The organism is Spirillospora sp. NPDC047418, assembly GCF_040643275.1.
Lineage (GTDB): Bacteria > Actinomycetota > Actinomycetes > Streptosporangiales > Streptosporangiaceae > Spirillospora.
The window spans coordinates 1-45,213 of record NZ_JBEYTW010000004.1; the positions used below are offsets into that span (position 1 = coordinate 1).

A 45,213-nucleotide genomic window follows, 5' to 3' on the forward strand; every position below is an offset into this window, starting at 1 on the left:
ATCGTGATCGAGGAGGTCGCGCGGGCGTGCGGGTCGTCGTCGCTGATTCCGGCGGTGAACAAGCTGGGCACGGTTCCGGTGCTGCTGTCGGGCGGTGAGGAGCTGAAGAAGAGGTACCTGGCCCCGGTCGCGCGCGGTGAGGCGATGTTCTCCTATGCCCTGTCGGAGGCGGACGCGGGTTCGGACGCGGCGGGGATGAAGACCCGCGCGGTGCGCGAGGGCGATGCGTGGGTGCTCAACGGCGCGAAGATGTGGATCACCAACGCCGGAGTGTCGGAGTTCTACACGGTGATGGCGGTCACCGACCCGTCGGCCGGTGCGCGGGGGATTTCGGCGTTCGTGGTGGAGAAGTCGGATCCGGGGGTGTCGTTCGGGGCCAAGGAGCGCAAGCTGGGCATCAAGGGGTCCCCGACCCGGCAGGTGATCTTCGAGGACACCCGGATCCCGGCCGATCGGATCATCGGCGTGGAGGGTACGGGGTTCAAGACGGCGCTGGCGACCCTGGACCACACCCGCATCACCATCGCCGCGCAGGCCCTGGGGATCGCGCAGGGCGCGCTGGACTTCGCGCTCGGTTATGTGAAGGAGCGCCGCCAGTTCGGTAAGCCGGTCGCTGATTTCCAGGGTGTGCAGTTCATGCTGGCCGACATGGCGATGCGGCTGGAGGGCGCCCGGCAGCTGACCTACCACGCGGCGATCAAGTCCGAGCGTGCGATGCACGGCGAGAAGATCGCGGACCTGACGTTCGTGTCGTCGGCGTGCAAGGCGCTGGCCTCGGATGTGGCGATGGACGTGACCACCGACGCGGTCCAGTTGCTGGGCGGTTACGGGTATACGCGTGATTTCCCGGTGGAGCGGATGATGCGCGACGCGAAGATCACGCAGATCTACGAGGGCACCAACCAGATCCAGCGCATGGTCATGGCCCGCCAGCTCCTCAGGTAAGCGGCAGCCGCACCTCGAAGAGCGCACCGCCGCCGGGGGCCTCGCCGACGGTGAGGGTCCCGGCGTGCGCGCGCACCAGGTCGCGGGCGATGGCGAGGCCGAGCCCGGCGCCGCCCTCGTCGCGGCTGCGGGCGTCGTCCAGCCGCACGAACCGCTCGAAGATCCGCTCGCGGTCGCCCGCGGGCACCCCCGGCCCGTCGTCGGCGACGCGCAGCACCGCCCGGCCGCTCTCCTCGCGCAGCGACAGCCGGACGGCCGTGTCCGCGTGCCGCTCCGCGTTGTCGAGCAGGTTGCCCAGCACCCGCGCGAGCCGGCCCGGCACACCCGCGACCTGAGGATCCGCCTCGATCGACGGCTGGACGGGGATCCGGTCGCCCGGCGCCCGCCGGTCCAGCTCGTCCCGGACGAGCCGGCCGAGCGCGACCGGACGGGCCGGCGGACGCTCGCCCGCGTCGATCCGGGCGAGCAGCAGCAGGTCGGCGGCGAGATGCTGGAGCCGCACGACGTCCTCGACGAGCCCGTCCACGTCCAGCAGCTCCGGGTGCGCGGCGGCCACCTCCAGCTGCGTGCGCAGCGACGCGATCGGGCTGCGCAGCTCGTGCGAGGCGTCCGCGACGAAGCCGCGCTGGCGGGCCACGGACTCCTCCAGCGCGGCGAGGGTCTCGTTCGTCGTCGCGGCGAGCCCCGCGATCTCGTCCCGCGCGTCCGGCACCGGTACCCGCCGCGCCAGGTCGCCGGACGAGGTGATCTCCGCCAGCTCCGCCCGGACGGCCTCCACCGGCCGCAGCGCCCGCCGCGTCACCAGCCAGGTCACGCCCGCGACCACGGCGAGCAGCAGCGGCAGCCCGGCGAGCATCGCGCGGGTGACCGCGCCGACCGCGTCCCGCGCGGCGGCGAGGTCGGCGCCCGCGTACACGGTGACCGTCTCGTCCCGGGGCGTCGTCACCTCGATCGCCGCGAACCGGTAGTCGGCGGTGCGCCCGTCCACGGTCGCGGTGCCGGTGCTGAGCCTCGGGTCGTCGTCCGACACCTCCCCGCGCCCCGGGTCGTCGTCGCGGTCGCCGCCGTGGTCGTCATCGTCGTCGCCGCCGCGCGGGGCCGCGCCCGGCCGCACCCCGGGCGAGCCGGTGCCCTGGACCGCCTGCAGGTCCTCGCTCACCGCCCGGACGCGGCCGTCCTCGCCGACGACCTGCACCGGGTGGTCCTCGCCGTCCGGCAGGTCGAGGCTCCGGTAGGCGACGCCCGTCGCGAGCTGCGCCGCGACCTCCCGGGCCGCCACCTCGGCCCGCAGGTCCGCCTGCCCGGCGAGGTTCGCGCGCAGCAGCAGCACCACCGCGAGGCCGGCGGCGACCAGCGCGCCCGCCACCACGGCCGTCGCGCCGATCGTCGTCCGGGCCCGCACGGACCTCGGCCGCACCGCCACGTCAGGCGCCCCCGTCCCTGGCCAGCCGGTACCCCGCACCGCGCACCGTCGCGATCGACCGGCGCCCGAACGGGACGTCGAGCTTGCGGCGCAGCGCGCTCACGTACACCTCGACGATGTTGGGATCGCCGTCGTAGGCGAAGTCCCACACCGCGTCCATGATCTGCGCCTTCGACACGACCTGCCCCGCGTTCGCCGCCAGGTGCTCCAGCACCGCGAACTCCTTGCCGGTCAGCTCCACCTCCGCGTCGCCCCGGAACACCCGGCGGGCCGCCGGGTCCACGGTGAGGTCGCCGAGCACGATGGCGGGCGCGGCGCCCCGCGTCCGGCGGCGCAGCAGCGCCCGGACGCGCGCCACCAGCACCACGTAGGAGAAGGGCTTCGTCAGGTAGTCGTCCGCGCCCGTGTCCAGGCCCTCGGCCTCGTCGTACTCCCCGTCCTTGGCGGTCAGCATCAGGATCGGCGTCTCGTCGCCCGCCGCCCGCAGCGCCCCGCACACCCGGTAGCCGTTCATCCCGGGCAGCATGATGTCGAGGATGATCAGGTCATAGCCGCCGCCGAGCGCCCGGTGCAGGCCCTCCGCGCCGTCATGGACGGCCTCCACCACGAAACCCTCGGCGGTCAGCCCCCGCGCCAGCGACGTGGCCAGGCGCTTCTCGTCCTCCACGATGAGCAGGCGCATGCCCACAGCCTGCCAAACCGCGGCTGAAGACGGCTTCAGGTTGCTTCAGGACCGCTACAGGAACGCCCGGCATCGTCGGTCACGCAACGTCAGACGACACGGAGGGCGGGAAACCGATGAAGATCAACGCACGGCGCATGGTGACGGGCCGCGGCCTGCTGGTGACGGTGGTCGCCGCGGGCGTCCTGGCCGGCGGGGGAGCGACGGCCGCCGTCGCCGCCTCCCACGACGACGACCCGGCCCCGCGCGCCAACCCGGCCGGCGAGCGCCACGACGACGCCGCCCCGAAGACGGCCGTGTCGCTCGCGCAGGCGGTGGACGCCGCGCTGAAGGCCGCGCCCGGCACGGTCGCGGAGATCGAGCTCGACGACGAGCACGGCAGGACGGCCTGGGAGGTCGACATCGTCGCCGCGAACGGGGAACGGCGCGATGTCACCGTCGACGCCGCCGACGGCAAGGTCCTGACGAACCGCGCCGACGACCGCGACGACGACGACCGCGACGACGGAGAGGACGACCCCGCCGCGCTGCGCGGCGCGAAGGTGACCGCGGCGGCCGCCGCGGACGCGGCGCTGAAGGCCGTCCCCGGCCGCGTGACGTCCGCCGACTTCGAGACCGAGCACGGCAAGGCCGTCTGGGAGGTCGACGTCGCCGGCAAGGACGGCGCCGAGCACGAGCTCACCATCGACGCCGCCGACGGAAAGGTCCTCCTGAAGGAGGTTGACGAGGACTGACGAGGGGCGGGGGCGGGAAGGGGTCTGTAGGAGGTGCGCATGAGCGAACAGAGACCCGGCCCCGACATCGACACGAGCGTCTCGCACGTGGCGCGCATCTGGAACTACTGGCTGGGAGGGAAGGACAACTATCCGGTCGACCGCGAGGTCGGCGACCAGATCCTCGGGATGCTGCCGGACGTGGCCCGGCTGGCGCGCGCGTCCCGGCTGTTCCTGAACCGGGTCGTCTGGCATCTGGCCGCCGAGGCCGGCATCCGCCAGTTCATCGACATCGGGACGGGACTGCCCACGGTCGACAACACCCACGAGGTCGCCCAGCGGGCCGCGCCCGCGTCGAGGATCGTCTACGTCGACAACGACCCGCTGGTGCTGGAGCACGCGAAGGCGCTCCTCACCAGCACGCCCGAGGGCCACACGTCCTACATCCACGCCGACCTCCGGGAACCCGAGGCGATCCTGGAGGGCGCCGCCGAGACGCTCGACCTCGGCGCGCCGGTCGCGTTCACGCTGATGGGCATCCTGGAGTTCGTCCCCGACGACGAGCAGGCGTACGGGATCGTGCGGCGGCTCATGGCCGCGGTGCCCTCCGGCAGCTACTTCGCCATGTACGACGGGACGAACGTCGTCCACGGCGAGGCGTCCGACCGGATCGTGGACGTGTGGAACGCCGCCGGCAACGCGCAGCTCGTGCTGCGCACGCCGGAGCGGATCGCGGGGTTCTTCGAGGGCCTGGAGGTGCTGGAGCCGGGGATCGTCCCGGTCACGCACTGGCGCCCGGAGACGCCCGGCGAACCCGAGGCCGTCGACGCCTACGGCGCGGTGGGCCGCAAGCCCTAGCCGCGCCCGGGCCGGCGGCGCGCTTGACATGCAGCCATCCGGTTGCCTAATCTAACAGGCAACCGGATGGCTGCATGTTTGGGACGGCGGCATGGACGAGGACGGGATCTTCAAGGCGCTCGCCGACGCGAGCCGCCGCCGGCTGCTGGACGGCCTCAACGCCCGCAACGGCCAGACCCTCCGCGAGCTGTGCGCCGGGCTGGAGATGACCCGGCAGTCGGTCAGCAAGCACCTGGCGGTCCTGGAGGCCGCCGGCCTCGTCACGACCCTGCGCCGCGGCCGCGAGAAGCTCCACTACCTCGACGCCGCCCCCATCAACGCCATCGCCGACCGCTGGATGGGCCGGTACGACCGGGAGCGGGCGCGCGCGCTCGCCGACCTGAAGACCGCATTGGAGCGAACCCCGATGACCGCAGGCGAGTTCGTCTACACGACCTACATCCGCACCACGCTGGAGCGCCTCTGGGAGGCCCTCACCGACCCCGCCTTCACCCGGCGCTACTGGGGCGTCTCCTTCGAGACCGACTGGAAGCCGGGCTCCACGATCACCTGGCACGAGGAGGACGCGACCACGGCCGACCCCGAGCAGGTCGTCCTCGAGGCCGACCCGGGCCGCCGCCTCTCCTACACCTGGCACACCTTCACCCCCGAGTGGGCGAAGAGCGTCGGCGTGGACGAGGAGACGCGCCGCAGGCTCCTGGCCGAGCCGCGCTCGACGGTGACCTTCGACATCGAGCCCGCCGGCGAGACGGTCAAGCTCACCGTCGTCCACCGGGCCGGGGAGGCGCTGCTCGGCATGTCCCGGCAGGGCTGGCCGCACGTCCTGTCCGGCCTGAAGACGCTGCTGGAGACCGGCGAGCCCCTCCCGAGCGCCTGACCGGGCCGCCCCTCTAGCATGATCGCGGTCGATCATGTGAGGAGCGGATGGTGCGAGAGATCGCGGTGTTCGGCGGCAGCGCCCACCCGGAACTGGCCGCCGAGGTCTGCGCCCACCTGGGCGTGCCGCTGAGCCCGTCCCGCGTGGACCGGTTCGCCAACGACTGCCTGGAAGTGCAGCTGCAGGCCAACTGCCGGGAACGGGACGTCTTCCTGATCCAGCCGCTCGTCGCCCCGGTGCAGGAGAACCTCGTCGAGCTGCTGCTGATGTGCGACGCCGCGCGCGGCGCGTCGGCGAGCCGCATCACCGTCGTCATGCCGCACTACTCCTACGCCCGCTCGGACAAGAAGGACGCGCCGCGCATCTCCATCGGCGGGCGGCTGGTCGCCGACCTCCTCGTCGCCTCGGGCGCGGGCCGCGTCCTCGCCATGACCCTGCACTCGCCGCAGGTGCACGGCTTCTTCTCCGTCCCCGTCGACCACCTGCACGCGCTGCGCGAGCTCGCCGACCACTTCCGCGGCCACGACCTGTCGCACACCACCGTCGTGTCGCCCGACCTCGGCAACGCCAAGGAGGCGGCGGCCTTCGCGCGCCGCCTCGGCGTGCCGGTCGCCGCCGGCGCCAAGCAGCGGTTCGCCGACGACCGCGTCAAGATCAGCTCGGTCATCGGCGACGTCGCCGGCCGCGACGTCATCGTGCTGGACGACGAGATCGCCAAGGGCAGCACCGTGCTGGAGCTCCTGGACCGGCTCCGCGAGCTCGGCGCGCGCACGATCCGCGTCGCCTGCACCCATGGGCTGTTCGCCGCCGGCGCCCTGCGGCGCCTGGCGGCGCAGCCCGACGTCCTGGAGATCGTCTGCACCAACACGGTGCCCGTGCCGAACGGCAGCGACAAGCTCCGCGTCCTGTCCATCGCCCCGGCCCTGGCCGAGGCCGTCCGCCGCATCCACAACGGCGAGTCCGTGAGCGCCCTGTTCGAATCCCCCTGACCGGGCATGTCCCTCGCATACACCCCAGCGCATGGCGGGAGGCACCATGGCGGTCACATCGTCCGCTTCGCCCGTGCCGGCCGGAATGGACGCCGTACGGGAATGGCAGGAGGACCTCTACCGGGACCTGCACCGGCACCCGGAGCTGTCGCACCAGGAGCACCGGACCGCCGGAAGGGTCGCCGAGCGCCTCCGGACGGACGGGCTCGACGTGCACGAAGGCGTCGGCGGCACCGGCGTGGTCGGCGTGCTGGGCAACGGGGACGGCCCCACGGTCCTGCTGCGCGCCGACATGGACGCCCTGCCGGTGCGGGAGGCGACCGGGCTCGACTACGCCAGCACCGCTACGGCCAGGGACGGTGACGGCAACGAGGTGCCGGTCGCCCACGCCTGCGGGCACGATGTGCACGTGGCCTGCCTGCTCGGGGCCGCGTCGCTGCTGGCCGGCGCCACGGGGCGGTGGGGCGGGAACCTCGTCGCGCTGTTCCAGCCGGCCGAGGAGACCTCCGACGGCGCCCAGGGCATGGTCGACGACGGTCTCGCGGACCTGATCCCGAAACCGGACGTCGCGCTGGCGCAGCACGTCCTGGCCGCACCGGCCGGGCTGCTCGGCACCCGGCCCGGCCCCGTCTTCACCACCGCGGACAGCATGCGGATCACGCTGCACGGCAGGGGCGGGCACGGCTCGATGCCCCAGGCCGCGGTCGACCCCGTCGTGCTCGCCGCGATGATCGTGGTCCGGCTGCAGACCGTCGTGTCGCGCGAGACCCCGCCGGGGGAGACGGCGGTGCTGACGGTCGGCAGCATCCAGGCCGGCACCAAGAGCAACGTCATCCCCGACAACGCCGTGCTGCAACTCAACCTGCGCTGCTACAGCGACCGGACCAGGAGCGGCATCCTGGAGGCGGTACGCCGCATCGTCACCGCCGAGTGCCAGGCCTCCCGCTGCCCGAGGGAACCCGACTTCGAGCTGTTCGACCGCTTCCCGCTGACCGACAACGACGCCGGCGCGACCGACCGGGTGGCGCGCGCCTTCGCCGCCGCCTTCGGCGACCGGGCGGTGACGCTGCCCGAGCAGACCGCGAGCGAGGACTTCAGCGACATCCCCGCCGCGCTCGGCGCCCCCTACACCTACTGGGGGCTCGGCGGCGTCGACGCGGACGCCTACCGCCGGGCCGAGGAGGCCGGGCGGGTCGCGCAGGACGTCCCGGTGAACCATTCGCCCGCGTTCGCGCCGGTCGTCCAGCCGACGCTGGAGACCGGGACCGGGGCGCTGGCCGTCGCCGCCCTCGCCTGGCTGGGCCGCTGACTCACCGCCGGCCGCCGGAGTCCGGGCCGCCGGAGTCCCGGCCGCCGGAGTCCGGGCCGGGCGACGCGTCGTCGGGCGGGCCGGCCACGGAGCGCTTGCCCGGCGGGTGCGGGGCCTGGAGCTTGTAGTGCAGGCCGAGCATCCGGATGAGGAAGCAGGCCGCCACGGCGCCCAGCGCGGACGGCAGGCCGTAGGTGCCCGTCTCCACCGTCAGGACGGTGATCCCGGCCGCGACCAGGGCCGGGATCGCGTACAGGTCGCTGCGCAGCACCGTCGGGATCTGCAGGACGAGGGCGTCCCGGATCGTGCCGCCGCCCACCGCGGTGACCACGCCCAGCAGCAGCGCGGGCCCGATGTGCAGGCCGGAGGTGAGCGCCTTGCTCGCGCCGATGACGGCGAACGTGCTCAGCCCGACCGCGTCCAGCACCGTGATCGGCATGTCGAGCCGGTCCAGCCGCCTGCTGAAGACGAACGCGATCAGCCCGCCGCCGGCGGCGAGGGCGAAGTAGCGCCAGTCCACGAACGTGGCGGGCGGGATCGCGCCGATGAGGACGTCCCGGATGACGCCGCCGCCGAGCGCCGTGATCATTCCGAGCGACACGACGCCGACCACGTCCAGCCGGGCCGCGCGGACCGCCGTCAGCGCCCCGTTCAGCCCGAAGGCGAAGGTGCCGGTCAGGTCGAGCGCCAGCAGCAGCGGCGGTTCGGTGCTCATGCCCCGTGCCTACCACGGGGCGGAGCCGCCGCGTTCACCGGCGCATGCCGCTGCCGCCGGACTCCTCTTCGCCGTCGGTGCTGGGCTCCAGTTCCAGGTACTCGTCCTCGGGCCACAGTTCGTCGGCGAGGCCGGCCAGGTACTCCTCGTCGGCGGGGTCGAGTTCGGCGACCATGGACTCCGGATGCGGGCCGGCGGGCGGCGGGTCGTGCGCGGCCCGTGCCGGCATCGGGCGCAGCAGGCGGGGCAGGCAGAAGCCGAACAGGGCGAGCAGGGACACGAGCACCAGGACTGTGATCACACCACACCGTCCTTTCGCGGTCGAGTTCCACATGATTCTTGCGTAAGTAGCAAAACAGTTGAACGTTATCGGGACGGTCCGCCCGATGGGAGTCCGACATGCGGAGCGCCGGGGACAATGGCCCGGTGGAGTCTGCTGTGGACGCGCGGGCGCGCGAGCTGGCGAGGACGATCTGGGACCACCTCGTCGTGCCCGACCCCCGCTCCAAGGCTGACGTGATCCTCGCGCTGGGGTGCCACGACACGCGGGTGGCGGCGCACGCGGCACGGCTCTGGCTGGCGGGCCGGGCGCCGCTGGTGGTCGTCTCCGGCGGGCGCGGGAAGATCACCTCGGGCTGGGCGGAGACCGAGGCGCGGGTGTTCGGGCGGGTGGTGCGCGCGCACGGCGTCCCGGCGGCGGCCCTGCTGCTGGAGGAGACGGCGGCCAACACGGGGGAGAACATCACCGCGTCCCGGCGGCTGCTGGAGGGGCGGGGGATCGCGGTGCGGAGCGGGATCCTGGTGGCCAAGCCGTACATGACGCGGCGGGCGGTGGCGACGGCGCGGCGGCAGTGGCCCGGCCCGGACTGGTGCGCGTCGGCCCCGGATCTGGGTTTCGGCGACTTCGGCGCGGACGAGCGCCAGTTCATCGAGCTGATGGTGGGGGACCTGCAGCGGATGGTGGTGTACGCCGACCGGGGCTTCCAGGTGCCGACGCCGGTCCCGGCGGCCGTATGGGCGGCGTACGAGGAGCTCGTGCGGCTCGGCTACGACGGGCACGTGATCAGATGACCGTGCCCCGCGCTCCTAGCCGGCGCTGACGGGACGGTGGGGGTCGATCACCCTGCCGTCGGGGAGCAGTTCGCCGGTGTCCTCGAAGACGACGATGCCGTTGCACAGCAGGCTCCACCCCTGCTCGGGGTGGTTGGCGATGGTGCGCGCGGCCTCGCGGTCGCGGTCGTCCGGCGCCGGACAAGGCGGTTCGTGCGTACAGATGGCGGCGTGCTGAGCGGTCACGGGTCCCCTCCACGGCATCCCTGTGATTAAGGACATAGTGCAGCCTGCCGCCGTGCGTCCGAAATATGCAAGTGGATGGCGAATTCTTTACTGTTCAGTGCGTGTGAAGAGCGGGAAGATCGGGCATTCCGGGCGTTTCACCGCACAATGTCCCCGGTGTCCCCGGCGTCGGGTTCGCCGCCGTGGTCCACGTCCAGCCCGACGACCGACGTGCAGCCCGTGCAGATCCATTCGGCGATCACGGCCTCGGAGTTGGTGCCGTGCGTCCGGTACGGGCGGTCGACCGCCCGCCGGCGCATCCCGTGGCCGCACGAGGAGTGCAGGATCCGGCCGCAGGTCGGGCACGGCCACACGTCCTCGCGGCGCAGGTCGCAGCGCGGGCACAGCGGCGCCTCGTAGCGCCCCGCCGGCCCGCCGAAGGCCATCTCCTCCAGCCACTCGTGCTCGAGGTCGAGGTACTCGTCCCCCGGCCAGTGGTGGTCGGCGAGCCACGCGAGGTACTCCTCGTCCCCCGGGCCGAGGACGGTCGTCAGGGACTCGGGGTGCTCGTCCGCCGAGCCGTGCGCGTCCGAGCCGGGCCCGTCCGGGCGCGATCGGTCCGAGCGGGGTCGGCGCCTGCCGTGCCGCGCGGTGGCCAGGAGCGTCAGCAGGCCCAGGAGCGCGGCCGCGGCCAGGCCTGTCGCCAGGGGCATCGCGGCGTCCTTACATGATCTTGCGGCGGGAAGTCCGATCATGAATGCACTTCACAAAACGCTGCGAACGCTACAAGAAGTGGTTGACAACGGAAAAGTCGATCAGAAAGATCCTTTACTAAACCATGACCGGACACGATGTCCGAAACCGCGTGCTCACGTCGTCCGCAACCGCGCGGCCTGCGGGAACCGTGGCCTGCGAGCATCCCGGACGGCCCGCGCGGCGCGGCGCGGTTTCACTCTCCGCTGAATCCGTGTTTTCCCGGAGTCAGTCCTTCCGGCCGAGCACGGCCACCATCTGGGTGTGCAGCGGGTGCTCCAGCGGCCCGGCCGGCCCGTCCGGACGCCACTCGGTCACGTGCGCGACCCCCGGCTCCAGGATCGTGAGCCCCTCCATGAACCGCTCGATCTCCGACGAGTGCCGGAAGTAGGAGCCGCCCAGCCCCGACTGCAGGATCCGCTTGGCCTCCTCGACGCGCGGGTCCTCGCCCGAGTCGTGCAGGTGGGTGAGGACGACGTGGCTGCCCGGCGCCAGGAACGGGACCAGCGCCTGGACGACGCCCGCCGGGTCCCGCTCGTCCGGCACGTGGTGGACGACCGCGGCCAGCACGATCCCCACGGGCCGCGTCAGGTCGATCAGCCCGGTCAGCGCCGGATCGGAGAAGATCTCGTCCGGCTCGTACAGGTCGCCCTGGATGAACGTCGCGACGCCGTCCTCGGTCAGCAGCGCGCGCCCGTGCGCGAGGACGATCGGGTCGTTGTCGACGTAGACGACCTTCGCGGCGGGGTTCGCCGTCCGCGCGAACTGGTGCACGTTGGACGAGGTCGGCAGCCCGGAGCCGATGTCGACGAACTGGTCGATGCCGAGGTCCCCGGCGAGGTAGGCCACCGCCCGGCCGATGGCGACCCGGTTGCCCCGCGCCACCACCGGGGCCTCGGGAACGAGCTGCATCACCATGTCGGCGACCTCGCGGTCGGCCGCGAAGTTGTCCTTGCCGCCGAGGAAGTAGTCGTACACCCGCGCGAACGTCGGCGTGGTGGGATCGATGCCTGGGGGCGCGCTCTCGGGGAGGTCATCGGCCACGACGTGCGGCTCCTTCTGTGCTGCGCCCGCGCTGCCCGCGCCGGCGGTCCTGGGGCCCCAAGAGTAAGCCCGGGACCCCCGCGCGGCAGGGTTTTTCGCGCCGGAGGGTGCGGTTTTCCACAGGGTTCGGGTGCGGGATCCGGCCGGACGGGTCGGCGGTGCCCTCCATGGCGGCGGGCCCGCCCGGTTCCTAGCGTCGTGGGCATGATCGGACTGATGAACGCGGCGTCCGCCGGCGGGCCCGCCGGCGGCATCGCCGGGTGGGCGACCGACCTGATGGACCGGCTCGGCGCGCCCGGCGCCGGGCTGGCGATCGCGCTGGAGAACCTGTTCCCGCCGCTGCCGAGCGAGGTGATCCTCCCGCTCGCGGGGTTCACGGCGGCGCAGGGCCGGATGAGCCTCACCGCGGCGATCGTGTGGACGACGCTCGGGAGCGTCGCCGGCGCGCTCGCGCTCTACGGGATCGGGGCCCTCATCGGCCGCGACCGGGTCCGCGCGGTCGCGGCGCGGCTGCCGCTGGTCAAGGTCGCCGACCTCGACCGGACGGAGGCGTGGTTCGCCCGGCACGGCGGCAAGGCGGTGTTCTTCGGCCGGATGATCCCGATCTTCCGCAGCCTGATCTCCGTCCCGGCGGGCGTGGAGCGGATGCGGCTGACGGTGTTCCTGGCCTACACCACCCTCGGCAGCCTGCTGTGGAACACCGCGTTCGTGCTCGCGGGGTACGGCCTCGGCGACAACTGGCGGACGGTCGAGGAGTACGTCGGCGTCTACTCCAAGGGGGTGGTCGCGGTCGTCGCCGCGGCGGCCGCGGCGCTCCTCGCGGTGCGTATCGTGAAGGCACGGCGGGCCGGCGCGGGGGAGCGGCGTCCGGCGGGCGCGCACCGGGCGGAGGCGAGAGAACGCGAACGTGACCGCATCCACTGACGCCGTGCGCCACGGCCCCGCGGCGGTCGTGCGGGCCCTGGCGGGGCTCGTGCTCGGCGCGGCCACCGCCGGCGCGGAACTGGTGCTGCTGGCGGGGGCGGCGCTGCTCATGGCGTACTCGCTGGCCTTCTCCCGCGGCCGGCGGGCGGTCCCGGCGGCCGTCGCGGACGCCGCCGAGCTGCTGACCGAGCTGGAGCTGCGGCGGCTGCGCGCCTTCCTCGGCGAGGACCGGGGCGTCCAGTACGGTCCGCTGCGGGCGCTGGCCTACCTCGTCCTGCGGGTGCCGGTCGGCCTGCTCGGCGCCGCGATCCTGCTGCTGATCGCCTACGGCGCGGCGCTCGGGGTCCGGCTGGCGGTCAGCTGGTGGATCACCGGCGACTACCTGGACGGCATCCCGCCGGCCTGGTGGATCGTCCTCTACACCGCCGTCGCGGGCGGGGTGCTGCTCTTCCTCGCCGGGTACGGCCTGGTCGGCGTGGTGGCGCTGGAGAAGGGCGTGGCCCGGCGCTGCCTCGGCCCGAGCCCGCTGGAGGAGTACGAGCGCCGCATCGCGCAGCTGTCGGTCACGCGGGCCGAGGTGGTGGACGCGGTGGACGACGAGCGCCGCCGCATAGAGCGCGACCTGCACGACGGCGTCCAGCAGCGGCTCGTGGCGCTCGGCATGCTGATCGGCCGGGCCCGCCGCGCCGGCGACGGCGAGCGGGCGGCGGAGCTGCTGCGGCAGGCGCACGAGGAGTCGCAGCGGGCCCTCGCGGACCTGCGGGAGGTCACCTGGCGGGTGTACCCGGCGGCGCTGGACGGCGAGGGGCTGCGGGCGGCGCTGGAAACGGTGGCCGAGCGGTCCGCGGTGCCGGTGGAGATCCGCTACGACGTGCCGGGGCGGCCGCCGCACGCGGTGGAGACCGCCGCGTACTTCGTCGTCTGCGAGGCCGTCACGAACGCCGCCAAGCACTCCGGCGCGAGCGCCGTGCGGGTGGCGGTCGCCGGATCCGGGACAATGCTCGGTGTGCGCATCGAGGACGACGGGTCCGGGGGAGCCGACCCGGGCGGCGGCGGGCTGGCCGGGCTGGCCCGGCGGGTGGCCGCGCTGGACGGGACGTTCGGCCTGCACAGCCCGCCCGGCGGCCCGACCGTGATCACCGCGGAGCTGCCGTGCGGGTGATGCTGGCCGAGGACTCGACGCTGCTCCGCGAGGGCCTGGTGCGGCTGCTCGCCGAGGAGGGCCACGTGGTCGACGCGGCGGTCGGGGACGGCGACGCGCTGCTGGCCGCGATGGCGGCGCCGGGCGGGCAGGGCCCGCCGGACGTCGTGGTGGTGGACGTCCGGATGCCGCCGACGCACACCGACGAGGGCCTGCGCGCCGCGCTGGAGATCCGGCGGCGCTGGCCGGGGGTCGGGGTGCTGGTGCTGTCGCAGTACGTGGAGAAGCGGTACGCCGCCGAGCTGATCACCGCCGACACCGCCGGGGTCGGCTACCTGCTGAAGGACCGGGTCGCGCAGGTCGACGAGTTCCTCGACGCGCTCGACCGGGTCGGCGCGGGCGGCGCGGCGTTCGACCCCGAGGTGGTCCGGCGGCTGCTGGCGCACAGCACGCACACCGACCCGCTGGCCCGGCTCACCCCGCGCGAGCGGGACGTCCTCGACAACATGGCACAGGGCCATACCAACGCCTCGATCGCCTCGAACCTTCACATCTCGCAAAGCGCGGTCGAGAAGCACGCCAACGCGATCTTCGACAAGCTCGACCTGTCGCACGCCGCCGGCTACAGCCGCCGCGTCCTCGCCGTCCTGCGCTACCTCGGAACCTGAGCGACCCCGCCCGCAACTCGGACCCACCCGCAATTCGGACTAACAGCCGAAAACCGGGTATGGGTCCTGGATCGGTCCTCAACGGTGGAGGGAGGCATCGTGGCGGACACCAACCGAGGCGTCGTCTACCAGGCGCCGGGGAAGGTCACGGTCGAGGACCTGGACTTCCCCAAGCTCGAACTCGCCGAGCAGAACGGGCGCAAGCTCGAGCACGGCGTGATCCTGAAGGTCCTGGCCACCAATATCTGCGGCTCCGACCAGCACATGGTGCGCGGCCGGACGACCGCGCCCGCCGGGCTGACGCTCGGCCACGAGATCACCGGCGAGGTGATCGAGACCGGCAGGGACGTCGAGTTCATCAAGGAGGGCGACCTCGTCAGCGTCCCGTTCAACATCGCGTGCGGCCGCTGCCGCAACTGCAAGGAGCGCCACACCGGCGTGTGCGAGAACGTCAACCGGGAGCGGCCGGGCGCCGCCTACGGCTACGTCGACATGGGCGGCTGGCACGGCGGGCAGGCCCGCTACGCGGTCGTACCGTACGCGGACTTCAACCTGCTCAAGTTCCCCGGCGACCGCGACACGGTCATGGCGAAGCTGCCCGACCTGGCGATGCTGTCGGACATCTTCCCGACCGGCTACCACGGCGCCTACACCGCCGGCGTCACGACCGGCTCGACCGTCTACGTGGCGGGCGCGGGACCGGTCGGCCTCGCGTGCGCGAGCGCCTGCCTGCTGCTCGGCGCCGCCGTCGTGATCGTCGGCGACATGAACGAGCAGCGGCTCGCGCAGGCCCGCGGCTTCGGCTGCGAGACGATCGACCTGTCGCGGCACGGCGACGTGGGCGCGCAGATCGAGCAGATCCTCGGCGTCCCCGAGGTGGACGCGGCCGTCGACTGCGTCGGGTTCGAGGCGCGCGGCCAGGGCCACGAGGGGGCGCAGACCGAGCAGCCGGCCACCGTCCTCAACACGTTGATGGACATCACCCGCGCCGCCGGGGGGATCGGCATCCCCGGCCTGTACGTGACCGGCGATCCGGGCGCGTCGGACGAGAACGCCAAGGTGGGGCAGCTCGGCCTGCGGATGGGGACCGGCTGGGCGAAGTCGGTGTACTTCGTCACCGGCCAGTGCCCGGTGATGTCCTACAACCGGCAGCTGATGATGGCGATCCTGCACGACCGGGCGCAGATCGCGCGGAACGTCAACGCGTCGGTGATCTCGCTGGAGCAGGCGCCCGAGGGGTACGCCGAGTTCGACCGGGGCGCGGCGCGCAAGTACATCCTCGACCCGCACGGCACGCTGGGGGCCGCGGCCTGACGCCCCTCACCCGATGCCCCGGGCGATCCGCAGCGCCGTCGCCATGACGGTGAGCTGCGGGTTGACCTCGGGGCACGTCGGCAGCACGGACGCGTCCGCGACATGCACGCCGCGCACGCCGCGCAGCCGCCCGGCCGGGTCGACGGGGGCGGCGGCCCCGTCGGCGCCGAGTTTCGCCGTCCCGGTCGGGTGGAAGCCGGCCAGGTGCAGGTCGGCGGGCGCCGCCGCCTCGACGGCCCGCGCCAGCTCGCCCTCGTCCCGGACGGCGGGCGTCCCGGCCAGTCCGGTCAGGACCTCCTCGGCGCCGGCGGCGAACAGGACGCGTCCCATCGCGACCATCGCGCGCCGGAGCCGCCCCGCGTCGCGCGGGGCCAGGTCGTAGCGGAGCAGCGCGCGGTGCCGGGCGCCGTGCACCCGGCCGGACGGGGCGTCGGCGATCATCGCGCCGAGCACGGCGAGGCGGCGGGCGTCCTCCAGCTCGCCGCGCAGGTGCCGCCCGATGCCGGGCAGCGGGAACGAGGTCATGCCCGGCGGCGTCGCCGTCGCCTCGATGAGGATGCCGTCGCCGTGCAGTTCCTCGATGCCGACGCTCTGCATCACGCCCGACCACGAGTCCACGGGTTCGGCGAAGCGTCCCGCCACGTTGGTCGCGGGATGGACGGCCATGCCGCGGCCCAGCTCCGGATGCCCGCCGAGACCGGAGCGCCGCAGCAGCAGGGGCGTCTGCGTGGCGCCGGCCGCGACGACGATACGGGGTGCCAGGATCTCGAACGCCGTGCCGTCCGGGCGGCGCGCCCGCACGCCCGTGGCGGTCCCGCGTTCGACCAGGACGCGTTCGGCCCGCGCACGGGTCACGATGCGCGCTCCCGCCTCGCACGCCTGGGGGAGCGCGTTCAGGTGCACTCCGTACTTGGCGTTGTGGGGGCACCCCACGGCGCACTGCGCGCTGCCCCTGCAGCCCGGTGCGTTGCGGCGCAGCGGCGCGCCCCGCCAGCCGAGCCGTTCGGCGCCCGCGAGCGCCAGCAGCCCGTTGCGTCCGAGCGGCCCGACCGGCTGCCGCGCGACCCGCAGGGTGGCCTCGACCTCGTCCAGGTGCGCGCCGAAGTCCTCCACCGGGACCCCGAGGGACGCCCAGCGTCGCAGGACCCGGCCGGGCGTCCGGTAGCAGGTGCCGCTGTTGACGACGGTCGTCCCGCCGACCGCGCGGCCCTCGGGCAGCAGCACCGGCGGGCGGCCGAGCGCCAGCGCCGCGCCGCCGTCGCGGTACAGGTCGAGGAACCGGTCGAGCGGCCGGCGCTCCCGGAACTCGGCGGCCGTGAACCGGCGCCCCTCCTCCAGGACGACCACCGACATGCCGCGCCGGGCGAGGGTCCGCGCCGCCATCGCACCGCCCGCACCGGACCCGACCACGACGGCGTCCGCCGTCGCGCAGGCCGGCCACTCGCCGGACGGGGTGCAGTCCAGCACGGCGTCCGGGCGTACCGGCGCGTCCGGCTCCGGCGGGCCCGGCAGCAGCGCGGTCCCGGCGGCCAGCAGCAGCGGGATCTTCACCGTCTCGACGACCCGGGCGGTGGCCGGGCGGGCCGCCAGCAGCGCGCAGAGCGCGTCTCGCCGGGCCGCGTCCAGCCCGTCCAGGGGCCGGCCGGTGGCGAGGCGGGACAGCGCGTCCAGCGCGCCGGCGCCGGCGGCCAGCCCGAACCGCGCCGGTCCGGGCAGCGTCCGCGCGATGGCCTCGGCGCCGGCGGTGACGCGGGCCAGCTCGCCCGCGTCCTCGATGCCGAGCAGCACCGCGATCGTCCCCGTCATGGCGCTCACCGCAGCCCCACCTCCGCGTGCCCGGTGCCGTCGAGCCGCCATGCCCGCTCGGTCCGCCAGGAGCGTCCGGCCCGGCGCGCGAGGACGATCCGCACGTCGGCCCGCTCGGAGTTGTGGCAGACCGCGGGGGAGCCGTCGGGGTCGGCGTAGTCGACGGCGACGGTCTCCGCGGGCCGCTGCGTGACCTCGACGTGCAGGAAGCGGTCGCCGACGCGCCCCCGGACGGTCCACCTCGGGAGGCCGATGTCGGCGCGCAGCCGGAGCGCCGCGAGCAGCGGGTCGCCGGACGGCAGGTCCCGCCCGTCCACCCGGAGCCGGACGAACGGGAGCGGCGGCAGCCGGTTCAGCCCCGGCCGCGTCGAGACGGCCGCCACGATCTCGCACACGTCCCCGCCGCCGAGGTCGGCGTGCAGCCACGCCCACCGGCGCGCGTTGCCGTGCCCGTAGATCCGGGCCGAAGCGCCCGGGGCGCCCGCCGGCTCCAGGACCCGGTCGCCGAACCGCACCACGCCGTCGTAGGCGGCCGCGGGCTTCGGGACGATCTGCGCCGCCGGCAGCAGTTCCCGCTCCCACGCCCAGCGCGGGAACGTGTGGATCGGCTGCCCGCCGCCCGACTCGCGCAGGTCCCAGGAGACCGGCCCGGCCGTGCCGGTGAGCCGGTCGCCGGCCTGCACGACGGGGCCGGCGGCGAACGCGGCGTCCTCGGGACGGCTCCACTCGTGCGGCCCGAACCGACCGAGCACCGGCGTCTCGCCGGGCGGGAACACCGCGGCCCAGCCGTGCGCGCGCACCCCGCCCCCGGTCGGCGCGACCAGCTCGTGGTGGAGCCACACGCCGGTGCCGGTCGCCGGATCGGTCAGCGTCGTGTACCAGACCTCCAGCCGCCCCGCCTGCCCCCGCCACCGCGACCGCATCGGGTCGGTCTCGCGCGCCGGGACGCGGAAGCTCGCCAGGAAGGCCGCGAGGTCGCGCCGCACATGGAACCGCAGCCGCGCCTCGCCGACCACCGCCCCGTCCGCGTCCGTCACCGTGAGCGGCAGCGACGTCATCGACCGGACGGGCCGCCGCGCCGAAACCGACTTCCAGCCGTCCAGACGCAGGCGGCGCCCGTCGGCGGCCGTGAAGTCCATCGTGTAGCGAATACGCCGTGCGGCGACCGGCGCGACGCGCAACCGCCCGGACGCGGCCGGATCGTCCGCCCACCCCGGCACGGCGACGCGCCCGGTGAGCGCACCCTCCGCGTCGCCCCACGGCCGCAGCAGCTCGGGGAGGTCGACGTCCAACTCCAGCCGCATCGGCCGGCCGCGCTCCTCTCCCGCGAGCCGCAGGGTCCCCTCCATGACCTCGCTGAACGTCGTGCGGCGGGCGCTCATCCGGCGTCCAGCATGATCGCCTCGGTCTCCGCGAAGTAGGCGGCCGCCGCCGTCCGCGCGCGCTCGCTGTCGCCGTCGCACAGCGCGCGGACCAGCGGCGCGAGGCGGTCCGCCGCGGCGGCCGGGTCGGCGAACGCGTGCGCGAACCCCTCCCGCACGGCCATGTAGGCGTTGAGTAGGGCGTTGACCATGAAGCCGTACACGCGGTTGCCGGTGGCGGCCGCGATGACCCGGTGGATCTCGCACTCGGCGAGCTGCGCCGCGTTCCCGCCCGCCGCCGCGCGGACCTCCGCCTCCAGCTCCCGCAGCCGCGCCCGCTGCGCGCCCGTCGCGTTCACCGCCGCCCTGGCCGCCACCTGCGCGCCGACCTCGCGCCGCACCTCGAAGATCTCCGCCATCCAGGCCGGGCCGACCGTGCTGGCCAGCATCGGCAGCAGCTCCGGCCCGCCGAGCCGCTCGTAGTCGCGGACCCGCGTCCCCACCCCGTGCCGCGTCTCCAGCAGCCCCAGCTGCGCGAGCCGGACGATCGCGTGCTTCAGCGACGTCCGGGTGACCGCGTAGCCGGCGGCCAGCTCGCGCTCCGGCGGCAGGTAGGAGCCGGGCAGGTAGCGGCCGCTCAGCACGTCGTCGCGCAGCCGGTCGACGAGCGAGTCGACCACGGTGTCGCGGGGGATCGGCGAGGACGGCACGGGGCACCTCCAGTGGAGCAGTGGCTCAGCCACTGGACCACGCCGGGCGTTCCGGCGTCAAGACCGTGGCAGGCTGGGGGCCGGGAACACGGAAGGGGACGCGCAGATGCTCGGCACGCTCGACTGGGGACCGGCGGACGAACGGCACGACCTCCTCGCGGCGCCCGTCGCCGCCGCGATCGGCGCGGTACCCGGGGCCGAGGTCGCGGAGATCGACCCGGAACTCGCCGACACCGCCGCGTTCTGCGAGCGCTACGGCGTCCCCCTCGACGCCAGCGCCAACTGCGTGGTCGTCGCCGCCAAGCGCGGCGGCGAGGTCTCCTACGCCGCCTGCATGATCCTCGCCACCGGCCGCGCGGACGTGAACGGCGTCGTCCGCAGGCACCTCGGCGCCCGCAAGGTCTCGTTCGCGCCCATGGCCGACGCGACGTCGCTCACCTCCATGGAGTACGGCGGCATCACCCCGGTCGGCCTCCCCGGGGCGTGGCCGGTCCTGGTGGACGAGTCCGTGGCCGCCGCCCCGCACGTGGTCGTCGGCAGCGGCCTCCGCAGGTCGAAGCTCCTCATCCCCGGCAAGTCCCTGGCGACCCTCCCGGCCGCCGAGATCCTCGCCCTGGCCCTGTAGGGACAACCACAGCTCAAGGACGCCCACAGCGCACCGACCGCGCGGCTCGCCTCGCAGAACGCCTATCCGGTCGAGTCGACGGCGTAGCGGGTGCCGCCGGCGGCGCGGGCGCGGGCGAGGAGGCGGTGGTTGGCGGCGAGCATCTCGCCGACGGACGCGCAGCCCGGCGAGGCCGTGCGCAGGACGCTGAACAGGACCGTCCCGGTGCGCAGCGCCTTGACCAGGACGACGCCGCTGAGGCCCAGGTCCGCCGCCGTCGTCTCCGCCAGCGTCGACTCGATCACGGCGGCGGCGCGGGGCGCGGGCAGGAAGACCATGGCCCACGGGTGCGGGCGCGCCCACTCGCCGAGCGCGACCAGTTCCGCGACGTCGGGGCGCATCCGGTCGGCGAAGTCGAGGTAGCCGAGGCTCTCGGCCGCGGTGGTGCCGGGCGGCGGCTCGCCGCCGTCCCCGTACAGGACGGCCTTGGCCTCGAAGCGCCAGCCGCCCCCCTCGGCCGGCTTGGCCCGGCCCGAGATGTGGTCGGCCCGCACCTCGCGCTGGACGCGCAGCAGGTCGCCCGCGCTCCGGCAGGGGATCGTGCAGGACAGCACGCGCTCCGGGGCGGGGACGAGCCGCAGCGTCGCCGCGGTGATGACGCCGTGCACGCCGAGGCCGCCCCGGACGGCGTCGAACAGCTCCGGCCGCTCGGTGGGGGAGCAGGTGACGACCTGCCCGCCGGCCGCGACCTCCAGGGCGAGGACGTTGTCGGCCTGGGTGCCGTGCACGTGGGACGTCCCGCCGATGCCGCCCGCGGAGATCGTCCCGCCGACGGTCACGTCCAGGTGGTCGGTGAGGACGGGCGGGGTCAGCCCGTGCGGCAGGGTCGCGGCGAGGACCTCGCTCCAGGTCGTCCCGGCGCCGGCGGCGGCGTGCCGCCCGCCGACCTCGCGGACGCCCGCCAGCCCGCGCATGTCGAGGGAGACGCCGGTGGTCGACGACTGGCCGAACGTCGAGTGGCCGGCGCCGCGGGGGACGGCCGCCAGGCCCTCGGCGGCGGCGGCGCGGAGGGCGGCCACGACCTCGTCCGGCGACGCGGGCCGGACGACCCGCGCGGGCGAGCGCTCGACGATGCCCCCGAAGTCGCGCATGCCGGGCGGCCCCTAGCGCTCGCGGAGGCGGTCGGCCACCCGGCCGAGCGCCGCGCCGAGCAGGTCGATCTCCTCCGGTGTCAGCACGTCGACGAGCGCTTCGCGGACGACGCGGCGATGGCCGGGGCGGACCCGGTCGAGGGCGGCGGCGCCGTCGTCGGTCAGCTCCGCCCACACCGAGCGCCGGTCCGACGGGCAGCCCGTCCGCTTGACGAGCCCGGCCCGCTCGAGCTGGGTGACCTGGTAGGTGAGGCGGCTCTTGGAGACCATCACCTCGCGCGCCAGATCCGACATGCGCAGCCGGCGGCCGGCGGCCGAGCGCAGCCTGACCAGCACCTCGAACTCGGCGTGCGACAGCCCGCCGTCCCGCTTGAGCTGCCGCTCGACCTCGTGGTCGACCAGGTGCCCGGCGGCGAGGAAGGCCATCCAGGCGCGGAGCTCGCGCGGTTCCAGGGCGTCCCCCGCTTCGTTCATGCGGTGATTCTAGTTGGCATGAAAACACCCTTGAAGTTTCTAAATGGTCTGAATTTGAATCATCTTGCTAGCGTTCCGCTAGTTCTTGAGACATCCCCCCCGAGTTGGAGGAGACGAGGCATGCTCCCACCCCGCCGCCACCCCGCCCTGCCCGACACCGGCCTGCTGCTCGGCAGGATCGCGGTCGGCGCCGTCTTCGTCGCGCACGGCTGGCAGAAGCTCGCCGACGAGGGCCACGCGGCCGTCGCCAGGTCCTTCGACCACCTCGGCATCCCGCTGCCGGGGCTCGCCGCCGTCTACGGCACCTGGGTCGAACTGCTCGGCGGCATCGCGCTCATCGCCGGGGTCCTGGTGCCGCTCGCCGGCGTGCTCATCGCCCTCGATATGGCGGGGGCCTTCTGGTACGTCCACCTGGGCAAGGGGCTGTTCAGCCAGGAGGGCGGCTACGAGTACGTGCTCGTCCTCGGCGTCGTCTGCCTGCTGTTCGCCTTCACGGGCGCCGGGCGCTTCTCCGTGGACTCAGTCCTGTGGGGGCGCCGCCGCGAACCCGCGCCCGACCCGCGGTCCGTGCCGGCGTGACCGGTGCGGGCCGGTCCGCCGCGCCCGGCCCGCCGATGTGATCTGGGTAACTCCCCGGCACGCGGCCGGGGTGCCGTGACGGCGGTGTCAGCGCCGGTCACCTGGCGGGAAAGGAATATGGCCCGCTCCAAACCCCCGGCTGCGTCCTCCCGCCCGCCTGACATCCGTCTTTTCCGCCTCCTGCTCCTTAGCGTCGAAGTGACAAGATGTTCCAGATGACCGTTTTTGGGCATGAGTGATCGCTGAGGGGTTCCTGGAGAGGCGGGTCGCAGGTGTCGCGCGGTAGTGAGTTCGTTGTGGTGGCCAATCGGCTTCCGGTCGACCGGACCGTCGGGGCGGACGGCGTCCCGCGCTGGCGGCGCAGCCCCGGCGGCCTGGTGAGCGCCATCGCCCCGGTGATGCGGCGGCGGAAGGGCACGTGGATCGGCTGGACCGGAGCGCCGGACGAGGAGATCGAGCCGTTCGAGGAGGACGGCATGTCGCTCCACCCGATCACCCAGTCCGCGCAGGACGTCGAGCTCTACTACGAGGGCTTCTCGAACGCGACGCTGTGGCCGCTGTACCACGACGTCGTCGCCCCGCCCGTGTACGACCGCGCGATGTGGGACGCCTACGTCCGCGTGAACAGGCGGTTCGCGGAGGCGGCGGCGAAGGTCGCGGCGAAGCACGCGATCGTCTGGGTGCAGGACTACCAGCTCCAGCTCGTCCCGTCGATGCTGCGCGCGCTGCGCCCCGACCTGCGCATCGGCTTCTTCCTGCACATCCCGTTCCCGCCGGTCGAGCTGTTCTGGCAGCTGCCGTGGCGGCGCCGGATCCTGGAGGGCCTGCTCGGCGCCGACCTGGTCGGCTTCCAGCTGCCCGGCGCGGCGGCCAACTTCGTGCGGCTGTGCCGGCGGCTGCTGGACGCCCGCTACGTCAAGCAGGACGTCTTCTGGGACGACCGCGTCGTCCGGGCCCGCGCGTTCCCCATCTCGGTGGACGTCGGCGAGCTGAACGACCTGGTCGGGCGCCAGGACGTCCAGGAGCGGGCGCAGGAGATCCGGGCCGACCTGGGCGACGCGACGGTCCTGCTCGGCGTGGACCGGCTCGACTACACCAAGGGCATCACCCAGCGCCTGCAGGCGTTCGGGGAGCTGTTCGAGGACGGTCACATCAAGCCGGGCCAGGCGGTGTTCGTGCAGATCGCCACGCCCAGCCGGGAGCGGGTCGAGCAGTACCAGCTGCTCCGCGAGGAGATCGAGCAGCTGGTCGGCCGGATCAACGGCGAGCACGGCGAAATCGGGTTTCCGGTCATCCACTATTTGCACAGTTCGTATGACCGGCCCGAGCTGACCGCCCTCTACCTGGCCGCGGACGTGATGGTGGTGACCCCGCTGCGGGACGGCATGAACCTGGTCGCCAAGGAGTACGTGGCGTGCCGCAAGGACCTGCGCGGCGCGCTGGTGCTGAGCGAGTTCACCGGCGCCGCGGCCGAGTTGAAGCGCGGCGGGTTCATGGTGAACCCCTACGACATCGACGGGCTCAAGGGCACGCTGCTGGCGGCGCTGGACGCCGAGCCCGCCGACCAGGCGCGGCGGATGCGCTCGATGCGCCGCCGCGTGATCGAGAACGACGTGGACCGCTGGGCCCAGGCGTTCCTCAGCGAGCTGGAGAATCCGGAGCGGTCCCGGCCCGCGGAGCGTGCTCCGGCGCCGCCGGAGGGCTGATCCGCAGGTCGAAGGCCGCCCAGACGGCCTTCCCGCCGGTGGCGAGCCGCGCCCAGCCCCACGCGTCGCTGATCGCGCCGACGACGACGAGGCCGCGGCCGCCCTCCACGAAGCGGTCGGGCTCGACCGGCACGGGCTCGGGGGCGCGTCCCGACGGGTCGGTCACCGTGACGACGAGGCGCCGCGGGTGCCCGACCAGCACGAGCTGGATCGGGCACAGCGGCAGCGGCTGAGGCAGTCCCTCCAGGCCGTGCCGCAGCGCGTTCGTCACGAGTTCCGACACCGCGACGACCACGTCCCCGGCGTCGCCGGCCGCGCCCCATCCGTCCAGGGTGGCCTGCGTGAACTCGCGCGCCGCCCGGGGCGCGGTGATCTCCGCCGGGAGCACCCGGCGCGCGGTGCGCGGGGTGCCGCCGTGCGGGGCGGGCCAGAGCCCGGCGAGGCCGGGCACGGCGACCGGGGCGCGCGGATGCGGATTCGCCGGCGCGTTCGGCGCCGGCGGCATCGGCGCCGCGTCCGGCCAGGGCGCGTGCACCGCGGCGGGGTGCCGCGGCCGGCGGCCTCCCATGGCGGCGGGGGCTGCGACGTCGTCTGCCTGGTCAACGGTCATGGTCAAACCTCAGAGGCGTGCGGAGTGGTCACCGGCGAGCGTTCGCTATCTTGCTCCCCAAGCCGTGCAGATGCAAGACCGTCTGCATGAACGAATGCAAGAACGAATGCACGTGCATCTCGTACCATTGTGTGGGGTGGGGCGAGATCGCGGTCTCCCTGCGGGGAGGCCAAGACGCCTAGAGGGGGCAGACATGGACGGCCACCACATGTCGGACGTCCGACGCAGCGGGCTCGTCTGGCAGAAGAGCCGGCGGAGCAACCCGTCCGGGAACTGCGTCGAGATGGCCGAACTCCCCAGCGGGGAGATCGCCGTGCGCAACTCCCGGGACCCCGAGGGAGCGATCCTCGTCTACACGCGTGAGGAGGTGGAGGCCTTCGTGGGCGGAGCCAAGGACGGTGACTTCGACCACATGCTGGTCTGACGGCAGAAAACCGAACGGCATTCCATTCGGCGTTCCGGCCCGGTAGGTTGCGGCCATGCACCTGGGGCAGATCGCAGCTCAGACGCCCGACAAGCCCGCCGTGATCATGGCGGGCTCCGGGCGGGTCGTCACCTTCCGGGAACTGAACGAGGAGTCCAACCGGCTCGCGCAGCTGCTCCGTGCGGAGGGGCTGCGCCCGGGGGACCACATCGCGTTCATGCTGGAGAACCATCCGCTCTACCTGGCCATCGCCTGGGCCGCCCAGCGGTCCGGGCTCTACTACACCCCCATCAGCTCGCGGCTCCAGCCCGACGAGCTCGCCTACATCGTGGCCAACTGCGAGGCCAAGGTGTTCATCGCCGGCGCGTCGATGGAGGCGGCCGCGAAGTCGGCGCCGGACGTCCCGCTGAGCCTCATGCTGGGCGGCACGGCACCCGGCTACGAGTCCTACGAGGAGCGCGTCGCCCAGTACCCGCCCACCCCGATCGAGGACGAGTGCGAGGGCATGGACATGCTCTACTCGTCCGGGACGACGGGCCGCCCCAAGGGCGTGAAACCGCCCCTCTCCAAGGCGCCCATGGGCGAGGCCGGGCCGCTCTACATGCTCATCTCGCACCTGTTCGCGGCCGACGCCGACGCGGTGTACCTGTCGCCGGCGCCGCTCTACCACGCGGCGCCGCTGCGGTACTCGCTCGTCTTCCACCGGCTCGGCGCCACCGTCGTGGTGATGGAGAAGTTCGACCCCGAGCAGGCTCTCGCCACGATCGAGAAGTACCGCGTCACGCACAGCCAGTGGGTCCCGACCATGTTCATCCGGATGCTGAAGCTCCCGGAGGAGACCCGCGCCCGCTACGACGTGTCGTCGCTGGGCTGCGCCGTGCACGCCGCCGCGCCCTGCCCCGTCCCGGTCAAGGAGCGGATGATCGACTGGTGGGGCCCGATCCTGCACGAGTACTACGCCGGCACCGAGGGCAACTGCTTCGTCTACACCAACTCCGAGGACTGGCTCACCCACAAGGGGACCGTCGGGCGCCCCATCCTCGGGGAGGTCCACGTCTGCGACGAGGACGGCGACGAGCTGCCGGCCGGTGAGCCCGGAACGCTCTACTTCGGCAACGGCCCGCAGTTCGAGTACCACGCCGACGAGGAGAAGACGGCCGCGTCCCGCGACCCGAAGGGCCGCGGCTGGACGACCCTCGGCGACGTCGGCTACGTCGACGAGGACGGCTTCCTCTACCTCACCGACCGCCGCGCCTACATGATCATCAGCGGCGGGGTGAACATCTACCCGCAGGAGGCGGAGAACGTCCTCGCGGTGCACCCGAGGGTCGCCGACGTCGCGGTGTTCGGCGTCCCGGACGCCGAGATGGGGGAGGCGGTCAAGGCCGTCGTCCAGCCCCTGTCCATGGACGAGGCCGGTCCGGAGCTGGCGGCCGAGCTGATCGCGTACTGCCGCGAGCACCTCGCGCACTACAAGTGCCCGCGGTCGATCGACTTCCGTCCCGAACTGCCCCGGCACCCGACCGGGAAGCTCTACAAGCGGCTGCTGAAGGACGAGTACTGGACCGAGAAGCCCTCCGCGACGGCCTGAGAGGCCCGTGAACGGCGGAACCCCGGCCGGCCCTCGGGAGGGCCGGGCCGGGGTTCCGAACGCGCCAGAGACGCTCTAGTGCATCGGCATCGGGGTGTCGATCGCGCTCGTGTCCGGCTTCTTGCGCGGCAGCAGCAGCGCCGGCAGGAACGCCAGGAGCAGCAGGGCCGCCGCGTACCAGTAGGTGTGCTGGAACGCGTCCGCCATCGGCCCGGCGATCTTCTCCATGACCGCCGGCGGCACCTTCTCGGTGCTGCCGATACCGCCGCCGGCGCCGCCGCCGAGCTTGGACGCCAGCTGGTTGGCCAGCAGCACCGAGATCATCGCGGTGCCGATGGACGCCGACACCTGCTGGATGATGTTCAGCATCGTGCTCGCGCGGGGCACCTCGTCGTGGGCGAGCGTCTGGATCGCGGCCGCCATGGTCGGCATCATCGTCATGCCCATGCCGAGGCCCATCACGAACAGCGCGGCGCCGAGCGCCCAGTAGGACGTGTCCGACTCCAGGATCGCGGCGAAGCCCGCCATCGACCCCACCACGACGACCATGCCGCCCAGCACGACCCGTCCCGGGCCGATGCGGTCGGTCAGCTTGCCGCCGATCGGCATCGTGAGCATCGCGCCGAGGCCCTGCGGGGCCAGCAGCAGGCCCGACGCCAGGGCGCCCTCGCCGCGCACCGTCTGGTAGTACAGCGGCAGCAGCAGCATCGCGCCCATGAACGCGACCATGAACAGCACCATCGTGCCGGACGCGGCCGCGACCGAGCGGCGCTTCAGCAGCCGCAGGTCGATGAGCGGGTTGCGGGCGCTCAGGGCCCGGAACACGAACCCGATGACCAGGACGGCGCCGACGGCCGTGAAGGCCAGCGGCTCGGTCTTCAGGAAGTCGGCCCCCTCGGCGCCCTTGGCGACGCCGTAGATCAGCGAGGCCAGGCCGGGGGACAGCAGGAGCAGCCCGATGACGTCGAGCCTCTCCGTCCGCTTCGGCTCGTCCCGCTTGAGGATCCTGGCGGCCAGGAACAGTGCGACGATGCCGATCGGCAGGTTGATGAAGAAGATCCACCGCCACGACACGTCGTCGACCAGGTAGCCGCCGATGATCGGGCCGAGGATCGGTCCGAGCAGCATCGGCACGCCGACGATGCTCATCACCTGCCCGACCCGCTGCGGCCCCGCCGCCTGGGTCAGGATCGTCATCCCGGCCGGCATGATCATGCCGCCGCCGAGGCCCTGCAGCACCCGGAAGACGATCAGCGACTCGGCCGACCAGGCGACCCCCGCCAGCATCGAGCCGAGCACGAACAGCCCGATCGAGATCATGTACAGGCGCTTGGTGCCGAACCTCGCCGAAGCCCAGCCGGTGATCGGGATCACCGTCGCCAGCGCCAGGGTGTAGCCCGTCGCCACCCACTGGATCGTCGCGAGCGAGGTGTTGAACTCCTTGGCCAGGTCGTTGATGGCCACGTTGACGACGGTCACGTCCAGGATCGACATGATCGCCCCGAGCACGACGACCATGGCCACCGCGAGCACGCCGCGATCGAGACCGCCGCCGGCGTCGGGTTCCTTCAGTGGGCCATCCGCCGTCGCTTGAGACGCGGGAGCGGTCAACTCTCTTCCAATCGTCGGGGCCCGCACGCGGGCACGCAGGACCGTGGGCACGTTTAAGGGGGTAGGTCGCAAAAATACTGCAGCGACTGACACTTTCGCGAACCGTTAAACTTCGCGCGCTCCGGGAGTATTCCAACGGCGTCGGACAGATCCCCCCAGCTCCCCGGGCTCCACCCTGCGACCTCGACCACGGTCGAGGTCAACGAGATGTGACACACACGACACCGCACCCTCCCCTCGCGTATTACCAGGAGAGACCCGCGCCCACCCCGAAACTCATCGGCCGGGACCGTGATTCCCGCGCCGGCGTCCCGGGGGCTACAGGTTCACGGTGAGGCCCAGGCCGCGCCTGCGGGCCTCCGCGTAGGCGATCGAGGCCGCCGCGACGTCGAGCGCGGCGTGGCCGGTCGACTTGAAGAGCGTCAGCTCCGCCGGCGAGCGGCGGCCGGGGTGCCGGCCGTCGAGGACGGAGCCGATCAGGGTGGCCGCCGCGGGATCGGTGTGCTGGAGCTCCCAGGCGCCGGCCGGCGGGGCCTCGGTCACGGCGCCCGGCCATTCCACGAACAGCGATGCCGCGCGCAGGGTCTCGGCGTCGAACTCCGGGCCGTCGGAGCCGCCGACCGAGCTGAGATGCGCCCCGTCGGCGAGCCAGGACCGGCGCACCACGGGCTCCCGGCTGGACGTGCAGCAGAAGAGGACGTCGGCCGTCTTGGCGGCCGCCTCGATGCCGGTGGCCGCCGCGGCGGGCAGGTCGGCGACGAGCCGCTCCGCCTTCTGCTGGTCGCGGGCGCCGACCACCACGTCCGCCGAGTCCATCGCGGTGAGGACGGCGATCTGGGCCCGCGCCTGCGCGCCGGTGCCGATCACGGCGTACCGGGTCGCGCCGGGCCGGGCGAGGGCCAGCATGGCGGCGGTCGCGGCGGCCGCGGTGCGCACCGCGGTGATCACCTCGGCGTCCATGATCGCCAGCGGCCGGCCGGTCTCCGCGTCGAAGTGGGCGACGATGCCGCGGTGGGAGCCGCGGCCGCCCGCGGAGAAGACCGACACGAGCTTGGCGGACAGGCCGAGTTCGGGGACGTATCCGGGCATCGCGCCGAGCAGCCCGCGGGCCGAGCGGGCCGCGACGCGCGCCGGGGCGGAGACGTCGCCGCGGCTGACGGCGACGAGCGCGGTGCGCACCGCCGCCAGCACCGCGTCCGGCGGGAGGGCCGCCCCGGTCTGGTCCCGGTCGAGGACGAGGACTCCGCCGCCGGCGGGGTCAGTCATCGCCCGCTCCACTCGTGCCGCTCAGCGCGCCCTCCAGCTCGGTCGCGGCCGACGCGAGGGCGTCCTGCAGCTTCGCGAGCGTGGCATCGTCGAACTCGCTGTCCAGGCCGACGACCGTGACGGCGCAGATCGGGCGCCCGCTGCCGGCGAGCACCGCGCGGCTCACCGAGGCGATCACCTCCTCGTTGCGCCCGCGCTCCAGCGCGAAGCCGGTGCGCCGGGTCCGGTCGATCTCCTTCAGCAGGTCGGCCCGGGCGGACGGCGGGTGCCCCTGCTCTTCCGCGGTGCGCAGGTAGGGGATCCGGGCGGCCTCGTCCAGCGCGGAGACCAGGGCGAGCGGGCCGGCGAACTTGTGGATCGGCAGCAGCTCGCCCAGCAGGTCGGTGATCATGGCGAGCCGCGGCGGCCGCACGACGTCGATCACCCGGCCGCCGTCCGGTTCGAGCACCTGCAGGTTGACCATCATCGCGGTCCGGTCCGACAGGGCCTGGAGCACGGGCCGGCTCAGCACCACCAGCGAGTTCGCGGCCGCCGCCTGGGAGAACTGCAGCACGACGGGTCCCGGCAGGTAGTGGTCCTCGCTGCGCATGATCCAGCCGCGCCGCACCAGCTCCAGCAGGATGCGGTAGGCGGTGGCGCGGTGCATCCCCGCCTCGTTCGCCAGCTCGCTGAGGCGGAGCGGGCGGTCGGCCCGGACGACGGTCTCGATGAGGTCCAGGGCCTTGTCCACGGCAGAGCTGGCCGGTCTGGGCAACTTCCCTCCACGGGCGTTGAGCGCGCTTCCGATGCTTGACGCACATTATCAGACGTTGCTAATGTTGTAACACTTGTTACGCTCTACGCAACAAGATCAACTCAGGCCCCCTCACCTCGCGAGGCTCGAGAACGGAGACAGGGCGATCGCCATGGTGGACAGAGACGAACGACCGATCGCCGGCAACGACCCGGCGCCCACCCCCTTCGCCGCCGCCGAACCAGGACGGGTCGTCCTCTACCGCGGCGTGTCCGTGATCGACGGGACCGGCGCTCCCGCGCGGCACGGCATGGCGGTGGTGACGGACGGCCCGACGATCACGGCGGTCGCGCCCGCGGACGAGATCGGCCCGTCCGATCTGCCCGGCGCCGAGACCTTCGGCCTGGAGGGCGCGTTCCTGCTGCCGGGCCTGGTCGACACGCACCAGCACCTCTCCACGCCGCCGAACCGCGCGCAGGCGGAGCGGCTGATGCGGCGGCAGGTCTACGGCGGCGTCACCGCGATCCGCGAGATGGCGGGCGACCTGCGGCAGATGGCCGACCTCGCGCGCGCCGCGCTGGTCGGCGAGATCCCGGGTCCCGCCGTCCACAACGCGGCGCTGATGGCAGGCCCCGGCTTCTTCGACGATCCGCGCACCTGGCAGGTGTCGCAGGGGGCGACCCCCGGCACCAACCCCTGGATGCAGGCGATCGACGACGGGACCGACCTGCCGCTCGCGGTCGCGATGGCGCGCGGCACCGGCGCGACGGCCATCAAGGTCTACGCCGACCTCGAACCCCCGCTGGTCGCCCGCATCACCGAGGAGGCGCACCGGCAGGGCATGCACGTGTGGGCGCACGCGTCGGTGTTCCCCGCGATGCCCCGCGACGTCGTCGCCGCCGGGGTCGACGTCGTGTCGCACGCCCACTACCTTGCCTACCACCTCGCCGGCGAAGGGCCCGTGGCCTACCGCGAGCAGCGCGAGCACCTCGCGGACGCCTACGAGCGCTTCCTCGCGGCACCGCAGGACGCCGTCGACGGGCTCCTGCACGACATGCGCCGCCGCGGCACCATCCTCGACGCCACCGCGAGCCTCACGGCCAGGATCCCGTCCAGCGCGCCCGGTGCGGCCGAGCTGGTACACGACGTGATGAAGCGGCTGATCGGCCGCGCGCGCCGGGCGGGCGTCACGATCTGCACCGGCACCGACTACGAGTCGCCGCCGGGCGACCCGTACCCGTCGCTCCACGACGAGCTCCGCTTCCTGGTAGAGGCGATGGGCATGCCGCCGCGGGAGGTGATCCGCGCGGCCACGCACGCCGGCGCGGCCGGCGTGGGACGGCAGCGGGAGATGGGCACCGTCCGGCCCGGCATGCTCGCCAACCTCCTGATCGTCGCCGACGACCCGCACGACGACATCGACCACCTCCGCTCCATCATCACGACGGTCAAGCTCGGACGGCGCTTCGACCGGGCCGACTACGACCGCGCGTCCGCCGCCGGAACCGGCGCGACCATCGCAGAAGGGGCGAACGCGTGAGCATCGACATCGCCGATTTCATCGTCGTCAACGCGCTGGGCGGGCTGGACAACCCGAACGCCCCGGCGTCGCTGGCCGCCTCCGGCGCGCTCGTCCAGACCAGCGAGCAGCTGACCATCGACGCGCGCACGCTGGCGGACGCGCACGCCTCCGGCGTCACCGCGATCAACGTGACGCTGGGCTACACGCTGGGCGACCTCCCGCCCTACCGGCACACCCTCGACGAGATCCGGACCTGGGACGCGATCATCGCCGCCCACCCCGGCGACCTGATGCGGATCGACACCGCCGCCGACCTCGCGGCGGCGAAGCGGCAGCGCAGGATCGGCATCATCTACGGCTTCCAGAACGCCGCCGCCGTCGACGACGACGCCGGGCGGATCGGCACGTTCGCCGGCCTGGGCGTCCGGGTCGTCCAGCTCACCTACAACGCGGCGAACCAGATCGGCGACGGCTCGATGGCGCCGCAGAACCGCGGGCTGACGCCGCTCGGGCGCGACGTCGTGGCCGCCCTCAACGAGCACGGCGTCATGGTCGACCTCTCCCACAGCGGCGAGCGGACCTGCCTCGAGGCGGCCCGCGTCTCCGCCCAGCCCGTCTCCATCAACCACACCGGCTGCCGCGCGCTCGTCGACCTGCCGCGCAACAAGACCGACGAGGAACTGCGGCTGGTCGCCGAGCGGGGCGGGTTCGTCGGCATCTACTTCATGCCGTTCCTCAACGCCACCGGGCACGCCACCGCCGCGGACGTGGTGGAGCACATCGCGCACGCCGTCAACGTCTGCGGCGAGGACCACGTCGGCATCGGCACCGACGGGACGATCACCGCCATCGACGACCTGGACGCCTACCGGGACCGGCTCGCCGAGCAGGTCGCGCGGCGCCGGGCGGCGGGCGCGTCCGCGGCGGGCGAGCGGAGCGACACCTTCCCGTTCGTCACCGACCTGCGCGGTGTCGGCCAGTTCCGGGAACTGGCGCGGCTGCTGGCGGAGCGCGGCTATCCAGCGAGCCGGATCGAAAAGATCCTCGGCCTGAACTTTCACCACTACGCGAAGGCGGTCTGGGGCCGATGACACCTTTCACGAAAGGCGGGGCCATGCGGCGCCTACCGCTCCTCGCCGGAGTGCTGACCCTGCTGCTGCCCCTCGCGGCGTGCAGCGGCGGCAGCGCGTCGTCCACCGTCCGGAAACCGGGAGCGAAGACGTTCGGGTCGCTGCCCGCGCAGTCGGGCACGCCCAAGGACGGCGGCGCCATCGACATCGCGCAGCAGCCCGGAGCCGGACCGTTCTACATGCTCCCGGTCGTGCCGGGCGCCTTCAATTCGACCTTCGTGACGTACCAGTTCCAGCGGCTCATGTACCGGCCGCTCTACTGGTTCCCCGACGGTGCGAGCCACAAGGTCGACGAATCGCTCAGCCTGGCCGCGCTGCCCGAGTTCTCCGACGGCAACAAGACCGTGACCATCAAGCTGCGGGACGGCTACAAGTGGTCCGACGGCAACCCCGTCGAGGCCGATGACGTGGTCTTCTTCATCGACCTGGTGAAGGCGGCGCTCAAGAAGAGCCCGGCCAACTGGGCCGACTACACCCCGGGCCAGTTCCCCGACAGCATCGCCGGCGTCGAGGCGACGTCCAAGAACACGGTGACGCTGAAGCTCAAAGAGGCGTACAACCCGGAATGGTTCACCGCCAATCAGCTGACCTCCATCATCCCCCTTCCGGCCGACCAGTGGTCCCGCGCGTCGGACGGCGGGCCGATCCTCGACCATTCCTCGCCGGAGAACGCCAAGGCGATCTACGCCTACCTCGACAAGGCGTCGCGCGACCCGGCCACCTTCGCGACGAACCCGCTGTGGCGGACGGTGAACGGCCCGTACCGCCTGAGCAGTTTCGACGTGACCACGAACGCCTATTCGATGACCGCCAACGAGGCTTACGGCGGGCCGCAGAAGCCGCACATCAAGACGCTGAACTTCCAGCCGTTCACCTCCGAGACCGCCAAGTTCAACCAGCTTCTGAGCGGCAAGCTGACCATGGCCACCGTCGACCAGAACAACGTCGGGCAGGTGGCGGCGCTCAAGACCGCGGGCTACCACGTCTACGGTGCGCCGAGGCTGGGCTTCAGCTTCATCATGCTCAACTTCAAGGACACGACCGACAACGTCGGCAGGCTCTACGCCCAGCACTACATACGGCAGGCACTGCAGCACCTGATCGACCAGCCCGGCTACATCGCCAGCAAGGGGATGTACAACGGCGCGGCCGTCGAGAGCTACGGGCCGGCCCCGGCGAGTTCGCCGTACGTGTCCGGGAACGTCGCCACCGCGCCCTACCCCTACGACCCGGCCGCCGCCCGCAAGCTGCTCGAAGACCACGGCTGGAAGGTGGTGCCGGACGGCGCCACGACCTGCGAGCGTCCCGGCACCGGGGCGTCGCAGTGCGGAGCCGGGATCCCGAAGGGGCAGACGCTGAAGTTCAACCTCTTCTACCGCAGCGAGCCGCAACTGCACAGCGCGGTGAGCACCGCGTTCGCCTCCGCCGCCCGCAAGGTGGGTATCACGGTCTCGGTCGCGCCGAAGACGTTCAGCTTCCTGATCCAGAACTTCAACGTGCCCGCGGCGCCCTCGAAGGCCGGTGAGTGGGCCATGTCGACCTGGGGCGGTTTCAGCACGAAGCCCTACCCGACGATGTCGGGCGTCTTCGACACCAAGGGCTCGGGCAACGTCGGCGCCTACAGCGACCCCGAGACCGACGAACTGATCCGGGCCTCGGTGCACGGCGCGGACCGCAAGGCCGTGCAGGCGGAGATCGAACACCTGCGGACCGACCTGCCGGTGCTCTGGCTGCCGAACGCGCACACCATCTGGGCCTGGAAGGACACGCTGTCCGGCCCGACCGACTCCTTCGCGAACCTGCCGGCCGGCGTGCTCACCCCCGAGTACTGGTACCTGAAGTAACCGGGCCCGCCGGAGCCGGAGACGGCCATCGAACGAAAGGAGGCAGGGCGTGGTCCAGTATGTGCTGCGGCGGCTGGGAACGTCGGCGATCGTGATCCTGGGCGTCTCACTGATCACCTTCCTGCTGCTGCACGGGATGTCCGGGTCCCCGGGCCGGGCGATCCTCGGCGTGCAGGCGAGCGCGGAGGCGGTGGCCGCCTTCGACCGGGAGCACGGCTACGACCGGTCGCTCGCCGTCCAGTACCTCGACTACCTGGGCGGGCTGCTGCACGGCGACCTCGGCCACTCCTACAAGCTGAACCAGAGCGTGAACGCGCTGCTGGCGGAGAACGCGGGCCGGACGGCGATGCTGTCGGCGGTCGCGCTCCTCCTCGCGATCGCCGTGGCCGTCCCGCTCGGCGTGTTCCAGGCGGTGAAGCGCAACAGCGTCGGCGACACCGTGCTGACCGCGCTCACCTTCGTCACCTACTCGATGCCCGTGTTCCTGCTCGCGATGCTGCTGATCCAGTTCTTCGCGATGGGGCTGGGCGTGCTGCCGGCGCAGGCGGCGCAGTCCAGTTCCGACTTCGTCATCTTCACCGAGCCGCGCGCCATGCTGCTCCCGGTGCTGACGCTGACCGGGGTCACGGTCGCGATGTACTCCAGATACCAGCGGTCCGCGGCGCTCGACCAGCTCGCGCAGGACTACATCAGGGTGGCGCGGGCGAAGGGCCTGTCCATGCGCCTGGTGCTCACCCGGCACCTGCTGCGCAACGCCTGCGTGCCGCTGGTGACCCTGGTCGGCATGTCGATCCCGCTCCTGCTGGCGGGGAACCTGGTGGTCGAGTCCGTCTTCAACTACCCGGGGCTCGGGCTGCTCTTCTTCAACGGCCTGAACAACCAGGACTACCCCGTCCTGCTGGGCTACACGCTGGTCGCCGCGACGCTGACCGTCCTCGGGAACCTCGTGGCGGACGTGCTCGTGGCGGCCACCGACCCGAGGACGCGGCGCGCATGACCGAATCCGTGACCGACAAGCCCGGCGGCCCGGCGGCGCCCACCGCGCGGGACGGCCGCGGCGTCCGCCTGCCGGACACCATGAGCGGATGGCGGCTCACCGCGCGGGAGTTCGTCCAGAACCGGCTCGCCGTCAGCGGCCTCGGCATCATCGTCTTCTTCGTCCTGTTCTGCTTCGCCGGCCCGTACCTCTACGTCACCGACCAGGTCACCGTCGACCCGGTGAGCAGCCTGCTGGCGCCGGGCGGCGGGCATCCGCTCGGCACCGACGCGCAGGGCTTCGACGTGCTCGGCCGCATCATGCTGGGCGGCCGGGCGTCGCTCCAGATCGGGCTGTTCGCGGCCCTGATCGCCACCGGCATCGGCACCCTGTACGGGACGATCGCCGGGCTCGCCGGCGGCGTGGTGGACGGGTTCATGATGCGCGTGGTCGACACGCTCCTGTCGATCCCGTTCCTGTTCATCGTGCTGATCGTCGCCACCCGGTTCAGCTCCACGGTCCTGTCGCTGAGCCTGATCCTGGGCGCGTTCTCCTGGCTCGCGCCGGCCCGCCTCGTCCGGGCCGAGGTGCTGACGCTGCGCTCGCGCGGGTTCGTCGCGGCGGCGACGGTGATGGGGGCGACCAGGGCGCGGATCGTCGCCCGGCACCTCATCCCGAACGCGCTGGGCGTGGTGATCGTCAACATCACCTTCCAGGTCGCCGACGCGATCATCGCCGTGTCGCTGCTGGGCTTCCTCGGGTTCGGGCTCAACTACCCGGACGTCGAGTGGGGGACGCAGCTGTCCGCCGGGGTGTCCTACCTGCTGGCGGGCTCCTGGTGGCTGATCTACCCGGTCGGCGGCTGCCTGGTCCTGGTCGTCATGGCGTTCAACTTCGTCGGGGACGCGCTGCGCGACTCGATCGACGTACGGCTGAGGCGGCGCTGATGCCCGCCCGCGCAGGAAGGTCGCAGATGAACCCCGACGCCCACCCGGCACCGGACGACACGAGCGTCCTCGCGATCGAGGGCCTGTCCACCGGCATCCGGCTGCGCAAGTCGGACGCGGGCGTGGTCGACGGTGTCGACCTGCGCCTTCGCCGGGGCGAGACCCTCGGGCTGGTGGGGGAGTCCGGGTGCGGGAAGTCGATGACCGGGCTCTCGGTCATGGGCCTCCTCCCGCCCGGCGGACGCGTCACGGCGGGGTCGATCAAGCTGGCGGGGCAGGAGCTGGTCGGCCTCCCGGAAAAGCACTACCAGCGGATCCGCGGCAACGAGATCGCCATGATCTTCCAGGACCCGATGACGTCGCTGAACCCCACCAAGACCATCGGCGACCAGGTCGCCGAGCCGGTGCGGCTGCACCGCGGCGCGAGCCCGAAGCAGGCCCGGGACCGGGCGCTGGAGATGCTCGCGCTGGTCGGCATCGCCCGGCCCGCCGAACGGCTCGGCCAGTACCCGCACGAGCTGTCCGGCGGGCTGCGCCAGCGCGTCATGATCGCGATGGCGCTGTCCTGCGAGCCGAAGGTGCTGATCGCGGACGAGCCGACGACGGCGCTCGACGTGACCGTCCAGGCCCAGGTCCTCCGGCTGCTGCACGACCTCAAGGACCGGCTCGGCATGGCCATGCTGCTGATCACCCACGACATGGGCGTGATCGCGCAGTGGGCCGACCGGGTCAGCGTCATGTACGCCGGCGGCATCGTCGAGAGCGCCCGCACCGGCGACCTGTTCACGGGCATGCGGCACCCGTACGCGCAGGCCCTGCTCGCCTGCACGCCGCGGCTGACCCAGCCGCGCGAGCAGGCCCTCTACTCCATTCCCGGCTCCCCGCCCGACCTGGCCCACCCGCCCGCGGGCTGCCGCTTCGCCGCCCGGTGCGCGCACGCCACCGACCGCTGCCGGACCGAGGAGCCGGTGCCCGCCGAGGAGCGGCCGGGGCACACGCTGGCGTGCTGGAACCCGGTCGACGGCCCACTCCCCGCAACCGCCCCGACCGCCCCACTCGCCCCGACCGCCCCGACCGTCGCGCCCCCTGCGACCGCTCCGGCCGATCCGGCGGCGCTGGAGCCGCTGGAACGGCCGGTCGGGCCGGTGCTCGCCGTCGACGACCTGGCCAGGGAGTACGCGGTGGGCGGGTCGCGGCTGCGCGCCGGGCGGCGCGGCGTCAAGGCCGTGTCCGGGGTGTCGTTCGAGGTCGCGCCAGACCGGACGTTCGGCCTGGTCGGGGAGTCCGGCTGCGGCAAGAGCACCCTCGCCCGGATGATCGTCGCGCTGGAGAAGCCGTCGTCCGGCGGCGTCACCGCCCTCGGCGCCGAACTCGGCGGGCTGCGCGGGCGGGGACTGCGCCGCCACCGCCGCGACCTCCAGATGATGTTCCAGGACCCGTTCGACGCGCTCGACCCGCGCATGCGGATCGGCGCCATCCTGCGCGAGCCGTTCGCCGCGCAGGGGGTCGGGTCGGCGAAGGAGCAGCTGGCGGCGATCCGCGACCTCCTCGACGAGGTCGGCCTGCCGCACAGCGTGCTGGAGCGCTACCCGCACGAGTTCTCCGGCGGCCAGCGGCAGCGCATCGCGCTGGCCCGCGCGCTGGCGCTCAACCCGCACGTGATCGTGGCCGACGAGCCGGTGAGCGCCCTCGACGTCTCGATCCGCTCGCAGGTGCTCAACCTGATGAGGCGGCTCCAGGCGAAGCACGGGCTCACCTACGTGGTCATCTCCCACGACCTGACCGTCGTCCGGTACCTGGCGGACACGGTCGGGGTGATGTACCTGGGCAAGCTGGTCGAGGTCGGCTCCCCGGACGACATCTACCTGCGCGCCGCGCACCCGTACACCGCCGGGCTGATCGCCGCGATCCCCGAGCCGGACCCGGCCGCCGGGCCGCCCGGCGACCAGGACGGCATGGACGCCGAGATGCCCAGCCCGTTCGACCCGCCGTCCGGCTGCCGCTTCCGCACCCGCTGCCCCCGCGCGCAGGCCCGCTGCGCCGAGGAGGAACCGGTGCTGCGCGGCTTCGACCCCGGCCACACGGCGGCGTGCCACTTCCCGCTGCGCGAGCCGCGGCCCGCCGCCGCCCCGGTCGGCTGACCCTTGACACTCGCAGAAAGGACGCCGGTGAACACCGACCTCGAACCGTCGATCTGCCCGGTGACGGAACAGGAGCGCGTCGACCGCGCCGCCGCCGGCGGGGGAGAGCCCACACTGGCGTTCACCGGCCGCGTGCCGTACGACGCCTACATCCACGCCGGCACCCTGCACACCCTGCAGCAGACGCTGAGCGACGACCCCGGAGAGATGTCGTTCCTGGTGATCAGCCAGGTGATGGAGCTGTACTTCGGGCTCGTCCGCCATGAACTGCGCGAGGGGCAGCGCCTCATCCGGGAGGACGACGTGTGGGGAGCCCTGCCGCCGCTGCGCAGAGCCTCCCTGCACCTGGAGGGACTCAACGCGGGCTGGCGCGGCCTGCGCTGGATGACGCCGGCCGACTTCAACCGCTTCCGCGACAAGCTGGGCGAAGGCTCGGGATTCCAGTCCGCGATGTACCGGCACCTGGAGTTCCTGCTGGGGCTCAAGACGGCGTCGCTCATCCGGCCGTTCCGGCGGCAGCCCGACGTCCACGCGGAACTGGCGGAGGCGCTGCGCGCGCCCAGCCTCTGGGACGACGCCATCGCCCTGCTCGCCCGGAAGGGCCACGACGTCCCGGCCGACCTGCTCGCCCGGGACGTCTCCCTGGAACACCGGCCGCACCCGGCGGTCGAGGCCGCCTGGGTGGAGGTCTATGCGGACACCGGGCCCGGCAACCATCTCCGCATGCTCGGCGAGGCGCTGACCGACGTGGCCGAGCGGTTCGGCGACTGGCGCTACCAGCACCTGATGTCGGTCCGCCGCTCGATGGGCGCCAAGGCGGGCACCGGCGGCTCGAACGGGCTCCACTGGCTCCAGCGCAGTATGGCCAGGGAGGTCTTCCCGGAACTGTGGTCCGCCCGCACCTTCATGTAGGAGAGCCGAGGATGACGAAGGTCGACATCGCCGTGGTCGGAGCCGGCCTCACCGGCTCCCTCCTCGCCTGCTATCTCGCCGTGCGCGGCCACCGGGTCTCCGTGTACGAGCGCAGGCCCGACCCGCGTGGCGGCGGCGGCGAGCGCGGGCGCTCCATCAACCTCGCCCTGTCCGAACGCGGCCTGGACGCCCTCCGCCGCATCGGCCTGGAGGAGCGGGTGATGGCGGACGCCCTGCCGATGCGCGGCCGGATGATCCACCCGGTGGCCGGCCCGCGGGACTTCCGGCCGTACAGCCGCGACGGGGACGAGGCGATCAACTCGATCAGCCGGGGCGCGCTCAACGACGCGCTGATCGACGCCGCCGAGGCCGCGGACGGCGTGACACTGCACTTCGGCCACCGCCTCACCGCCCTCGACCCGGCGGCCGGCCTACTGCGCTTCGAGACGCCCGAGGGCAGGGCACGCGTCAGCGCATCGGTCGTGCTGGGCGCCGACGGCGCCGGCTCCGCCACCCGCGCGCAACTGGTGGCATCAGGCGTGATCCGGGAGAACGTCGAGTTCCTCGACCACGGCTACAAGGAACTGACCATCCCCGCAGTGGACGGCGAGTTCGCTCTGAACCCCGAAGCACTGCACATCTGGCCGCGCGGGAACGCGATGATGATCGCCCTCCCCAACCCCGACCGCTCCTTCACCTGCACCCTGTTCTGGCCGTATACGGGCGCGTCGGGCTTCGCGTCGCTCGACACCCCGGCCGCCGTGAAGGAGCACTTCGAGGCCCACTACCCGGACCTGCCGCCGCTCTCGCCCGGCCTCGTGGACGACTCTCTCCACAACCCCGTGGGCAGGCTCGGCACCGTCCGGTGCGACACCTGGCACGTGCCGGGCGGCCGGACAGCCCTGATCGGCGACGCCGCCCACGCGATCGTCCCGTTCTATGGACAGGGCGCCAACTGCGCCTTCGAGGACGTCGTCGAACTCGACCGGTGCCTCACCGAAACCGCCGGCAACTGGGAGGAGGCCCTGCCGCTGTACGAGAAGCGCCGCAAGGACAACGCGGACGCCATCGCACGGATGGCGCTTGAGAACTTCATCGAGATGCGCGACAAGGTCGCCTCCCCGGTCTTCAAGCTCATCCGAAAGACCGAGCACGCGCTGCAGAAGGCCCTGCCCGGGGTGTGGCTGTCCCGCTACGAACTCGTCTCGTTCTCCACGAAGCCCTACGCGCAGGTAGAACACCGAGCAGCACGCCAATGGCGCGCCCTGGCAGTAGCAGCAACGGCAGCAGCGGTCACGGCGGCAATCGGCTTACGCCGGTCCCGGAGCACCGCACGCCTCGACACGTAATGCCGCTTGCCCGGAGTTCTGGACCCGCGCGCCTGGCCAGGCCGCCACGAACTCTGCGCGATCGAAGTTGGCTGGACATGGCTCGCGGCCTCGGCGCAGGGCACCGGGATCAACGTCGAAGCGAAGTCCCTGCTGTTCGGCTACGCCTTCTAGACGCTGGACGTCCGAATGGCCGTCCGTCAGATCCGCGATGGTTCTCCGCTTGGCCGAGGCCAGACCGCGTTGTGATGCCGGTGGTCAGCCGACGCGCATCTCGAACCACACCGCGTGGCCTTGGTCGCGCTCGATGACACCCCAGTCGGCGGCGAGGAAGGCGACGATGCGCAGACCCCGCCCGCAGACGTCCATCTCGTCCACCGTGGCCAGGTACGGGACGGTCGTGGAACCCCCGTCGTCGATCACTTCGATGTGGACGAGTTCGTCCGAGTAGCTCACCTCGACGCGGATCTGCCCGCCGTTTCCGGATTTGGTGTACCGCACCGCGTTCGTGATCAGCTCGCTCATGCAGAGCGAGGCGTCGTCCAGCGCGGGGTGGTCGCCCAGCACGTCCCGAAGCCACCGCCGCGCGTGGCCGGGCGCCCGATCCATCCCCGGCAGCAGAAGCGCATCGAACCTCATCGTCGGCACCGTCATCACTCCACTCCTCTCGGTTCGCCGTCGCCGAAAAGAATGGGCAGGGCGGGCCGGCACAAGCGATGCGTTCACGAGCCTCGTCCCGAGGTCCCGGGGCAAACCGGCCCCGGTCACTTTTGACCGAGTCACCGTGTCCACCTCGGCGAACCCGCCCACGATTACGCATTGTTAGGTCATGATTACGTCATGGACAGAGCGCAGCGTCCCACCATGCGAAGCCGCAAGCTCGGCGCGATGCTGCGTGAGCTGCGGGAGAGCCGCGACCTGAACCTCCAGAAGGCGGCCCGGCTGCTGAACCGCACGCCGTCCTCCCTGAGCAAGCTGGAGACCGGCAAGCGAGGCATCCGCCGTCCCGCCCTGGAGCACATGCTCGACCGCTACGAGCTCCACGACCCCGACCAGCGCAAGGCGCTCTACGACCTCGCCCGCCACGCCACCGACAAAGGCTGGTGGCACCGCTACGAAGGGAAGCTCTCCCCCTCGATGCTCGACTACATTTCGCTGGAAGCCGAGGCCACGTCCATCCGTGACTTCCAACTCCATCTCATCCCCGGACTGCTGCAGACGGACGAGTACGCGCGTGCCGTCATCGCGTCCGGAATCTCCCAGGGCAAGGCGCCTGACGTTGACGGCCTGGCGGAGATCCGTATGCGCCGCCAGCAGGTTCTCTTCGGAGATAGAGCACCCCACCTCTGGGCCATCGTGAGCGAGGGCGCGCTTCGCCAGCAGTTCGGTGGGAGCGAGGTAATGAAGCCACAGCTCATGCGGTTGATCGAACTCTCGGAGCTGCCGAATGTGACGTTGCAGGTGCTTGCGTTTTCAGCTGGAGCGCATCCCGGGCACAACGGTTCGTTCGCCACGTTGACGACGAGCGAACTCTCCGTGGTGGTAGTTGAGAACCTGACCAGTGGTTGGTACCTGGAGGACGTGGACGACGTCCGTCGACACAACGTGGTGTTCGATCACCTCAGGGCCGTCGCGCTGTCTCCAACCGATACCCGATCACTCCTCGAACGACTAGTGTCAGAGTCATGACCAGTCGGCAGTTCGCCTTCTCCTCTTGGCGTAAGAGCAGCCATAGTGGCGGTGAAGGCCAGATGTGCGTTGAGGTTGCATTCTGGCGTAAGAGCAGCCACAGCGAGGGCAGTGAAGGGCAGTGCGTTGAGGCTGCCACGCTAACCGGCCAAGGCGTGGCGGTGCGGGACTCCAAGGACGTGGACGGGCCGATGCTGTCCATCGCGCCGTCCGCGTGGGCGTCTCTCCTCGCTGGCCTGAAGGATGGCTCCTTCGACCTCGCCCGTTGATGCCGGGGACATGGAGGACGGCCGTGTCGAGGCCGTCCTCCTAGTCCTGGCTCATGCGGTCAGGTCACCGCCGGTCGGAGGGGTGGGAACCGTTTCGCCGTAGATGACCCTCAGGATGGGCTCGTCGGTGTGGGTCAGAGGCCAGAGTTGGGAGTCATCGAGCCAGCCGTTCCAGAATGAGTGTCGCTTGCCGCCCCTGGACGTCACGCCGAACAGCAGCGGGCCTTTGCCGGGGGAGGCCGTCCACGCGGTCGGCGCCACATCGGTCTCCGGTGCCATCAAGGCATCGGAGTAGCAGTTCCACGGCTCGTCACAGACTTCGAAAGTCCCCCTGGCTTGGGTGCGCAGCCAGATCTCGCCAGTGGCCGGGTCGTAGCCGCCCATGAGGGAGACCCAGTGCTCGGTCCACGGCGTGCCGTCCGCCGCCTGCGCCATGTCCCGTGTCACGGAGGCCAGAACGTCGCCGTGGGCGGTGCGGTGCCGGAAGGTCCATCGGTCGCTGATCCAGCCGAGTTCGAAAACGCTGCGGTCCGCCGCGCGCTGGCTGACGGCGACCTGGTCAACGTCGAGAGAGGCGAGTTTGGCCCAGGTGGAGAACATGAACCGCTTGCCGGTGTCCACGATGGGCCTGACCCGGCCGAACTCGTGTCGGCCGTCCAGGCGCACGGCCTTGTCGGCGTCCACTACTGAATTGCCCGGCTGCCCGAATTCCACGCCAGGTGTGAATCGGAGATCGGCGCGCGGGTTCGCCGCATCGGAGGCTCCCACGGCGTGCGCGACCGGCCCCTCGAGCTCGTCCATGGACCAGCCCGCGTAACGCGTCGGCTGCTCGTCCGCCGAGGCGGCCGGAGCCGTGAAGGCGGAGGCGGCCAGTATTCCCGAGAGCAGCGCGCCGACGGCGCGGGCGTGCGTCTTGGACGTCATCGTCCAGGACTTAGGGAAACGCGGCGGAACAGCCATGAGGACCTCGTTCGCGATAGAGACCACTAGATCAACTCAATGTAGTAACAAGATCACCAGCCGGGGGAGGGGGCGTCTTCCGGCCCTTATGTGGCAATCAACACTGGCAACGTTGACAACCGCATGCCACATTGAGGCGTCGGACCCGAGGCTCCCAAGCTGGCGGTCAAGGGCTGTGGGGGGCGGTCTGGCGGTCAGTTGGGGAAGGTCCAGAGGCGTGTTGTGCCGGTGCCGCTGGTGGTGGCGAAGCTCTGGCCGTGGGGGGCGAAGGCCATCGACTGCTCGTCGTCGGGGTCGCCGGGGAGTGTTGCCGTGTTGCGGCCCGTCGGGAGGTGCCACAGGCGGATGTTCTTCTCGTCGGCGGTGACGAGAGTGTCGCCGTCCGGGCTGAATCCCAGGGCCTGGACCTCGCCGCCGAGGTCCTTGATGGTGGTCTTGAGTTCGCCGTCGGCCGCGTGCCGGAGTTCGTATCCGTAGTAGCCGCCGGTGGAGGCCGCCACGGTCGTTCCGTCCGGGCTGAAGGCCAGGCACGGGATTTCTGTGGCGTTGTGCGGTGAGATCTCGGTGGCCTTGCCGGACGCGACGTCCCAGACGGTGAAGCGTCCGGAGTAGGCGCGGCCTCCGGCGAGGGCTTTCCCGTCCGGGGAGAAAGTCAGCGCCTTGGCGTAGGAGTCGGTCTTCATCGGGACGGGCTTGCCGGTGGCGATGTCCCAGACCTGGACGTAGCGGGGGCCGTTGCCGACGCTGACGGCGAGGGAGCGGCCGTCCGGGCTGAAGGCGAGCGACTGGACGCCCTGTATCTGCGGGAAGCTCTTGCGGATCTTCCCGGACGCCGCGTCCCACAGATGGACGGCCCTGTCGTCGCCGGAGGTGGCGAGGGTCTTCGCGTCCGGGCTGAAGGCCATGGGCCGCCGGTAGGTCTCGGCGGTGTCGTCGATCTTGTGGGTGGTGACCTGCGCGGTGGCCAGGTCCCAGCGCAGGATGGTGGAGAACCCGGCGCCCCACAGGGTCGTGCCGTCGGGGGAGAACGCCACGGCGTGGATCGCGGCCTCCGAGCTCGGCAGGGTCATGCCGGTGGGGACGCCGATCGGGGTCTTCGGGGCGTTCCGTCCGGCGGTGGGCGCGCCGGAGGGCCACAGCAGCGCGGCCGGGACGGCCGCGGCCACGGCGGCGGCCGCCGCCCCGGCCCCCACCCCGCACGCGCGCGCGGGGGGGGGGGCCGCCCCGACCCCGATGGGC

Annotated in this window: 46 protein-coding genes; 27 read left to right on the top strand and 19 right to left on the bottom strand. The window is 72.5% G+C overall.

Translation table 11 applies throughout. The features are described from left to right. On the top strand, positions 1–945 hold a 945-nt coding region (locus tag ABZ806_RS03140; protein WP_500214974.1), incomplete at its 5' end, for an acyl-CoA dehydrogenase family protein. On the opposite strand, the gene ABZ806_RS03145 is transcribed toward ABZ806_RS03140, so the two are convergent. Both ABZ806_RS03145 and ABZ806_RS03150 read right to left on the bottom strand, forming a co-directional pair. Beyond that, positions 938–2,368, bottom strand: a complete 1,431-nt coding sequence (locus ABZ806_RS03145) for a sensor histidine kinase (RefSeq protein ID WP_500214975.1) — start codon at positions 2,366–2,368, stop codon at positions 938–940. The two genes, ABZ806_RS03140 and ABZ806_RS03145, sit on opposite strands and share 8 nt — an antisense overlap. A gap of 1 nt (position 2,369) precedes the next feature. Then, positions 2,370–3,050, bottom strand: coding sequence for a response regulator (locus tag ABZ806_RS03150; protein WP_500214976.1), 681 nt, complete (start codon positions 3,048–3,050; stop codon positions 2,370–2,372). 116 nt (positions 3,051–3,166) lie between these two features. Between ABZ806_RS03150 and ABZ806_RS03155 the strand changes: the two genes are divergently transcribed. The 5 genes from ABZ806_RS03155 to ABZ806_RS03175 all read left to right on the top strand — a co-directional run bounded on the left by ABZ806_RS03155 (position 3,167) and on the right by ABZ806_RS03175 (position 7,796). Beyond that, on the top strand, positions 3,167–3,784 hold the full coding sequence (locus ABZ806_RS03155; protein ID WP_500214977.1) for a PepSY domain-containing protein: 618 nt from the start codon (positions 3,167–3,169) through the stop codon (positions 3,782–3,784). 39 nt (positions 3,785–3,823) lie between these two features. Beyond that, on the top strand, positions 3,824–4,621 hold the full coding sequence (locus ABZ806_RS03160) for an SAM-dependent methyltransferase (RefSeq protein WP_500214978.1): 798 nt from the start codon (positions 3,824–3,826) through the stop codon (positions 4,619–4,621). Positions 4,622–4,712: 91 nt separating this feature from the next. Next, on the top strand, positions 4,713–5,498 hold the full coding sequence (locus ABZ806_RS03165) for an ArsR/SmtB family transcription factor (protein WP_500214979.1): 786 nt from the start codon (positions 4,713–4,715) through the stop codon (positions 5,496–5,498). A 47-nt stretch (positions 5,499–5,545) separates the two neighbouring features. Next, positions 5,546–6,487: a ribose-phosphate diphosphokinase gene (locus ABZ806_RS03170; protein WP_500214980.1), complete on the top strand. Its 942-nt coding sequence runs from the start codon at positions 5,546–5,548 to the stop codon at positions 6,485–6,487. Between the two features lie 31 nt (positions 6,488–6,518). After that, positions 6,519–7,796: an amidohydrolase gene (locus tag ABZ806_RS03175; protein ID WP_500214981.1), complete on the top strand. Its 1,278-nt coding sequence runs from the start codon at positions 6,519–6,521 to the stop codon at positions 7,794–7,796. Position 7,797: 1 nt separating this feature from the next. Here ABZ806_RS03175 and ABZ806_RS03180 read toward each other — a convergent pair whose 3' ends face one another. Both ABZ806_RS03180 and ABZ806_RS03185 read right to left on the bottom strand, forming a co-directional pair. Further along, entirely contained in the window at positions 7,798–8,511 is a 714-nt protein-coding gene (locus tag ABZ806_RS03180; RefSeq protein ID WP_500214982.1) for a trimeric intracellular cation channel family protein, read from the bottom strand. A gap of 34 nt (positions 8,512–8,545) precedes the next feature. Next, positions 8,546–8,812, bottom strand: coding sequence for a hypothetical protein (locus ABZ806_RS03185; RefSeq protein WP_500214983.1), 267 nt, complete (start codon positions 8,810–8,812; stop codon positions 8,546–8,548). A gap of 125 nt (positions 8,813–8,937) precedes the next feature. Between ABZ806_RS03185 and ABZ806_RS03190 the strand changes: the two genes are divergently transcribed. Beyond that, complete coding sequence (locus tag ABZ806_RS03190) at positions 8,938–9,582, top strand: YdcF family protein (protein ID WP_500214984.1); 645 nt, start codon at positions 8,938–8,940, stop codon at positions 9,580–9,582. Positions 9,583–9,597: 15 nt separating this feature from the next. Here the strand turns inward: ABZ806_RS03190 and ABZ806_RS03195 are convergent, their stop codons facing one another. From ABZ806_RS03195 to ABZ806_RS03205, 3 genes are all read right to left on the bottom strand, one after another. Next, positions 9,598–9,786, bottom strand: coding sequence for a DUF5999 family protein (locus tag ABZ806_RS03195; protein ID WP_500215196.1), 189 nt, complete (start codon positions 9,784–9,786; stop codon positions 9,598–9,600). Positions 9,787–9,944: 158 nt separating this feature from the next. After that, the gene (locus ABZ806_RS03200) at positions 9,945–10,499 is read right to left on the bottom strand and encodes a hypothetical protein (RefSeq protein ID WP_500214985.1); all 555 of its coding nucleotides are present in this window, start codon (positions 10,497–10,499) and stop codon (positions 9,945–9,947) included. Between the two features lie 268 nt (positions 10,500–10,767). Further along, positions 10,768–11,583: an SAM-dependent methyltransferase gene (locus ABZ806_RS03205; RefSeq protein ID WP_500214986.1), complete on the bottom strand. Its 816-nt coding sequence runs from the start codon at positions 11,581–11,583 to the stop codon at positions 10,768–10,770. A 204-nt stretch (positions 11,584–11,787) separates the two neighbouring features. Between ABZ806_RS03205 and ABZ806_RS03210 the strand changes: the two genes are divergently transcribed. The 4 genes from ABZ806_RS03210 to fdhA all read left to right on the top strand — a co-directional run bounded on the left by ABZ806_RS03210 (position 11,788) and on the right by fdhA (position 15,630). Continuing rightward, a complete protein-coding gene (locus ABZ806_RS03210) occupies positions 11,788–12,507 on the top strand; it encodes a DedA family protein (RefSeq protein ID WP_500214987.1) in 720 nt (239 codons plus the stop codon). Further along, complete coding sequence (locus ABZ806_RS03215) at positions 12,491–13,669, top strand: sensor histidine kinase (RefSeq protein WP_500214988.1); 1,179 nt, start codon at positions 12,491–12,493, stop codon at positions 13,667–13,669. The genes ABZ806_RS03210 and ABZ806_RS03215 overlap by 17 nt, the downstream gene beginning before the upstream one ends. Continuing rightward, positions 13,660–14,316 carry a response regulator gene (locus tag ABZ806_RS03220; RefSeq protein ID WP_500214989.1) on the top strand — a complete coding sequence of 219 codons (657 nt, stop codon included), beginning with the start codon at positions 13,660–13,662 and terminating at the stop codon, positions 14,314–14,316. The genes ABZ806_RS03215 and ABZ806_RS03220 overlap by 10 nt, the downstream gene beginning before the upstream one ends. Positions 14,317–14,415: 99 nt before the next feature. After that, entirely contained in the window at positions 14,416–15,630 is a 1,215-nt protein-coding gene (gene fdhA, locus ABZ806_RS03225; protein WP_500214990.1) for a formaldehyde dehydrogenase, glutathione-independent, read from the top strand. Between the two features lie 6 nt (positions 15,631–15,636). Here the strand turns inward: fdhA and ABZ806_RS03230 are convergent, their stop codons facing one another. From ABZ806_RS03230 to ABZ806_RS03240, 3 genes are read right to left on the bottom strand one after another with little or no spacing between them, the layout of a single operon-like run. Beyond that, on the bottom strand, positions 15,637–17,436 hold the full coding sequence (locus ABZ806_RS03230) for a GMC family oxidoreductase (protein WP_500215198.1): 1,800 nt from the start codon (positions 17,434–17,436) through the stop codon (positions 15,637–15,639). A 5-nt stretch (positions 17,437–17,441) separates the two neighbouring features. Beyond that, positions 17,442–18,818: a tocopherol cyclase family protein gene (locus tag ABZ806_RS03235; RefSeq protein WP_500214991.1), complete on the bottom strand. Its 1,377-nt coding sequence runs from the start codon at positions 18,816–18,818 to the stop codon at positions 17,442–17,444. Next, on the bottom strand, positions 18,815–19,507 hold the full coding sequence (locus ABZ806_RS03240) for a FadR/GntR family transcriptional regulator (protein ID WP_500214992.1): 693 nt from the start codon (positions 19,505–19,507) through the stop codon (positions 18,815–18,817). Before ABZ806_RS03240 ends, ABZ806_RS03235 begins: the two co-directional genes overlap by 4 nt. Positions 19,508–19,613: 106 nt before the next feature. Between ABZ806_RS03240 and ABZ806_RS03245 the strand changes: the two genes are divergently transcribed. After that, positions 19,614–20,132, top strand: a complete 519-nt coding sequence (locus ABZ806_RS03245; protein ID WP_500214993.1) for a YbaK/EbsC family protein — start codon at positions 19,614–19,616, stop codon at positions 20,130–20,132. Between the two features lie 62 nt (positions 20,133–20,194). On the opposite strand, the gene ABZ806_RS03250 is transcribed toward ABZ806_RS03245, so the two are convergent. Both ABZ806_RS03250 and ABZ806_RS03255 read right to left on the bottom strand, forming a co-directional pair. Further along, positions 20,195–21,262 carry an FAD-binding protein gene (locus tag ABZ806_RS03250; RefSeq protein ID WP_500214994.1) on the bottom strand — a complete coding sequence of 356 codons (1,068 nt, stop codon included), beginning with the start codon at positions 21,260–21,262 and terminating at the stop codon, positions 20,195–20,197. 12 nt (positions 21,263–21,274) lie between these two features. Further along, a complete protein-coding gene (locus tag ABZ806_RS03255) occupies positions 21,275–21,736 on the bottom strand; it encodes a MarR family winged helix-turn-helix transcriptional regulator (protein WP_500214995.1) in 462 nt (153 codons plus the stop codon). A 120-nt stretch (positions 21,737–21,856) separates the two neighbouring features. Between ABZ806_RS03255 and ABZ806_RS03260 the strand changes: the two genes are divergently transcribed. Both ABZ806_RS03260 and ABZ806_RS03265 read left to right on the top strand, forming a co-directional pair. After that, positions 21,857–22,315: a DoxX family protein gene (locus ABZ806_RS03260; RefSeq protein ID WP_500214996.1), complete on the top strand. Its 459-nt coding sequence runs from the start codon at positions 21,857–21,859 to the stop codon at positions 22,313–22,315. Between the two features lie 299 nt (positions 22,316–22,614). Beyond that, on the top strand, positions 22,615–24,021 hold the full coding sequence (locus tag ABZ806_RS03265) for an alpha,alpha-trehalose-phosphate synthase (UDP-forming) (protein WP_500214997.1): 1,407 nt from the start codon (positions 22,615–22,617) through the stop codon (positions 24,019–24,021). On the opposite strand, the gene ABZ806_RS03270 is transcribed toward ABZ806_RS03265, so the two are convergent. Then, positions 23,954–24,631 (bottom strand): ATP-binding protein, encoded by a 678-nt coding sequence (locus ABZ806_RS03270; RefSeq protein ID WP_500214998.1) that lies wholly within the window; start codon positions 24,629–24,631, stop codon positions 23,954–23,956. The genes ABZ806_RS03265 and ABZ806_RS03270 overlap by 68 nt on opposite strands. Positions 24,632–24,824: 193 nt before the next feature. Between ABZ806_RS03270 and ABZ806_RS03275 the strand changes: the two genes are divergently transcribed. Continuing rightward, a complete protein-coding gene (locus ABZ806_RS03275; protein ID WP_131944820.1) occupies positions 24,825–25,055 on the top strand; it encodes a DUF397 domain-containing protein in 231 nt (76 codons plus the stop codon). Positions 25,056–25,110: 55 nt separating this feature from the next. After that, complete coding sequence (locus ABZ806_RS03280) at positions 25,111–26,646, top strand: AMP-binding protein (RefSeq protein WP_500214999.1); 1,536 nt, start codon at positions 25,111–25,113, stop codon at positions 26,644–26,646. Between the two features lie 75 nt (positions 26,647–26,721). Here ABZ806_RS03280 and ABZ806_RS03285 read toward each other — a convergent pair whose 3' ends face one another. The 3 genes from ABZ806_RS03285 to ABZ806_RS03295 all read right to left on the bottom strand — a co-directional run bounded on the left by ABZ806_RS03285 (position 26,722) and on the right by ABZ806_RS03295 (position 30,277). Further along, entirely contained in the window at positions 26,722–28,179 is a 1,458-nt protein-coding gene (locus ABZ806_RS03285; RefSeq protein WP_500215000.1) for a DHA2 family efflux MFS transporter permease subunit, read from the bottom strand. Between the two features lie 396 nt (positions 28,180–28,575). Next, positions 28,576–29,523: an ornithine cyclodeaminase family protein gene (locus tag ABZ806_RS03290; RefSeq protein ID WP_500215001.1), complete on the bottom strand. Its 948-nt coding sequence runs from the start codon at positions 29,521–29,523 to the stop codon at positions 28,576–28,578. Then, positions 29,516–30,277: an IclR family transcriptional regulator gene (locus ABZ806_RS03295; RefSeq protein WP_500215002.1), complete on the bottom strand. Its 762-nt coding sequence runs from the start codon at positions 30,275–30,277 to the stop codon at positions 29,516–29,518. The genes ABZ806_RS03290 and ABZ806_RS03295 overlap by 8 nt, the downstream gene beginning before the upstream one ends. Positions 30,278–30,428: 151 nt before the next feature. On the opposite strand from ABZ806_RS03295, the gene ABZ806_RS03300 reads away from it, so the two are divergent. Genes ABZ806_RS03300 through ABZ806_RS03340 form a run of 9 tightly spaced genes read left to right on the top strand, consistent with a single transcriptional unit; the run spans position 30,429 to position 41,230 of the window. Continuing rightward, positions 30,429–31,796: an amidohydrolase family protein gene (locus ABZ806_RS03300; protein ID WP_500215003.1), complete on the top strand. Its 1,368-nt coding sequence runs from the start codon at positions 30,429–30,431 to the stop codon at positions 31,794–31,796. Then, positions 31,793–32,869, top strand: a complete 1,077-nt coding sequence (locus ABZ806_RS03305) for a dipeptidase (protein ID WP_500215004.1) — start codon at positions 31,793–31,795, stop codon at positions 32,867–32,869. The genes ABZ806_RS03300 and ABZ806_RS03305 overlap by 4 nt, the downstream gene beginning before the upstream one ends. Positions 32,870–32,892: 23 nt before the next feature. Further along, positions 32,893–34,752, top strand: a complete 1,860-nt coding sequence (locus ABZ806_RS03310) for an ABC transporter substrate-binding protein (protein WP_500215005.1) — start codon at positions 32,893–32,895, stop codon at positions 34,750–34,752. A 49-nt stretch (positions 34,753–34,801) separates the two neighbouring features. Further along, positions 34,802–35,749, top strand: coding sequence for an ABC transporter permease (locus ABZ806_RS03315; RefSeq protein ID WP_500215006.1), 948 nt, complete (start codon positions 34,802–34,804; stop codon positions 35,747–35,749). Further along, entirely contained in the window at positions 35,746–36,675 is a 930-nt protein-coding gene (locus tag ABZ806_RS03320) for an ABC transporter permease (RefSeq protein WP_500215007.1), read from the top strand. Before ABZ806_RS03315 ends, ABZ806_RS03320 begins: the two co-directional genes overlap by 4 nt. A 26-nt stretch (positions 36,676–36,701) precedes the next feature. Continuing rightward, positions 36,702–38,816: a dipeptide ABC transporter ATP-binding protein gene (locus tag ABZ806_RS03325; RefSeq protein WP_500215008.1), complete on the top strand. Its 2,115-nt coding sequence runs from the start codon at positions 36,702–36,704 to the stop codon at positions 38,814–38,816. 27 nt (positions 38,817–38,843) lie between these two features. After that, positions 38,844–39,728, top strand: a complete 885-nt coding sequence (locus ABZ806_RS03330; protein WP_500215009.1) for a tryptophan 2,3-dioxygenase — start codon at positions 38,844–38,846, stop codon at positions 39,726–39,728. An 11-nt stretch (positions 39,729–39,739) separates the two neighbouring features. Beyond that, positions 39,740–41,077 carry an FAD-dependent oxidoreductase gene (locus ABZ806_RS03335; protein ID WP_500215010.1) on the top strand — a complete coding sequence of 446 codons (1,338 nt, stop codon included), beginning with the start codon at positions 39,740–39,742 and terminating at the stop codon, positions 41,075–41,077. Between the two features lie 6 nt (positions 41,078–41,083). Further along, positions 41,084–41,230, top strand: coding sequence for a hypothetical protein (locus ABZ806_RS03340; RefSeq protein WP_500215011.1), 147 nt, complete (start codon positions 41,084–41,086; stop codon positions 41,228–41,230). Between the two features lie 84 nt (positions 41,231–41,314). Here ABZ806_RS03340 and ABZ806_RS03345 read toward each other — a convergent pair whose 3' ends face one another. Continuing rightward, complete coding sequence (locus tag ABZ806_RS03345) at positions 41,315–41,710, bottom strand: ATP-binding protein (RefSeq protein ID WP_500215012.1); 396 nt, start codon at positions 41,708–41,710, stop codon at positions 41,315–41,317. Between the two features lie 186 nt (positions 41,711–41,896). Between ABZ806_RS03345 and ABZ806_RS03350 the strand changes: the two genes are divergently transcribed. Together ABZ806_RS03350 and ABZ806_RS03355 are read left to right on the top strand one after the other, a co-directional pair. Beyond that, entirely contained in the window at positions 41,897–42,745 is an 849-nt protein-coding gene (locus ABZ806_RS03350) for a helix-turn-helix domain-containing protein (RefSeq protein WP_500215013.1), read from the top strand. After that, positions 42,742–43,014: a DUF397 domain-containing protein gene (locus tag ABZ806_RS03355; RefSeq protein ID WP_500215014.1), complete on the top strand. Its 273-nt coding sequence runs from the start codon at positions 42,742–42,744 to the stop codon at positions 43,012–43,014. The genes ABZ806_RS03350 and ABZ806_RS03355 overlap by 4 nt, the downstream gene beginning before the upstream one ends. Positions 43,015–43,065: 51 nt before the next feature. Here ABZ806_RS03355 and ABZ806_RS03360 read toward each other — a convergent pair whose 3' ends face one another. Together ABZ806_RS03360 and ABZ806_RS03365 are read right to left on the bottom strand one after the other, a co-directional pair. Continuing rightward, positions 43,066–43,938: a hypothetical protein gene (locus tag ABZ806_RS03360; RefSeq protein ID WP_500215015.1), complete on the bottom strand. Its 873-nt coding sequence runs from the start codon at positions 43,936–43,938 to the stop codon at positions 43,066–43,068. A gap of 230 nt (positions 43,939–44,168) precedes the next feature. Next, positions 44,169–45,167 (bottom strand): WD40 repeat domain-containing protein, encoded by a 999-nt coding sequence (locus tag ABZ806_RS03365; protein ID WP_500215016.1) that lies wholly within the window; start codon positions 45,165–45,167, stop codon positions 44,169–44,171. Positions 45,168–45,213 lie beyond the last annotated feature (46 nt).

Coding starts and splice junctions, on each gene's coding strand:
- ABZ806_RS03150 (WP_500214976.1), bottom strand. CDS start 3,050: ATGCGCCTGCTCATCGTGGAGGACGAGAAGCGCCTGGCCACGTCGCTG.
- ABZ806_RS03155 (WP_500214977.1), top strand. CDS start 3,167: ATGAAGATCAACGCACGGCGCATGGTGACGGGCCGCGGCCTGCTGGTG.
- ABZ806_RS03160 (WP_500214978.1), top strand. CDS start 3,824: ATGAGCGAACAGAGACCCGGCCCCGACATCGACACGAGCGTCTCGCAC.
- ABZ806_RS03165 (WP_500214979.1), top strand. CDS start 4,713: ATGGACGAGGACGGGATCTTCAAGGCGCTCGCCGACGCGAGCCGCCGC.
- ABZ806_RS03170 (WP_500214980.1), top strand. CDS start 5,546: ATGGTGCGAGAGATCGCGGTGTTCGGCGGCAGCGCCCACCCGGAACTG.
- ABZ806_RS03175 (WP_500214981.1), top strand. CDS start 6,519: ATGGCGGGAGGCACCATGGCGGTCACATCGTCCGCTTCGCCCGTGCCG.
- ABZ806_RS03180 (WP_500214982.1), bottom strand. CDS start 8,511: ATGAGCACCGAACCGCCGCTGCTGCTGGCGCTCGACCTGACCGGCACC.
- ABZ806_RS03200 (WP_500214985.1), bottom strand. CDS start 10,499: ATGCCCCTGGCGACAGGCCTGGCCGCGGCCGCGCTCCTGGGCCTGCTG.
- ABZ806_RS03210 (WP_500214987.1), top strand. CDS start 11,788: ATGATCGGACTGATGAACGCGGCGTCCGCCGGCGGGCCCGCCGGCGGC.
- ABZ806_RS03230 (WP_500215198.1), bottom strand. CDS start 17,436: ATGACGGGGACGATCGCGGTGCTGCTCGGCATCGAGGACGCGGGCGAG.
- ABZ806_RS03235 (WP_500214991.1), bottom strand. CDS start 18,818: ATGAGCGCCCGCCGCACGACGTTCAGCGAGGTCATGGAGGGGACCCTG.
- ABZ806_RS03245 (WP_500214993.1), top strand. CDS start 19,614: ATGCTCGGCACGCTCGACTGGGGACCGGCGGACGAACGGCACGACCTC.
- ABZ806_RS03250 (WP_500214994.1), bottom strand. CDS start 21,262: ATGCGCGACTTCGGGGGCATCGTCGAGCGCTCGCCCGCGCGGGTCGTC.
- ABZ806_RS03255 (WP_500214995.1), bottom strand. CDS start 21,736: ATGAACGAAGCGGGGGACGCCCTGGAACCGCGCGAGCTCCGCGCCTGG.
- ABZ806_RS03260 (WP_500214996.1), top strand. CDS start 21,857: ATGCTCCCACCCCGCCGCCACCCCGCCCTGCCCGACACCGGCCTGCTG.
- ABZ806_RS03270 (WP_500214998.1), bottom strand. CDS start 24,631: ATGACCGTTGACCAGGCAGACGACGTCGCAGCCCCCGCCGCCATGGGA.
- ABZ806_RS03275 (WP_131944820.1), top strand. CDS start 24,825: ATGGACGGCCACCACATGTCGGACGTCCGACGCAGCGGGCTCGTCTGG.
- ABZ806_RS03280 (WP_500214999.1), top strand. CDS start 25,111: ATGCACCTGGGGCAGATCGCAGCTCAGACGCCCGACAAGCCCGCCGTG.
- ABZ806_RS03290 (WP_500215001.1), bottom strand. CDS start 29,523: ATGACTGACCCCGCCGGCGGCGGAGTCCTCGTCCTCGACCGGGACCAG.
- ABZ806_RS03300 (WP_500215003.1), top strand. CDS start 30,429: ATGGTGGACAGAGACGAACGACCGATCGCCGGCAACGACCCGGCGCCC.
- ABZ806_RS03310 (WP_500215005.1), top strand. CDS start 32,893: ATGCGGCGCCTACCGCTCCTCGCCGGAGTGCTGACCCTGCTGCTGCCC.
- ABZ806_RS03320 (WP_500215007.1), top strand. CDS start 35,746: ATGACCGAATCCGTGACCGACAAGCCCGGCGGCCCGGCGGCGCCCACC.
- ABZ806_RS03325 (WP_500215008.1), top strand. CDS start 36,702: ATGAACCCCGACGCCCACCCGGCACCGGACGACACGAGCGTCCTCGCG.
- ABZ806_RS03335 (WP_500215010.1), top strand. CDS start 39,740: ATGACGAAGGTCGACATCGCCGTGGTCGGAGCCGGCCTCACCGGCTCC.
- ABZ806_RS03345 (WP_500215012.1), bottom strand. CDS start 41,710: ATGACGGTGCCGACGATGAGGTTCGATGCGCTTCTGCTGCCGGGGATG.
- ABZ806_RS03350 (WP_500215013.1), top strand. CDS start 41,897: ATGGACAGAGCGCAGCGTCCCACCATGCGAAGCCGCAAGCTCGGCGCG.
- ABZ806_RS03355 (WP_500215014.1), top strand. CDS start 42,742: ATGACCAGTCGGCAGTTCGCCTTCTCCTCTTGGCGTAAGAGCAGCCAT.
- ABZ806_RS03360 (WP_500215015.1), bottom strand. CDS start 43,938: ATGACGTCCAAGACGCACGCCCGCGCCGTCGGCGCGCTGCTCTCGGGA.